The organism is Gottfriedia sp. NPDC057948 (assembly GCF_042887255.1).
Taxonomy (GTDB): Bacteria; Bacillota; Bacilli; order Bacillales; family Bacillaceae_G; genus Gottfriedia.
Map to the genome: position 1 here is coordinate 1 of NZ_JBHVPN010000011.1, position 57671 is coordinate 57671.

General features: G+C 35.2%; 41 protein-coding genes, 2 rRNA genes and 1 riboswitch (1 of these 44 running past the window's edge). Of the genes, 41 read left to right on the plus strand and 2 right to left on the minus strand.

Features of this window, described 5'->3' with window-relative positions; translation table 11 throughout:
• From ACFVRR_RS15940 to purD, 16 genes are all read left to right on the plus strand, one after another.
• Positions 1-85 (plus strand): 23S ribosomal RNA (locus ACFVRR_RS15940); the annotation flags it as partial.
• 55 nt (positions 86-140) lie between these two features.
• Positions 141-256, plus strand: a 5S ribosomal RNA gene (gene rrf / locus ACFVRR_RS15945).
• Between the two features lie 234 nt (positions 257-490).
• Entirely contained in the window at positions 491-1588 is a 1098-nt protein-coding gene (locus tag ACFVRR_RS15950; protein ID WP_387330430.1) for a PRK06851 family protein, read from the plus strand.
• A 478-nt stretch (positions 1589-2066) separates the two neighbouring features.
• Positions 2067-5582, plus strand: a complete 3516-nt coding sequence (locus ACFVRR_RS15955) for a S8 family serine peptidase (protein ID WP_387330433.1) — start codon at positions 2067-2069, stop codon at positions 5580-5582.
• 246 nt (positions 5583-5828) lie between these two features.
• A riboswitch (purine riboswitch) is annotated at positions 5829-5930 on the plus strand.
• A gap of 131 nt (positions 5931-6061) precedes the next feature.
• On the plus strand, positions 6062-6547 hold the full coding sequence (gene purE, locus ACFVRR_RS15960; protein ID WP_097973951.1) for a 5-(carboxyamino)imidazole ribonucleotide mutase: 486 nt from the start codon (positions 6062-6064) through the stop codon (positions 6545-6547).
• On the plus strand, positions 6544-7692 hold the full coding sequence (gene purK, locus ACFVRR_RS15965; RefSeq protein WP_387330435.1) for a 5-(carboxyamino)imidazole ribonucleotide synthase: 1149 nt from the start codon (positions 6544-6546) through the stop codon (positions 7690-7692). The genes purE and purK overlap by 4 nt, the downstream gene beginning before the upstream one ends.
• Positions 7689-8984 carry an adenylosuccinate lyase gene (gene purB / locus ACFVRR_RS15970; protein ID WP_069032643.1) on the plus strand — a complete coding sequence of 432 codons (1296 nt, stop codon included), beginning with the start codon at positions 7689-7691 and terminating at the stop codon, positions 8982-8984. Before purK ends, purB begins: the two co-directional genes overlap by 4 nt.
• 115 nt (positions 8985-9099) lie before the next feature.
• The gene (gene purC, locus ACFVRR_RS15975) at positions 9100-9822 is read left to right on the plus strand and encodes a phosphoribosylaminoimidazolesuccinocarboxamide synthase (RefSeq protein WP_097973954.1); all 723 of its coding nucleotides are present in this window, start codon (positions 9100-9102) and stop codon (positions 9820-9822) included.
• The gene (purS, locus tag ACFVRR_RS15980; protein WP_069032645.1) at positions 9810-10064 is read left to right on the plus strand and encodes a phosphoribosylformylglycinamidine synthase subunit PurS; all 255 of its coding nucleotides are present in this window, start codon (positions 9810-9812) and stop codon (positions 10062-10064) included. Before purC ends, purS begins: the two co-directional genes overlap by 13 nt.
• Complete coding sequence (purQ, locus tag ACFVRR_RS15985) at positions 10061-10744, plus strand: phosphoribosylformylglycinamidine synthase subunit PurQ (RefSeq protein WP_387330438.1); 684 nt, start codon at positions 10061-10063, stop codon at positions 10742-10744. Before purS ends, purQ begins: the two co-directional genes overlap by 4 nt.
• A complete protein-coding gene (purL, locus tag ACFVRR_RS15990) occupies positions 10728-12947 on the plus strand; it encodes a phosphoribosylformylglycinamidine synthase subunit PurL (RefSeq protein WP_387330441.1) in 2220 nt (739 codons plus the stop codon). Before purQ ends, purL begins: the two co-directional genes overlap by 17 nt.
• A complete protein-coding gene (purF, locus tag ACFVRR_RS15995; protein ID WP_387330443.1) occupies positions 12932-14341 on the plus strand; it encodes an amidophosphoribosyltransferase in 1410 nt (469 codons plus the stop codon). Before purL ends, purF begins: the two co-directional genes overlap by 16 nt.
• A gap of 86 nt (positions 14342-14427) precedes the next feature.
• The gene (gene purM, locus ACFVRR_RS16000; RefSeq protein ID WP_387330445.1) at positions 14428-15465 is read left to right on the plus strand and encodes a phosphoribosylformylglycinamidine cyclo-ligase; all 1038 of its coding nucleotides are present in this window, start codon (positions 14428-14430) and stop codon (positions 15463-15465) included.
• Positions 15465-16028 carry a phosphoribosylglycinamide formyltransferase gene (purN, locus tag ACFVRR_RS16005; protein WP_387330447.1) on the plus strand — a complete coding sequence of 188 codons (564 nt, stop codon included), beginning with the start codon at positions 15465-15467 and terminating at the stop codon, positions 16026-16028. The genes purM and purN overlap by 1 nt, the downstream gene beginning before the upstream one ends.
• 49 nt (positions 16029-16077) lie before the next feature.
• Entirely contained in the window at positions 16078-17613 is a 1536-nt protein-coding gene (gene purH, locus ACFVRR_RS16010; RefSeq protein WP_387330449.1) for a bifunctional phosphoribosylaminoimidazolecarboxamide formyltransferase/IMP cyclohydrolase, read from the plus strand.
• A 19-nt stretch (positions 17614-17632) separates the two neighbouring features.
• The gene (purD, locus tag ACFVRR_RS16015; protein ID WP_387330451.1) at positions 17633-18898 is read left to right on the plus strand and encodes a phosphoribosylamine--glycine ligase; all 1266 of its coding nucleotides are present in this window, start codon (positions 17633-17635) and stop codon (positions 18896-18898) included.
• A gap of 109 nt (positions 18899-19007) precedes the next feature.
• On the opposite strand, the gene ACFVRR_RS16020 is transcribed toward purD, so the two are convergent.
• The gene (locus ACFVRR_RS16020) at positions 19008-19265 is read right to left on the minus strand and encodes a YgaP family membrane protein (protein ID WP_286133437.1); all 258 of its coding nucleotides are present in this window, start codon (positions 19263-19265) and stop codon (positions 19008-19010) included.
• Positions 19266-19486: 221 nt separating this feature from the next.
• On the opposite strand from ACFVRR_RS16020, the gene pcrB reads away from it, so the two are divergent.
• The 10 genes from pcrB to gatB all read left to right on the plus strand — a co-directional run bounded on the left by pcrB (position 19487) and on the right by gatB (position 33785).
• Complete coding sequence (gene pcrB, locus ACFVRR_RS16025; RefSeq protein WP_387330453.1) at positions 19487-20185, plus strand: heptaprenylglyceryl phosphate synthase; 699 nt, start codon at positions 19487-19489, stop codon at positions 20183-20185.
• Entirely contained in the window at positions 20185-22362 is a 2178-nt protein-coding gene (gene pcrA, locus ACFVRR_RS16030; protein WP_097973973.1) for a DNA helicase PcrA, read from the plus strand. The genes pcrB and pcrA overlap by 1 nt, the downstream gene beginning before the upstream one ends.
• Before the next feature lie 16 nt (positions 22363-22378).
• Positions 22379-24379 (plus strand): NAD-dependent DNA ligase LigA, encoded by a 2001-nt coding sequence (gene ligA, locus ACFVRR_RS16035; RefSeq protein ID WP_387330456.1) that lies wholly within the window; start codon positions 22379-22381, stop codon positions 24377-24379.
• A 71-nt stretch (positions 24380-24450) separates the two neighbouring features.
• Entirely contained in the window at positions 24451-25653 is a 1203-nt protein-coding gene (locus ACFVRR_RS16040; RefSeq protein WP_387330459.1) for a CamS family sex pheromone protein, read from the plus strand.
• 201 nt (positions 25654-25854) lie between these two features.
• On the plus strand, positions 25855-27402 hold the full coding sequence (gene pruA / locus ACFVRR_RS16045) for an L-glutamate gamma-semialdehyde dehydrogenase (protein WP_387330462.1): 1548 nt from the start codon (positions 25855-25857) through the stop codon (positions 27400-27402).
• Positions 27403-27651: 249 nt separating this feature from the next.
• Positions 27652-28854 carry an FtsW/RodA/SpoVE family cell cycle protein gene (locus tag ACFVRR_RS16050; RefSeq protein WP_387330464.1) on the plus strand — a complete coding sequence of 401 codons (1203 nt, stop codon included), beginning with the start codon at positions 27652-27654 and terminating at the stop codon, positions 28852-28854.
• 914 nt (positions 28855-29768) lie between these two features.
• Positions 29769-30293 carry a deoxycytidylate deaminase gene (locus ACFVRR_RS16055; RefSeq protein WP_387330467.1) on the plus strand — a complete coding sequence of 175 codons (525 nt, stop codon included), beginning with the start codon at positions 29769-29771 and terminating at the stop codon, positions 30291-30293.
• A gap of 286 nt (positions 30294-30579) precedes the next feature.
• Positions 30580-30870: an Asp-tRNA(Asn)/Glu-tRNA(Gln) amidotransferase subunit GatC gene (gatC, locus tag ACFVRR_RS16060; RefSeq protein ID WP_069032659.1), complete on the plus strand. Its 291-nt coding sequence runs from the start codon at positions 30580-30582 to the stop codon at positions 30868-30870.
• Positions 30871-30884: 14 nt separating this feature from the next.
• Positions 30885-32339, plus strand: coding sequence for an Asp-tRNA(Asn)/Glu-tRNA(Gln) amidotransferase subunit GatA (gatA, locus tag ACFVRR_RS16065; protein ID WP_387330470.1), 1455 nt, complete (start codon positions 30885-30887; stop codon positions 32337-32339).
• Between the two features lie 15 nt (positions 32340-32354).
• Positions 32355-33785, plus strand: coding sequence for an Asp-tRNA(Asn)/Glu-tRNA(Gln) amidotransferase subunit GatB (gene gatB, locus ACFVRR_RS16070; protein ID WP_097973982.1), 1431 nt, complete (start codon positions 32355-32357; stop codon positions 33783-33785).
• Between the two features lie 60 nt (positions 33786-33845).
• Here gatB and ACFVRR_RS16075 read toward each other — a convergent pair whose 3' ends face one another.
• Positions 33846-34313: a formate/nitrite transporter family protein gene (locus tag ACFVRR_RS16075; protein ID WP_387330473.1), complete on the minus strand. Its 468-nt coding sequence runs from the start codon at positions 34311-34313 to the stop codon at positions 33846-33848.
• Between the two features lie 262 nt (positions 34314-34575).
• Here ACFVRR_RS16075 and ACFVRR_RS16080 point away from each other — a divergent pair, with 262 nt between their 5' ends.
• The 15 genes from ACFVRR_RS16080 to ACFVRR_RS16150 all read left to right on the plus strand — a co-directional run.
• On the plus strand, positions 34576-35460 hold the full coding sequence (locus tag ACFVRR_RS16080; RefSeq protein ID WP_387330476.1) for a diacylglycerol kinase: 885 nt from the start codon (positions 34576-34578) through the stop codon (positions 35458-35460).
• Positions 35461-35569: 109 nt separating this feature from the next.
• Positions 35570-36952, plus strand: a complete 1383-nt coding sequence (gene rlmD / locus ACFVRR_RS16085) for a 23S rRNA (uracil(1939)-C(5))-methyltransferase RlmD (protein ID WP_387330479.1) — start codon at positions 35570-35572, stop codon at positions 36950-36952.
• A gap of 207 nt (positions 36953-37159) precedes the next feature.
• A complete protein-coding gene (locus ACFVRR_RS16090) occupies positions 37160-38143 on the plus strand; it encodes a tRNA dihydrouridine synthase (protein WP_387330702.1) in 984 nt (327 codons plus the stop codon).
• 350 nt (positions 38144-38493) lie between these two features.
• A complete protein-coding gene (locus ACFVRR_RS16095; protein WP_387330482.1) occupies positions 38494-39411 on the plus strand; it encodes an N-acetylglucosamine kinase in 918 nt (305 codons plus the stop codon).
• A 33-nt stretch (positions 39412-39444) separates the two neighbouring features.
• On the plus strand, positions 39445-40572 hold the full coding sequence (locus tag ACFVRR_RS16100) for a MupG family TIM beta-alpha barrel fold protein (protein ID WP_387330485.1): 1128 nt from the start codon (positions 39445-39447) through the stop codon (positions 40570-40572).
• A gap of 26 nt (positions 40573-40598) precedes the next feature.
• Positions 40599-41966: a sugar phosphate nucleotidyltransferase gene (locus ACFVRR_RS16105; protein ID WP_387330488.1), complete on the plus strand. Its 1368-nt coding sequence runs from the start codon at positions 40599-40601 to the stop codon at positions 41964-41966.
• A gap of 33 nt (positions 41967-41999) precedes the next feature.
• The gene (locus ACFVRR_RS16110; RefSeq protein ID WP_387330490.1) at positions 42000-42716 is read left to right on the plus strand and encodes an SIS domain-containing protein; all 717 of its coding nucleotides are present in this window, start codon (positions 42000-42002) and stop codon (positions 42714-42716) included.
• A gap of 442 nt (positions 42717-43158) precedes the next feature.
• Complete coding sequence (locus tag ACFVRR_RS16115; protein ID WP_387330493.1) at positions 43159-45099, plus strand: BglG family transcription antiterminator; 1941 nt, start codon at positions 43159-43161, stop codon at positions 45097-45099.
• Between the two features lie 172 nt (positions 45100-45271).
• Positions 45272-49573 carry an InlB B-repeat-containing protein gene (locus ACFVRR_RS16120; protein WP_387330496.1) on the plus strand — a complete coding sequence of 1434 codons (4302 nt, stop codon included), beginning with the start codon at positions 45272-45274 and terminating at the stop codon, positions 49571-49573.
• Positions 49574-49673: 100 nt separating this feature from the next.
• On the plus strand, positions 49674-50978 hold the full coding sequence (celB, locus tag ACFVRR_RS16125) for a PTS cellobiose transporter subunit IIC (protein ID WP_387330499.1): 1305 nt from the start codon (positions 49674-49676) through the stop codon (positions 50976-50978).
• Positions 50979-51029: 51 nt separating this feature from the next.
• Complete coding sequence (locus ACFVRR_RS16130; RefSeq protein WP_387330502.1) at positions 51030-51545, plus strand: RDD family protein; 516 nt, start codon at positions 51030-51032, stop codon at positions 51543-51545.
• 37 nt (positions 51546-51582) lie between these two features.
• Positions 51583-51891 carry a PTS sugar transporter subunit IIB gene (locus ACFVRR_RS16135; protein WP_097974002.1) on the plus strand — a complete coding sequence of 103 codons (309 nt, stop codon included), beginning with the start codon at positions 51583-51585 and terminating at the stop codon, positions 51889-51891.
• Between the two features lie 140 nt (positions 51892-52031).
• Positions 52032-52343, plus strand: coding sequence for a PTS lactose/cellobiose transporter subunit IIA (locus ACFVRR_RS16140; protein WP_097974004.1), 312 nt, complete (start codon positions 52032-52034; stop codon positions 52341-52343).
• On the plus strand, positions 52343-53659 hold the full coding sequence (locus tag ACFVRR_RS16145; RefSeq protein WP_387330507.1) for a 6-phospho-beta-glucosidase: 1317 nt from the start codon (positions 52343-52345) through the stop codon (positions 53657-53659). The genes ACFVRR_RS16140 and ACFVRR_RS16145 overlap by 1 nt, the downstream gene beginning before the upstream one ends.
• A 606-nt stretch (positions 53660-54265) precedes the next feature.
• Positions 54266-57671, plus strand: the 5' portion of a protein-coding gene (locus tag ACFVRR_RS16150; RefSeq protein WP_387330510.1) for a S8 family serine peptidase. It continues 1409 nt past the right edge of the window; the window shows 3406 of its 4815 coding nt (coding positions 1-3406); its start codon is at positions 54266-54268; the stop codon falls past the right edge of the window.

Genomic DNA, 57671 nt, shown 5'->3' on the forward strand with positions numbered 1-57671 from the left:
AGAGACGATCAGGTTGATAGGTCAGAGGTGGAAGCGTGGTGACACGTGGAGCTGACTGATACTAATCGGTCGAGGACTTAACTAACAAGTTTGATAATGACATTATCTAGTTTTGAGGGTACGAAGTACAACTCAATAAATCAGGTGATTATTGCGAAGAGGTCACACCCGTTCCCATACCGAACACGGTAGTTAAGCTCTTCAGCGTCGATGGTAGTTGGGGGTTTCCCCCTGTGAGAGTAGAACGTCGCCTGGTAAACAAAAACATCAGCTATTTGGCTGATGTTTTTTTATGTTCAAATTAGGAAATGTTAGTTCTTATCATGACATTACATATAAAATGAAGATATCCGAAATCTAAAAGACAAACTTAAGAATCACCAACAACTTCGGATAAACATTAAAATTAATAAAGTAAACAATAATATTAATGCTAGGCAAACACCCTAATAATAAATCTACATAACCTAGATTGAATGGAGGGAAAAAGATGAGAGGAAAAATACTCAATTATTATGCAGGAGGTAATACTGCAAAAGGGTTTTATAATCTCTATGACTCAGCTTTAGAGGATTTAGATAAACTATTCATTCTAAAAGGTGGTCCAGGTACTGGGAAATCAACTTTAATAAAAACAATAGGAGAATTAATTGTAAATAAGGGAATCGATATTGAATATTTACATTGTTCTTCTGATACCAATTCAGTTGATGGCTTAATTATCCCGAAATTTCAAATAGGTATAGTGGACGGAACAGCACCACATGTAATTGAACCAAAAGCTCCAGGGGTTATTGAGGAATATGTGAATTTAGGTATTGCTTGGGATTCTAAGAAATTAGCCGTACACAAGGAAGCAATACTATCACTAAATGATGAAATTGCTAAGAAGTTTCAAAAAGCATATGACACATTTGCGGCTTCTTTAAGGGCTCATGATGAGATTGAAGAAATTTATATTTCTAATATGGACTTTTTAGAAGCTAATAAACTGACTGACGAAATGATAGCGCTATTTTATGGTAATGACAGTAATGCTGAAAAAGCCCCCAAAGTAAAACATAGATTTTTAGGTGCAGCAACTCCAAGTGGTGCGGTTGATTATATTCAAAATTTAACAGAAGAAGTCGAAAAGCGATATTTTATTAAGGGTAGAGCTGGTTCCGGTAAATCAACAATGCTAAAGAAAATAGCAGCTGCTGGAGAAGAAAGAGGATATGACGTAGAGATATATCATTGTGGATTTGATCCAAACAGTCTTGACATGGTCATTATTCCAGAAAAAAGCATTGCGATCTTTGACAGTACAGCACCACATGAATATTTTCCTGATCGCGAAACAGATGAGATTATTGATATGTACGAAAGATGTATTACACCGGGCACAGATGAGAAGTACGCTACTGAAATTGAAAGAACGACAAATTCATATAAAGATAAAATGAAAGAGGCAATATCTTATTTGGCGGATGCTAAAGTTCTTAGAGACGAATTAGAAGCTATTTATATAGGAGCTATGGATTTTTCAAAAGTAGATAAAATACAGTCTGAATTAATAGAGGAAATTGAAAGTTTCATTAAAAATTAAAATTATCTAATCCTTAAAAAGGCGAAACCAAATTGGTATCGCCTTTTTTACTTCAAATTATTAGTACTTATTAATCATTTTTATACGGAAATCGAATAAATGTATAAAAAATTTGAATTTTCTTTATATTTTCGCAAATTTAGATAAAAAAGATTATTTATTACTAAAAGTTTCCGACACAATTATTAAGTTTTTGATATATTATTTATAATTTTTACAATTAATTTTGTTCTAATATAAGTCTTTATGCAGTTTTTTGTAGAAAATAAGCGCCTTAAATCATATGAAATTCCCCCAATTTACTCCGGCATATATTGAATGTACATTTAGATAGTAATGTATTTATTTACTCACTTAATGGTAAGGGCTTAAGTTTAAACAAATGATGACTCTCTATTTAATAAACTACTAACCTCTTAATCATAGTATTAAAGAAAATACATAATCGAAATATACACACATAAAAGGAGAGGCTTAAATGAAATTCAGTAAAATGATACCGTTTAAAGTAATGACCACAGTGGCTTTATCTTCTTTGATTTTTTCATCTTATACAGCTCTAGCAGAAAATAATGATATAACAACAGAAGCGGTCGAGGATCAAGCACCACAATTATTAGACCAAAGTCCAAAAGGTAAAGAGGACCTATATAAAGACATTCAAAAGGATGAATCTGAGAAAACTTATAAACCTACCGATAATGTCCGCTTTATAGTGGAAATTGAGCAGCCATCAACTACTGACACTTCTACATCAAACAAAAAATCCTTATTTAAAGAAAAACAAGACAAAGTAATCGAAGAAATCACAAAGAATAATAAGGCTAAATCAAATTCCCCTAAATTAAAACAACGTTTCTTTGAGGGATTCAATGGATTTAGTGTTGAAACAGAATATCAGAATTTAGATGAAATCAAGTCTATTCCTGGTGTACTTCACGTAAATGTTGCTAGAACCTTCCATGAAACAATGGCAGCAAGTAAAGAGCTAGTACAAGCTCAAAAGGTTTGGAATCAATATGGTTATCAAGGAGAAGGTTTACTTGTAGCAGTTGTTGATACTGGTATTGACTATACTCATAAGGACATGACGTTGACAGAAAAGGGTAAACAAAAAGAAAAGCTAACTCAAACAAATATTAAAAGTAAATTAGATGCTACATCTGTAAATGAAGTTTGGTACTCAGATAAAGTACCAACAGGCTATGATTGGGCTGATCATGATACTGACGTTATTCCTCGTGGAGATGGAAGTCCACATGGTACGCACGTTTCAGGTACAATTGGTGCAAATGGTAATGATGCAAACGGTGGTGTTCAAGGTATTGCTCCTGGAACTCAATTATTAGCAGAGAAAGTATTTTCCGATGTAGGTGGCGGTGCTTATGAGGATGATATTATCGCAGGGATTGAGCATGCAGTTGCGATGGATGCTGATGTTATCAATATGAGTTTAGGCGTTGATGCAGGTTTTGTAGGGGAAGATTTTGATCCTGTTCAAAAAGCAATTCGAGAAGCAACTGAACAAGGGACGCTTGTTGTAGTTGCTGCTGGGAACTCAGCTTACAGCACAAAAAATAATTTGTTTTTCGATGCCGCTGCACAGCCCTTTGCAGATAATCCTGATATCGGAACAGTAGGTGCACCAGGAGTAAGTCCATATGCATTATCTGTTGCTTCCTATGAAAATACAAAAATGCACTTAAATACTTTAGCTGATGCTAATGGTTTTAAACTGCCATTCCAAGATCAAACTCAATTTGCACCAACAGCAAACTTTAAACTTTCTAGAAGATTAACACCCGGCCAAGAGTATGAATTGGTATATGTAGGTGAAGGATCGAAGCCTACCGATTTTAGTACTAAAAATGTTGAAGGTAAAATCGTTGTTGCGAAAATGAACAATCAATATACTTCATACTCATTTGTTCAATCTAATGCTTCAAAATATAAAGCAAAAGCTGCTATTATTATTCCACCTAACAATTTGGATGATTATCCATACATGAAATTAAATGGATCCTCTATTCCAACTGCTACAACAGGTAAGGCAGTAGGTCAAGAATTAATTAATAAACTAACAAGTGGCCAAATTGTAAAAATGAAATTAGCAGGTGATACTTGGATTGATAATGTTAACAAAAACAAAATGTCTAGTTTTTCATCGTACGGTGCGCCCTCAACATTAGATTTTAAACCGGAAATTTCTGCTCCAGGTGGAAATATTTATTCAACTGTACCTGGAAATGATTATGAAGTAATGAGCGGTACGTCAATGGCAACACCTCACGTTGCAGGCGGTTCAGCGTTGGTATTACAGTCACTTTATGAAAAAGGATTACAACACTCAGAAGATGCAGCCTTAAAAGCAAAAATAGCATTAATGAATACATCAAGTATTGTGATGGATCCAAAAACAAATGGAGAAGTTCCGTATTCTCCACGATTACAGGGATCAGGTTTAATGCAAATTCAAAATGCAATTAATACGCCAGTTATTGTTACAAGTAGAAATACGCCATTAGAGCAAGCTGGGGCAGTTGCATTAAAAGAAATTGGCCAGAATACTAGCTTTAAATTAAATGTTGAAGCATTTGATGCGCCAAAGGGAAAAAATAATAGCGCTGATATTGAATACAATGTTTATGTGGATTTATTAAAAGATAAAACAGAAACAAAGCAATTTGATTTAGACAATGATGGTGCGATGGATTCAAAAGATTATTTAACAATGACTAGTGAACGTATTGAAGGTGCAACGATTACTGTAAATGATAATAAAGTAACATATAAAGATGGATCATTACTTAAAATAAAACCAGGTCAATCAAAAATGCTGACAATTAGTGTTAATTTACCAGATTCATTAACGAAGAATAGTTTTGTTGAAGGATACGTACGCCTAGTCCCTGTGGCAAAAGATCAAGATAAGGCAGTTCCAATTTCTGTTCCTTATATGGCCTTCTATGGAAAATGGGATGAGCCAAGAAATATCGATGCACCTGCGTGGGAAAAGGATGCGTTTTTAGGATATACTGCACTTTGGGATGGAACTTCTGAACGTTATCCAAAAGGATATAATTCTGCAACTGGTACATTCGATCTTAGCAAAATAGCAATTTCGCCAAACTTCCATTTAAATGGAATCTATTCTTCATTTACAGCTTTACGAAATTTAGCAAAAACAGAAATGTATATTGAAAATCAAAACGGTGAAATGGTTAAATATTTAGGTGATTTTAGTGAATTTAATGGAACTCCATATAAATTTAGAAAAAATGTCATGCCATTTGGTGATACAAGCTATAATGAACTTTATGCTTGGAATATGACAGATGAAAATGGACAGATTGTTCCTGACGGAGTTTACAATTATGTGATTCGTACAACTTTAGACTATCAAGGTGCAAGACCTCAAGAAGTGAAAATGCCAGTTAAAGTCGATTCTAGCCTTCCGAAAGTTACAGATATTAAGGTGACTCCAAAAGATGGGAAATATGAAATTTCTTGGAAGGGCACAGATAATGAATCTGGATATGCTGCTTCAGTAGTATGGGTTAACGGAAATATGTATTCACCAGGAGCAGCGCAAACATTACTAGTAAATATTGAACCAAAGAGTATTGTAATTGGTGGAGCTGACAATGCATTTAACCACTCTTATACTACTTGGGGAGATCAAAGTGCAAAATATATGAGTGAATGGATGATTCTTTCAAATAGAAGTGTTTACCCAACTACAAATATTAACAAAAATAGAGCAGCAGGAATTGATTTCTTTGCTCAAAACAGAGTAGATTGGACGTTTAATATGAAGGATATAAATGGAAATATAGTAGATACAATTTCATTTAAAAATGAAAAAGAAGTGCACACAAAATGGATTCCAAAACCAGACCTACCAAACGGCACATACTATATCTCTGCTGATGTTACGTCAAAAGATGGGTTCAAAATAACATCAACTCCAACTAAAGTAACGGTTGTTCAATAAAAGTCAATAATTGAAAAAGCTATCTTTCCTATTTATTATAGGGATAGATAGTTTTTTTGTTTTTCATTGATTAGTCGATAATAGAAATCCGAATAAGAAATAAAAAAATTACAGTTGCTATCAGTAATTTAATAAAAATAGGCATCATAGAATGTATAAAACTGCGTAAAACACGAACATTAAAATATTTTTTAAGAAAAACATTCATATTTTATTGAAAAAAGAGTTATAAATTGATACTATAGAGATAGGAAATTTAGCAAACCTCATATAAGTTTGGGAATATGGCCCAAAAGTTTCTACCTAGTAACCTTAAATTACTGGACTATGAGGGGAAGTTAATCACACGTGTACGTTATTTGTATACGCCTAAGTAGATTATCTTTCTCGCCATAGAGGGATAATTCTATTTAGGCGTTTTTTGTTGGAAATTTATTGTAAAAATAAAAAAATAGCGAATAAACTTGGGGGAAAAGCAGATGAAACCGGTAGTTGGTGTCATTATGGGGAGTACAAGTGATTGGGAAACAATGAAACATGCTTGTGATGTGTTAGAAGAGCTAAATATAAGCTATGAGAAACGAGTTGTTTCGGCACATCGTACACCAGATTTAATGTTTGAGTATGCAGAATCAGCTAGAGAACGTGGTATTAAAGTAATTATTGCAGGTGCAGGCGGGGCTGCTCACTTACCAGGAATGGTAGCAGCAAAAACGACACTTCCAGTAATTGGTGTACCAGTACAATCAAAAGCTTTAAATGGATTAGATTCATTATTATCAATTGTGCAAATGCCAGGTGGAGTACCTGTTGCAACTGTTGCGATTGGTAAAGCAGGTGCGACGAATGCAGGCTTACTTGCAGCTCAAGTATTAAGTATCCAAGATCAAGAAGTTTATTTAGCATTAGAAACTCGTCGTGAAAACACTACTAAACAAGTTCTAGAAAGCAGTGAATCACTATGAATAGCAAAGTAATTCTACCAGGACAAACAATAGGGATCATCGGGGGAGGCCAACTTGGAAGAATGATGGCGCTTTCGGCGAAAGAAATGGGCTATAAAATAGCTGTTTTAGATCCAACTCCAAATTCACCTTGTGGGCAAGTATCTGATATAGAGATTACGGCTGAGTATTCTAATTTAGAAGCAATTAAACAGCTTGCGAAAGTAAGTGATGTTATAACATATGAATTTGAAAATATTGATGTAAAAGCACTTGAGTATTTAGATGAGCATTCCTATTTACCTCAAGGTAGTGAGTTATTAAAGCTAACAAGAAATAGATTAACTGAAAAAACAGCTATTCAAAATTTAGGCATAAAGGTTGCTCCATTTCAACTAGTAGAAAATGAAGAGCAATTTTCTGAGGCAGTTACGAACATAGGTTTACCAGCTGTTTTGAAAACAACAACAGGTGGTTATGACGGAAAAGGGCAAGTTGTTTTAAAATCTGAAGAAGACTTTGTTGAAGCATTAGAACTTGTTAAAAAACAGCAATGTATTCTTGAGGGCTGGGTTCCTTTTGAAAAAGAATTGTCAATAATTGTCGCAAGAAATAGTAATGGAGAGGTAAATACGTTTCCAATAGCAGAGAATGTTCATATGAATCAAATTCTGCATACTTCATCTGTACCAGCAAATACTTCAAAATCAGTAATAAAAACAGCAGAGAACTATGCAAAGAAAGTAGCTAGCTCATTTCATCTAGTAGGTGTTTTAGCAATTGAGTTATTTGTAACAGAAGATGAGCAGGTTTATATAAACGAATTAGCTCCGCGTCCACATAATACAGGACACTATACAATGGAGGCAGTTGAAACTTCACAATTTAAGCAGCATATTCGAGCGGTTTGTAATTTACCATTAGGAAATACGGAATTACTAAAACCAGTTGTAATGGTGAATATATTAGGTGAACATGTTGAAGAAGTATTGAATGTAATGCAAAATGATAGTTCATTAAATGTCCATCTTTATGGTAAAGAAGAAAGCAAAAAAGGCCGTAAAATGGGACATATTAATATAATGGCAGCATCAACAGAACTAGCGATGCAAAAAGTACAAGAGTTAGGGATTTGGAAACAGAACCCGGTGGAGGTAAAAATATGATTGAACGTTATTCACGCCCAGAAATGGCAGCAATTTGGACAGAAGAAAACAAATTTAAAGCTTGGTTAGAAGTTGAAATCTTAGCATGTGAAGCATGGGCTGAATTAGGAGATATTCCTAAAGAAGACGTAAAAGTGTTACGTGAAAAAGCTTCTTTCGATATAAACCGAATTTATGAAATTGAAAAAGAAACACGTCATGACGTAGTTGCATTTACACGTGCAGTTTCTGAAACATTAGGCGACGAACGTAAATGGGTACATTATGGCTTAACATCAACTGATGTAGTAGACACGGCACTTTCATACTTACTACGTCAGGCAAATGATATCTTATTAAAAGATTTAGAGAATTTCATTGGAATTCTTGAAACGAAAGCTAAAGAACATAAGTACACAGTAATGATGGGACGTACTCACGGTGTACATGCAGAACCAACTACTTTTGGTTTAAAACTTGCATTATGGACTGAAGAAATGAAGCGTAACCTAGAGCGATTTAAGAATGCGATTGAAACAGTTCGAGTAGGTAAAATCTCAGGCGCTGTTGGAACTTATGCAAATATTCCTCCATTTGTTGAAGAATATGTTTGTGAAAAGCTAGGAATTCAAGCAGCTCCAATTTCAACTCAAACTTTACAACGTGATCGTCATGCTCACTACATGGCAACATTATCTTTAATTGCAACTTCAATTGAGAAGTTTGCAACTGAAGTACGTGGATTACAAAAAAGTGAAACACGCGAAGTTGAAGAATTCTTTGCAAAAGGTCAAAAAGGCTCTTCTGCAATGCCACATAAACGTAATCCAATTGGATCTGAAAACATGACAGGTTTAGCTCGTGTAATTAGAGGTCATATGGTTACAGCTTATGAAAATGTATCACTTTGGCATGAAAGAGATATCTCACATTCATCTGCAGAAAGAATCATCTTACCAGATGCAACAATACTTTTAAATTACATGTTAAATCGATTTGGAAATATTGTTAAAAACCTTACAGTATTCCCTGAGAATATGAAACGTAATATGGATCGTACTTACGGATTAATTTATTCTCAACGTGTACTTCTTGCTTTAATTGAAAAAGGAATGTCACGTGAAGAGGCTTATGATACTGTTCAACCAAAAGCAATGGAAGCTTGGGAAACTCAAGTACAGTTTAAAGAGCTTGTAGAAGCAGAAGAAAAAATTACTTCTTTATTATCTCAAGAAGAAATTAATGATTGCTTTGACTACAGCTACCACTTAAGTCAAGTCGATACAATTTTTGAACGCTTAGGATTAAATTAATAAATATTGTTTGGCTAAGATTAGAGAAAAAAATTCTTAGCCAAACAATTCAAATAACAGATAAAGCAGAAATTCTATTGGGTGTTTAAATGAGGATATGGGAGGCATTGTTAGCATGGCAGAGCAAGTAATGTTGTATGAGGGAAAAGCAAAAAGAATTTTCTCAACTGAGAATCCTGAAATTGTAAGAGTTGAGTACAAAGATTCAGCAACTGCATTTAACGGTGAAAAGAAAGCAGAAATTGCTGGTAAAGGTCGCTTGAATAATGCGATTACTAGTTTACTATTTTCAAAGTTAAAGGAATCAGGTATTGCATCTCATTTCGTAGAAAAAACATCAGAACTTGAACAACTTGTAAAACGAGTAACAATTGTACCAATTGAAGTAGTTGTTAGAAATATTGTTGCTGGTAGCTTATCGAAACGCATGGGATTAGATGAGGGTGTTAAGTTAGAAAAACCAATCATTGAGTTTTATTACAAACGTGATGATTTAGGTGATCCAATTATTAATGAAGATCATATCGCTGCACTTAAACTAGCAACAACTGAAGATCTTGAAACAATTAAAGAGATTGCTCTCCGTGTTAATGATGTACTAGTAGAACAGTTTAATGCATGTAATGTTCGATTAGTCGATTTTAAATTAGAGTTTGGCAAATTAAATGATGGAACAATTTTGTTAGCAGATGAGATTTCACCAGATACTTGCCGATTATGGGATAAAGATACAAACGCGAAATTTGATAAAGATGTATTCCGTAGAGATTTAGGTAACTTAACAGATGGATACGAAGAAATTTTAAAACGCTTAGGGGGATTATCATGTTCAAAGTAAGAGTATTCGTTACATTAAGAGAAAGTGTTTTAGATCCACAAGGAAATGCAGTTAAAAACGCACTTCATAGCATGAATTTTAGCGAAGTTCAAGATGTTCGTATCGGTAAATATATGGAATTATTAATTGATAAAAATGTTGCAGATTTAGATACTACAGTAAAAGAAATGTGTGAAAAGTTATTAGCAAACATCGTAATTGAAGATTACCGTTATGAGGTAGAGGAGGTAGTCGCACAGTGAAGTTTGCAGTAATTGTGTTCCCGGGCTCAAATTGTGATGTTGATATGTATCATGCAATCAAAGATGAGTTAGGCGAAGAAGTAGAATACTTATGGCATGATTCAACGAATTTAGATGAATTTGATGGTATCTTATTACCAGGTGGCTTCTCATATGGAGATTACTTACGCTCTGGCGCAATTGCAGGTTTTGCAAACGTGATGGATGCGGTGAAGAAAGCTGCTGCTGAAGGTAAACCAGTTTTTGGCGTTTGTAATGGATTCCAAATCCTAACTGAAGCAGGTCTACTACCAGGTACTCTTAGACGTAATGAGAAATTAAAATTTATGTGTAAACAAGTAGAGCTAGTTGTTGAAAACAATGAATCTATGTTTACAACTGGTTATGAAAAAGGTCAAGTAATTACTGTACCAATCGCACACGGTGAAGGAAATTACTATTGCGATCAAGAAACATACGAAGCACTTAAAAATAATAATCAGATAATTTTCCGTTATCAAAATAATCCGAACGGTAGTTTAGATGATATCGCAGGAATTGTTAATGAAAAAGGAAATGTATTAGGAATGATGCCACACCCTGAGCGTGCAGTTGATGCATTATTAGGTAGTGCAGACGGACTTCAACTATTTCGTTCGATTGTAAGAAACTGGAGGGAAAACCATGTCGTTACTTCTTGAGCCAAATCCAATTCAAATTGAAAATGATAGAATTTATGCCACAATGGGCTTAACTGATGAAGAGTTTCAATTAGTCAAATCAATTATTGGTCGCAATCCGAACTATACAGAGCTTGGATTATTCTCAGTAATGTGGTCTGAACATTGTAGTTATAAAAACTCAAAACCTTTATTACGTAAATTCCCAATAAGCGGTGAGCATGTTTTACAAGGACCAGGTGAAGGAGCAGGTATTGTTGATATTGGCGATGAGCAAGCTGTCGTATTTAAAATCGAAAGCCATAATCACCCTTCTGCAATTGAACCATACCAAGGTGCTGCAACTGGTGTAGGTGGAATTATTCGTGATGTATTTTCAATGGGAGCACGTCCTGTTGCACTTCTAAATTCTTTACGATTTGGAGAATTAGAAACTCCAAGAGTTAAGTATTTATTTGAAGAAGTAGTTGCAGGTATTGCTGGTTATGGAAACTGTATTGGTATTCCAACAGTTGGTGGAGAAGTAAACTTCGATCCATGTTACGAAGGCAATCCTTTAGTAAATGCAATGTGTGTTGGATTAATCAATCATAAAGATATTAAAAAAGGTCAAGCACATGGTGCTGGAAATACAGTAATGTACGTTGGTGCTTCAACTGGTCGTGACGGAATTCATGGTGCAACTTTTGCTTCTGAAGAGTTATCTGATGCATCTGATGAGAAACGCCCAGCGGTACAAGTAGGCGATCCATTTATGGAGAAGTTATTACTTGAAGCATGTTTAGAAGTTGTTCAAAATGACGCTCTTGTTGGTATTCAAGATATGGGTGCTGCTGGATTAACATCTTCATCTGCTGAGATGGCTTCAAAGGCAGGAATGGGAATTGAGATGAATCTTGATTTAGTTCCTCAACGTGAAGCTGGTATGACAGCTTACGAAATGATGCTATCTGAATCTCAAGAACGTATGTTACTAGTTGTAGAAAAAGGTAGAGAGCAAGAAATCGTAGACTTATTTGAAAAGTATGATCTACATGCTGTATCAGTAGGACGTGTTACAGATGATAAGATGCTTCGCTTACTTCACAAAGGTGAGGTTGTAGCTGAATTACCTGTAGATGCTCTTGCTGAAGAAGCTCCAGTATATCATAAGCCATCAACTGAACCTGCATATTATGGTGAGTTCCAAGCGATGGAAAACTATATTCCTGAAATTAGTGATTCAAAAGAAACGTTAAAACAATTACTTTCTCAACCTACAATCGCAAGTAAAGAGTGGGTTTACGGTCAGTATGATTACATGGTTCGTACAAATACAGTAGTTGCTCCAGGCTCAGATGCTGCAGTAATCAGAATTCGTGATACAAAAAAAGCTCTAGCAATGACAACTGACTGTAATGCACGCTACTTATATTTAGATCCTGAAGTTGGTGGGAAAATTGCAGTAGCAGAAGCAGCTCGTAATGTAGTTTGTTCAGGTGCTCGTCCACTTGCAATTACTGATTGCTTAAACTTCGGAAATCCTGAAAAACCTGAGATTTTCTGGCAGTTAGAAAAAGCAACAGATGGTATGAGTGAAGCTTGTAATGTATTAAGTACTCCAGTAATCGGTGGTAACGTATCATTATATAACGAAACAAATGGTGAAGCAGTTTACCCAACTCCTGTAGTTGGTATGGTAGGTCTAATTGAAGATGTCGAGCATATCACGACTCAAAATTTTAAAACTGCTGGCGATTTAATTTATGTAATCGGTGGAGCAGAAGCTGAATTCGGTGGAAGTGAGCTTCAAAAATTATTAAATGGCAAAATCTTTGGTAAAGCACCAAGTATTGATTTAGCTGTTGAATCTAGTCGCCAAGAGCAAATTCTTGCTGCTATTCAAGCAGGTGTAGTTGCTTCAGCACACGATATTTCTGAGGGTGGTTTAGCTGTAGCGATTGCAGAAAGCACATTTGGTCCGTCAGAAGTTGGTGCAACTATTACGATTGAAGGAAATGAGGTTGTTTCATTATTTAGCGAAACTCAATCACGTTTCTTACTTTCAGTTAAATCTGAACATAAAGAACAATTCGAAGCATTAGTAGATGCAAAGTTAATCGGTACAGTTACAGAAGAAACATCAGTAACAGTTCGTAATGAAAACAATGAAACAGTTCTTCATGCTTCAGTTGAGGAACTGAAACAAGCTTGGAAAGAGGCGATCCCATGCTTGCTGAAATAAAAGGACTAAACGAAGAATGTGGAATATTTGGAATTTGGGGGCATACTGATGCTGCCCAAATCTCCTACTATGGTCTTCATAGCTTACAACATAGAGGCCAAGAAGGAGCTGGAATTGTTGTAACGAATGGGGATGAACTTGAAGGGGCAAAAGGACTTGGTTTAATAACAGAAGTTTTCAGTAAAGGTCAATTAAATGATTTACACGGAAAAGCTGCTATTGGTCATGTTCGTTATGCAACTGCAGGCGGAGGCGGCTATGAAAATGTTCAGCCTCTATTATTCCAATCGCATACTGGAAGCATTGCTCTTGCTCATAATGGTAATTTAGTAAATGCTTCAAGATTACGTAAAGATTTAGAGATGCAAGGTAGTATTTTTCAAACTACTTCTGATACTGAAGTACTTGCTCACTTAATTAAACGTAATGGTTCTGCTCCATTAAAAGATAGCATTAAAGCATCTTTAAATATGATCAAAGGAGCTTTCGCTTACTTAGTTCTAACAAAAGATGCAATGTATGTTGCACTAGATCCAAATGGTTTTAGACCATTGGCGTTAGCTAAACTAGGTGACGCTTATGTTGTAGCTTCAGAGACGTGTGCATTTGATGTAGTCGGAGCGAAATATATTCGAGATATTAATCCGGGAGAATTACTTATTATTTCAGACAATGGAGTGGAAACTGATCAGTTTACTTCATCAGTTAATCACACAATTTGTAGCATGGAATATATTTATTTCTCTCGTCCTGATAGCAATATTGATAATATCAATGTTCATTCTGCACGTAAAAATATGGGGCGTGTATTAGCGAAAGAAGCTCCTGTTGAAGCGGACGTAGTAATCGGTGTTCCAGATTCAAGTATTTCAGCAGCAGTTGGTTACGCAGAAGAATCTGGTATTCCATATGAACTTGGTTTGATTAAAAATCGCTACGTAGGTCGCACATTTATTCAACCTTCTCAAGAACTTAGAGAGCAAGGGGTTAAGATGAAACTTTCTCCAGTTCGTTCGATCGTTGAAGGGAAACGTGTAGTAATGGTAGATGATTCAATCGTTCGTGGAACTACAAGCCGCCGAATCGTACAAATGTTACGTGATGCAGGTGCAAGTGAAGTTCATGTTCGTATTGGCGCACCACCATTGAAAAATCCTTGCTATTATGGTATTGACACTTCTACAAGAGAAGAGTTAATTGCTGCAACTAATACAATAGAAGAAATTTGCGAAGAAATTGGTGCAGATTCATTAGAATTTATTAGCTTAGAAGGATTATTAAATGCTATTGGCAGAAATCATGAGGGACCAAATAGAGGGCAATGTACTGCTTGCTTTACAGGGAAGTATCCAACAGTAATCTATGAAAATGAATTAGTACATTCTCATAATTAATATTAAAAAACAGAGGCGGTGAGCAAAGTCGCCGCCTCTTTTAAAATTGAATCTATTCATAAGGAACTGAAAGGGGAAATCATCACATGGCGAATGCATATAAACAAGCTGGAGTAGATATCGAAGCTGGCTACGAAGCAGTGAACAGAATGAAGAAACACGTTCAAAAAACAATGCGTCAAGAAGTTCTTGGTGGATTAGGAGGATTTGGAGGAATGTTTGATCTTTCCAAATTCAACTATAAGGAACCGGTTCTTGTATCAGGGACAGATGGAGTAGGAACAAAATTAAAATTAGCTTTCCAAATGGACCGTCACGATACGATCGGCATTGATGCAGTCGCGATGTGTGTGAATGATATTGTGGTTCAAGGAGCGGAGCCTTTATTTTTCCTAGATTACTTAGCAGTTGGCAAGGCTGTACCTGAACGAATTGAGCAAATTGTAAAAGGTGTATCTGATGGCTGCGTTCAAGCAGGCTGCGCTTTAGTCGGAGGAGAAACTGCAGAAATGCCTGGTATGTATCCAGAGAATGAATATGACGTTGCTGGTTTTGCAGTAGGAATTGCTGATAAGTCGAAGCTTGTAACAGGTCAAAACATTAAAGAAGGAGATATCTTATTAGGAATCTCATCAAACGGGATCCATAGTAATGGATATTCTCTAGTTCGTAAGGTTTTATTAGAAAAAGGTGGCTTAACGCTTGATCAAAACATTGATAAATTAGGTCATACTTTAGGCGAAGAATTACTACGCCCAACTAAAATTTATGTAAAACCAATCTTAAATGTCCTTAAAAAGTTTGAAGTAAAAGGTATGGCTCATATTACTGGTGGTGGGTTTATTGAAAATATCCCAAGAATGCTTCCAGAGGGAATCGGTGCAGAAATTGATTATGGTTCATGGCCAATCCAACCAATCTTTGATTTATTAGAAGAGATTGGTGAATTGAAGCGCGAAGAAATGTTTAATATTTTTAATATGGGTATTGGTATGGTTCTTGCGGTTAGTGAAGAGAACTTACATGACACTATTAAACTATTAGAAGAAGACGGGGAAAAAGTATTTATTATCGGAAGAACAAAAGCAGGTGAAGGTGTAACCTTTGGCGGAGGTTCTCTGTAATGAAGAAGATTGCCGTATTTGCTTCAGGAAATGGCAGCAACTTTCAAGCCATTCTTGATGCAACTCTAAGCGGAGAAATGAATGCTGAAGTGAAGTTACTTGTTTGTGATCGTCCAAATGCATTTTGTATAGAACGAGCAAAGCAAACAAATATTCCATCATTTTTATTTTCAGCGAAAAACTATGAATCAAAAGAGCAGTATGAAAGTGAAATTATTGCCCATCTTAAAGAGTTAAATGTCGAATTTATCGTTTTAGCTGGCTATATGAGATTGATTGGTCCGACAATTTTAGACTCATTTCCTGGGAAAATAGTGAATATTCATCCTTCATTTCTACCATTATTTCCTGGAAAAGACGCAATTGGTCAAGCTCTCCTAGCAGGTGTCGAATCGACTGGTGTAACGGTTCATTTTGTCGATGAAGGAATGGATACTGGTCCAATTATTGCGCAAGAAGAAATTCTAATTGAAAAGGGAGATTCTAAGGAGTCTCTTGAGCAGAAGGTTCATAGTGTCGAGCATGTTTTATATGTGCAAACACTAAAAAAATTGTTTAGTTAATTAGATTAGATATAGAGCATGAAATCGATTAGATAGGGGAATGTATATCATGAAAAAACGAGCTTTAGTTAGCGTTTCAGATAAACAAGGGATTATTGAATTTGTAAGTGGATTAATTAAACATGATTTTGAAGTTATTTCAACAGGTGGAACTTATAATTTATTAAAAGATGCTGGATTAAATGTAATTGGTATTTCAGAAGTAACTAACTTTCCAGAAATTATGGATGGTCGTGTAAAAACATTACATCCTTCTATTCACGGAGGTTTACTAGGTGTTCGTTCAAATGAAGAACATATGCGTCAAATGAACGAGTTAGGAATTCAGCCAATTGATTTAGTTTGTGTAAATTTATATCCGTTTAAAGAAACGATCATGAAGCCTGATGTTACATTTGAAGATGCAATTGAAAATATCGATATCGGTGGCCCTACAATGCTTCGTTCAGCAGCTAAAAATCATGAATTTGTATCTGTAGTAGTTGACCCAACAGATTATGAAGTAATTTTAGCTGAGTTAGCTGAAAATAATACGGTTTCTATTACTACGAACCGTCGATTAGCAGCTAAAGTTTTCCGTCATACTGCAGCTTATGATTCATTAATTTCTAATTATTTAACAGAGCAAGTAGGAGAAGAAAATCCTGAAAGCTATACTGTTACTTACGAATTAAAACAATCTTTACGTTATGGTGAAAATCCTCACCAAAAAGCGACATTCTATCGTGCTCCAATGCCAACAGTTTCGTCAATTGCTTATGCAGAGCAATTACATGGTAAAGAGCTTTCTTATAACAATATTAATGACGCTAATGAAGCACTAAATATTGTACGCGAATTCTCAAATCCAGCTGTTGTCGCTGTAAAACACATGAATCCTTGTGGAGTAGGCGAAGGCACTACAATTGAAGAAGCATATGATCGTGCTTATACTGCTGATCCAGTTTCAATTTTTGGAGGAATTATTGCGACAAACCGTGAAGTTGATGCTGCAACAGCTAAGAAAATGCATGAATTATTCTTAGAAATTATTATCGCTCCTTCATTCAGTGAAGAGGCTTTAGAAATCTTAACTAGTAAAAAGAACTTACGTTTATTAACAGTGGACTTAGAAACTAAGCCTTCGTTTGCACCTAAATTAACGACTGTTCATGGTGGTTTATTACGCCAAGATATGGATACATTTGGATTAGATGATGCAACAGTTACAGTCCCTACAAAACGTCAACCGACTGAAGAAGAGTGGGAGAATTTAAAATTAGGTTGGAAAGTTGTAAAACATGTTAAATCAAATGCAATTGTTTTAGCGAAGGATCATATGACAATCGGTGTTGGTGCAGGTCAAATGAATCGCGTTGGAGCTGCAAAAATTGCGATTGAACAAGCTGGCGAAAAATCAAATGGCGCGGCGTTAGCTTCAGATGCATTTTTCCCTATGAATGATACAGTAGAAGCAGCGGCTAAAGCTGGTATTACAGCAATTATTCAACCGGGCGGATCAATCAAAGATGAAGATTCAATTAAAAAAGCTGATGAATATGGAATTGCAATGGTCTTTACAGGGGTTCGTCACTTTAAACATTAAGAAATAAGGAGATGACAAGATGAAAGTATTAGTCATTGGTCGCGGAGGCCGTGAGCATACAATTGCTTGGAAGGTAAATCAATCGGAGAATGTAACAGACGTATTTGTTGCTCCAGGAAACGATGGAATGATTGATGTTGCAACACTTGTCAATATTGATGAAAGTGACCATGAAGCACTTATTGCATTTGCAAAAAAGGAAGAAATTGATTTAACAATCGTTGGTCCTGAAGTTCCTTTAATGAACGGAATTGTAAATGATTTTCGAGCTGCTAATTTAAAGATTTTTGGTCCGACTAAAGAAGCGGCAATTATTGAAGGAAGCAAAAGCTTTACAAAGGATTTAATGAAAAAATATGCGATCCCGACTGCAGCTTATGAAACGTTTACTAGTTTTGAAGAAGCAAAAGCATATGTTGAAAAAGTTGGTGCACCGATTGTTATTAAAGCTGATGGATTAGCAGCTGGTAAAGGTGTAGTTGTAGCGATGACAATTGAAGAAGCAATTGTAAGCCTTCATGACATGCTACTTGATGAAAAGTACGGCGATGCAAGTGCGTCAGTAGTAATTGAAGAATATTTGGAGGGCGAAGAATTCTCGCTAATGTCATTTGTTAACGGGAATAAGGTTTATCCTATGGTAATCGCCCAAGACCATAAACGTGCTTATGATGGAGACAAAGGACCTAATACGGGTGGTATGGGTGCTTATTCGCCAGTACCACAAATCTCAGAGTCAGTTGTTGAACAATCTTTAAAAGAAATAGTAGTACCAGTCGCAGAAGCAATGATTTCTGAAGGAAGACATTTTACTGGAATACTATATGCTGGTTTAATGTTAACAAGCCAGGGACCTAAAGTAATCGAGTTTAATGCAAGATTTGGCGATCCAGAGACGGAAGTTGTATTACCTCGTTTAGAGAGTGAGTTAGCTGAAGTATTATTAGCAATATTAAATGAAGAAGAAATTAATTTAGAATGGTCAGAGGAAGCTGTTGTTGGAGTTGTGCTTGCTGCAAATGGATATCCTGAAGTTCCTGAAAAAGGTGCTGTAATATCTGGATTAAATAATGTAAGTAATGAAACAATGGTATTCCACGCCGGTACGAAACTTGAAAATAATGAATATGTTACAAATGGTGGACGAGTATTAATTATTGCACATAAAGGAAGCTCCATTAATGAAGCTTTCGAAAATGTATATAAGCAAATTGATACGATTCAATCAGATGGCTTATTCTATCGCCACGATATAGGTCATAAAGCAATTAAAGTAAATAATTAGAAAGAAAGGGTCGTCATTTATGATCAATGACGACCCTATTTCTTGTTAAAATAAGAACTAGTGTTCTATTTTTATCTATACAATCTACTCCATTTTTGATAAACTACTTTTATGAAGGTTGAACATAATCTTCGAATGTATCTCCCTCGTCGTGTTTATCTGCCATAATCTTACATTTCTTACCTAGAGCAGTCATTGGGCAAAAACGTAATACTCCCTCTGCAACTTTCATGGCACCGATTATGATTAAAATGATGACAGAATTACTACATCTTCTGCGTGTAAGTTTTGCTGTGCCGTAAGCTAAAATTGTTAAGCCAGCAGTTATACGGATAAGTGCATTTATAATGCTAATATTTGGTCTCAACAGTAACTCCCCTTATAATAAGTATCAGTGACTACATCACTCTTTACCATTTTTCCCTTTAATTGTTTCAATATCATAGGAAACAATTAGTATTAATTACTTAAAATGGGGACGTAGGGTTACTTTTCCATTTCAATAAGATACAATACATTTATATTTTTGATAAAAAGTACTTAATAAAAATAGATAAATTAATGTAAAAAACAATTCCGGAGGACAAAATGTACGATTATTCACAATGGAATCACATATTTAAATTAGATCCAAACAAAGAAATCTCTGATGATGAATTAGAAAAAATTTGTGAGTCAGGAACGGATGCAATATTAGTTGGTGGAACGGACGATGTTACGTTAGATGCTACGATCTCTCTACTAGTTAGAATAAGACGCTATGCAGTACCATGTATTTTAGAGGTATCAAATCTTGAAGCCGTAACTCCAGGATATGATTTCTACTTTATCCCGACAGTTTTAAATAGTAATGATCCAAAGTGGATTATTGGAATGCATCAACAAGCAATGAAAGAATTCGCTCATTTAGTTGATGCCGAAGAATTGGTAATGGAAGGTTATTGTATATTAAATGTAGATTGTAAGGCTGCAAAGCTGACAAATGCAGTAACAGATCTTTCAATAGAAGATATTGTCGCGTATGCGGAAGTTTCTGAGCAATTATTAAAATTACCAATTTTTTATTTAGAATATAGCGGAACATATGGTTCACCTCAGGTGGTAGAAGAAGTTTCAAAAGTATTAAACAATACGAAATTATTCTATGGCGGGGGAATTTCATCAGCTCAACAAGCAATTGAGATGAAGCAATTTGCTGATACGATTGTTGTTGGGAACATTATATATGATAACTTACAAGAGGCTTTACTTACTGTGAAAGCTGTGAAAGAAGGAGCGACGAAGTAATGAAAACAGCAGAAGAATTATTGCAAGGTTTAAATCCAATGCAAAAAGAAGCCGTTAAAACGGTTGATGGTCCTTTATTAATTATGGCTGGAGCAGGTTCAGGTAAAACTCGTGTACTAACACATCGAATTGCTTATTTATTAGGAGAAAAAGGTGTCGCTCCATGGAATATACTTGCAATCACCTTTACAAATAAAGCAGCTAGAGAGATGAGAGAGCGTATATTTAATCTAGTTGGAAAAGATGCAGAAGATATTTGGGTTTCCACATTCCACTCAATGTGTGTGCGCATTCTTCGTAGAGATATTGATCGAATTGGCTTTAACAGAAGCTTTTCTATATTAGATACAACTGACCAATTAACAGTCATAAAAAATATTCTGAAAGAGAAAAACTTAGATTCAAAGAAATTTGATCCTCGTAGTATTCTAGGTTCTATTAGTAGTGCAAAAAATGAACTGCAAACTGCTGCAGATTATTCAAGAGATGCTTTTACTCCATTTGAAAAAGTTGTTGGAGAAATTTATGCATCTTATCAAGATCGACTACGTAAAAATCATTCATTAGACTTCGACGATTTAATTATGATGACAATTAATTTATTTGAACGTGTTCCAGAAGTACTACAATATTATCAACGAAAATTTCAATATATTCACGTGGATGAGTATCAAGATACTAATCATGCTCAGTATAAAATTGTAAAATTGCTTGCCGAGCAATTTAAAAATATTTGTGTAGTTGGTGATTCAGATCAATCAATTTATCGCTGGCGTGGAGCAGATATTTCTAATATTCTTTCATTCGAAAAAGATTATGATAAAGCACAAGTAATTCTGTTAGAACAAAATTACCGTTCGACTCAAACGATTCTTGATGCTGCTAACGCAGTTATTACGAACAATTCAAACCGTAAAGCGAAAAAGCTTTGGACAGAAAATGGACAAGGTACACCGATACATTATTTTAGAGCTGCCTCAGAACAGGACGAAGGATATTTTGTGGCTGGAAAGCTAGCCGAGTGGAAAAAAGAAGGAGTTCATCAATATGGTGATGTTGCTATTCTTTATCGTACGAATGCGCAATCACGTGCAATGGAGGAAGTTTTAGTTAAGTCTAATATTCCTTATAAAATGGTCGGCGGAGTAAAGTTCTATGATCGTAAAGAGATTAAAGATATACTTGCTTACTTAAGATTTATTGCAAATCCAGATGATGAGATTAGTTTTTCAAGAATTATTAATGTCCCAAAACGTGGTGTGGGAGCGGCATCTGTAGATAAAATTATTAACTATAGCATAATGAATGACCTATCTCTATCAGATACTTTAGAGCAAATTGACTTCGTTGGATTAAGTGGAAAAATTACGAAAGCAATTGGAGATTTCCATGCTATGGCGAAAAACTGGCAGCAAATGTTGGATTATTTATCAGTTACCGAGCTTGTTGAGGAAGTTCTTGATAAAACAGGCTATATCCAAGTGTTAAAAGATGAAAATACTATTGAATCTGCTTCAAGAATCGAAAATATTGAAGAGTTTTTAACAGTTACAAACGCTTTTGAAGAAAGCAGTGAAGATAAAAGTTTAGTATCATTTTTAACTGATTTAGCTTTAGTGTCTGATATCGATCAAGCCGATAAAGAAGAGTCACAAGCAGATGAGGTTATCCTTATGACGCTTCACTCTGCAAAAGGATTAGAGTTCCCAGTAGTGTTTCTAATCGGTTTGGAAGAAGGTATTTTCCCACATAGCCGTTCTTTAATGGATGAAGAAGAAATGGAAGAAGAAAGACGATTAGCATATGTAGGAATAACACGTGCTGAAAAGAATTTATATATTACAAATGCTCAAACACGTACACTTTATGGTCGCACTAGTGTAAACCAAGAATCTCGCTTTATTAATGAAATTCCTGATGAGCTATTAGATCGTGCTAATAAGAAAGTAGTAACTGAGCGCCGTGCTGTATCTAGACCAGCGGTGGCAATGAAAACAACAGGTGGAGAGTCACTAGGTTGGAGAGTTGGAGATAAAGCTTCTCATGGTAAATGGGGAATTGGTACAGTTGTAAGTGTAAAAGGAGAAGGCGAAGCAATGGAGTTAGATATTGCATTCCCAAGTCCTGTTGGTATTAAGCGTTTATTAGCAAAATTTGCTCCAATTACGAAAGCATAGAAGGGATGGAGAGCTCTTGGATCAAAAAATCATTGATAAAGTTGAAGAACTAAGAACAAAATTAAATCAGTACAACTATGAGTATTATGTATTAGATCAGCCATCAGTGCCAGATGCCGAGTATGACTCACTATTACATGAATTAATTGAATTAGAAGAACAATATCCAACTCTGTTAACACCTGATTCTCCATCACAACGTATAGGTGGACAGGCAATTGATTTGTTCGAAAAAGTCGTTCATAGTCATCCAATGTTAAGCCTAGGAAATGCGTTTAATGAAGGAGATTTAAGAGATTTCGACCAAAGAATTAGACAGGATTCTGCGGGAGTATCTTATGTTTGTGAACTTAAAATAGACGGCTTAGCGGTTTCACTTCAATATGAAAATGGATTGTTTGTCAAAGGTGCAACTCGTGGTGATGGTACAGTTGGAGAAGATATTACACATAATTTAAAGACCATTAAAGCAATTCCATTAAGACTTTCTGAGCCAATTACAATAGAAGCTCGTGGTGAAGCATTCATGCCAAAAGCTAGCTTTGAAAAGGTTAATGAATCGCGTGAAAAGAATGGGGAAGAATTATTTGCAAATCCAAGAAATGCAGCGGCTGGTTCATTACGCCAACTTGATCCGAAAATTGTTGCAAAGAGAGATTTATCGTTCTTCGTTTATGGATTCCCTACAGCTGAGGAATTTTCAATTCAAAAGCATAGCGAAGCATTAGACTATCTTCACAAACTTGGATTTAAAACAAATACTTTCCGCAAAACGTGCCATACAATCGAAGAAGTGATTGAATACGTTGAAGAATGGAAAGATAAACGCCCATCATTGCCTTATGAGATTGATGGAATTGTCATAAAAGTGGATGAATACAGTATTCAGAAAAAGTTAGGATCAACAGCAAAAGTACCAAGATGGGCTATTGCATATAAGTTCCCAGCTGAAGAGGTTGTAACCAAATTAGTCGATATCGAATTAAGTGTTGGTCGTACAGGTGTGGTAACACCGACTGCAATTTTAGAACCTGTTCGTGTTGCAGGTACAGTAGTAAAACGTGCATCGCTTCATAATGAAGATTTAATTAAAGAAAAAGACATTCGAATTGGTGACACAGTCGTTATTCGCAAAGCTGGAGATATTATTCCTGAAGTAGTAAATGTACTATTAGATCGTCGTTCTGGTGATGAACAGCCTTTTGCAATGCCAACTCACTGCCCTTCATGTGATCATGAGTTAATAAGAGTGACAGGTGAAGTAGCACTACGTTGTGTAAATCCCTTCTGTCCATCTCAAATTCGTGAAGGATTAATTCATTTTGCGTCTCGTGATGCAATGAATATCGAGGGTCTAGGTGAAAGAGTAGTATCACAACTATTCGATGCTAATTTGATTAAGACATTTACAGATCTTTATATTCTAACGAAAGAACAATTATTATCACTTGAACGATTTGGAGAAAAGTCAGCAGATAAATTAATTTCTGCAATTCAAGCTTCTAAAGAAAATTCACTTGAAAAATTATTATTTGGTTTAGGTATTCGTCATGTTGGAGCTAAAGCAGCAAAAACATTAGCTCAGCATTTCCAAACAATTGATCGACTGATGGAAGCATCGGTTGAGGAAATAACCGGAATTAATGAAATTGGTTCTAAAATGGCCCAGTCAATTAATGATTATTTTTCACAAGACGAAGTAAAAGAACTTATTTCAACGTTTAAAACTGTTGGAGTAAATACTGAATATAAAGGGATTCAAGTAGAAAATATTAATATGGATTCTCTTTTTGCTGGTAAAACAGTAGTATTAACTGGTAAGCTAGAACAGATGACTAGAAGTGAGGCTAAGAAGCAGTTAGAAGCACTTGGCGCAAAAGTAGCAGGAAGTGTTAGTAAGAGTACTGATCTAGTCATTGCAGGTGAGGCAGCTGGATCGAAATTAGATGCTGCACGAAAATTAAATATCGAGATTTGGGATGAAGAGAGAATGATTAAAGAGCTTCAACCACAATAATATTACAATCAACTAGAGGACGGATTAATGATAGTAGTTCGTTCACTTAATAAGTAGAAGGTGTGAGTTAGATGAAAAAACGTATAGGAATGCTCCTATGTTGTTTTTCGCTCATCTTATCTGGCTGTTCATTATCATTAAAGAATGAAGATAAGGTTGTACAAGAGAGCAATAGCAAAAAAGGGGAAGACGCAATTATTCCCCGTTATTCAATTTCAAATGATTACTACAAGACAATACTTCCATTTAAACCGAGTAAAACAAGAGGTGCTGTCGTTGCAAATATCGATAATAGACTTGATATTAGTGAATTTGAATTAGGTTTAATGCGAATTGTACAAGAGCAATATTCAACAAAAGATTACCTGTATCAAGAAGGACAATTATTAAGTAAAAAAACGGTGGAATCTTGGCTAAAAAGGAAGTATACTCCTTCACAATTTAAACAAAAACAAGATGCACTTAAGAGCGCAAATTTAAAACCAAGTTCGATTACAAATGACGGATTGAATCCAATTCAAACGGATACAAAAAATCTCACTGAAGATCAAAAAGCTAAACAAGCTCCGATATTTTTAAATTCAATTTTAGAGCAGGATTATCTAAAAAAGAACGGAAAAGAAGTTAAAGTTGAGGGCGTAGCAATTGGTTTAGCAATGAACTCTGTTTATTATTATCAAGAGGAGCACGGCTACCCAAGAGAGCTTAAAATTCCTCAAGATGAAATGATTAAACAAGGTAAAGCGATCGCACAAGAAATTTTAACGCGAGTGCGAAAAATGGACGAATTTAAAGATATACCAATCACATTTGCTATTTTCCGTCAGCAAAGTCAGTCATCTGTAGTACCTGGAAACTATGTTGCTATGACTTCAGTGTCTGGAAATGACTTCTCAATAAGCAACTGGGATAAAATAAATGAGAAATACTATTTATTCCCTTCAGCTGCTGCAACTGCAGATTACCGAGATGATGCAATGAAAATGGTTAATTTTAAATCAGATATAGAAAATTATTTTCCGAATTATACTGGTGTTGTAGGTACTGGTTTTTATAAGGATAATGAATTAATACAACTAAAAATTGATATACCTATGCAATTTTATGGTAAGGCAGAAGTCATAGCTTTTACTCAATATGTAGCGGGACTTATGATGGACCATTTCCCTTCATACTTAAAGGTTGAGACGAATATATTCTCATCAAATGGACAGGAAGCACTCATCGTAAAAGATGTAGATGCTAAGGAACCAAGTGTGCATATTTATAACTAAAAGGAAGAGGACAACTCTTCCTTTTTTTAATAAAAGGGAAGAATCTGTAAGCGTTTCATATTTGAAGAATATATAGGAATATTGTATTATGTATATGTGAGTTTTTTATACAGTAGTTATTCTACTAGCAATTGACTGAAAACACTGATAGAAAAACGGTTACAGTTGTTGCTATTTTCAAACTAAAGGGGGATTTATTCAATGGTTATACCTTACAAACATGAGCCATTTACAAACTTTGGCTTAGAGGAAAATCAAGAACAATACAAACAAGGATTAGCAAAAGTTTCATCTTATTTAGGTGAAAAATATCCACTAATCATTGGTGGAGAGCGTATCTTTACTGAAGAACAGATCGTATCTGTAAATCCTTCAAATCATAAAGAAGTTATTGGTTCTGTATCGAAAGCAAGCCGTGACTTAGCTGAAAAAGCTATGCAAATTGCTGATACAACTTTTAATACATGGAAAAAAGTTAAACCTGAAGTTCGTGCTGACATTTTATTCCGTGCGGCTGCAATTATTCGTCGTCGTAAACACGAATTCTCAGCTTTATTAACTAAAGAAGCTGGTAAACCTTGGAATGAAGCAGATGCTGATACAGCTGAAGCAATTGATTTCTTAGAGTTCTATGCTCGTCAAATGTTACAATTAAAAGACGGAATTCCTGTTGAAAGCCGTCCTGGTGAATATAACCGTTTCAACTACATTCCATTAGGAGTTGGTGTTGTAATCTCTCCTTGGAACTTCCCATTTGCAATCATGGCTGGAACAACTGTAGCTGCTGTAGTAACAGGTAACACTGTTCTATTAAAACCAGCAAGTACAACTCCAGTAGTTGCTTACAAATTCTTAGAAGTATTAGAAGAAGCTGGATTACCTGCAGGAGTAGTAAACTTCGTACCAGGTAGCGGTGCTGAAGTAGGAGATTACTTAGTTGATCACCCACGCACTCGTTTCATCAGCTTTACTGGTTCTAAAGAAGTAGGTATCCGTATTTATGAGCGCGCTGCAAAAGTAAACCCAGGTCAAATCTGGTTAAAACGTGTTATCGCTGAAATGGGCGGTAAAGACACAATGGTAATCGATAAAGAAGCTGATTTAGAATTAGCTGCTAAATCAATCGTTTCTTCTGCTTTCGGATTCTCTGGTCAAAAATGTTCAGCATGTTCTCGTGCAGTAATTCACCAAGATGTGTATGATCAAGTTCTTGCTCGTGCAATCGAATTAACAAACGAATTAACTGTTGGAAACCCAGAAGACCGTTCAACTTACATGGGTCCAGTTAATGACCAAGCTGCTTTCAATAAAGTAATGAGCTACGTACAAATCGGACGTGAAGAAGGCCGTGTAGTAACAGGTGGAGAAGGAGACGATTCTACTGGTTGGTTCATTAAACCAACAATCGTTGCTGACGTTGCTGAAGATGCTCGTTTAATGAAAGAAGAAATCTTTGGACCAGTTGTAGCATTCTGTAAAGCTAAAGACTTCGATCACGCTTTAGAAATTGCTAACAACACTGAATACGGTTTAACAGGTGCTGTAATCTCTAACAACCGTGCAAACATCGAAAAAGCACGTGAAGATTTCCACGCTGGTAACTTATACTTTAACCGTGGATGTACTGGTGCAATCGTTGGTTACCAACCATTTGGTGGATTCAACATGTCAGGTACTGACTCAAAAGCAGGCGGACCAGACTACCTAGTTCTTCACATGCAAGGTAAAACAACTTCAGAAATGCTTTAATAAATAGAGTAAAGGTTTGTTTTATAAACATCCTTTAATAGAAAAAACCCCACGAAGAAATTAATTCTTTGTGGGGTTTTCTTTGTATTACATTTCATTTCTTATTTATCATCAAAAGATAAAAATTACTTTTGTCTATAGTATGTCTAAAAATAGAACGTTTTTCGAAACATCAGCTTGTTCCGTAGTAAATGGAATCAAGCAATTAGTATAATGGTTAAAAGAAATGAATGTTAGAGGACTTTGAGTATGAATCCTAAAAAAGATCTTTTTAAATCCTACGACTTGATAATGCTAATTTTAATGTTTTGTTTAATGTTTACTAGTATAATTGCGATCTATTCGGCTAGTAAAAGTGGTCAGTATCAGGGAAGTTTTGTAGTAAGGCAAAGTATTTTTTATTTCATTGGACTTACAGTATCTATATTAGTTGCGAAAATTGATCTTAATCGAATCAAAAGGATAAACTGGATTATTTATGGAACAAGTATTGTATTTTTAATTGTTTTAATATTTGCTCCTGAAAGTATTGCAAGACCAGTTAACGGGGCAAAAGCATGGTTTCAGCTACCGTTTATTGGTTCATTTCAACCTTCAGAATTTATGAAGATAAGTTTGCTTATAAGTATTAGTGCGTTGGTAGATAAACATAATAAGATATTTAAAATAAACAATGTAAAAACGGATTTAATATTGTTATGTAAAATTCTACTTATTTCGTTGCCACCTTCTTTAATTGTTCTTAAACAACCCGACACTGGAATGACTATGATTTTTCTAGTCATTATTTTCTCCATCATATTGTGTTCTAAGATTAAAACATCAATTGTGTTATTTTTAATATCAATTCCTACACTTATGATATCTACTCTTTTAGTTATTTTAACTAAATTTCCGAATTACTTTGAAGTAAGAATATTATCTTTATTAATGCCTCATCAGAGAAGTAGAATTGAAGGCTGGTTAAATCCATTTGAGCATAGTGATGCTGGATTTCAAACAAAACAGGGCTTACTTGCAATTGGTACTGGCCAACTTTCTGGAAAAGGATACTTAAATGGAGTTGTCTACATCCCAGAAGAACATACTGATTTTATTTTTGCCAATATAGGTGAAGAGTTTGGATTTGTTGGAGGTGCTTTATGCATAGCTTTGTTTTTTCTATTGCTAAGTAGAATAGTGAGTATTTCTTTAGATGCATTGAAAAATGCCAATAATTTGTTTGGAACTTTGATTTGTGTAGGTACGGTATCGGTATTAGCTTTTCAAATCTTTCAAAATATAGGAATGACAATAGGTTTGCTACCTGTAACAGGTATTACGCTACCATTTTTAAGTTATGGTGGGAGTTCACTGTTATCAAATATGATATTAATAGGATTAACACAATCAGTTAGGAATTCTTATAATGGATACATATTCCATAGTTTGTCGGGAGGGAAGTATGGATAACAAAATATTTGAAAAGAGAATGAGAGTTTTACTATACATAGCCATTGGTTTATTCTCGATTATAATTTTAAAACTTTTGTATACGATAATAACTCTAAATTAATAGCTAGTAAAATGTCACTATAATTTGGATTAACTATCCTTTTTTATTGCCACAAATAAATAGGTGATATTATTAAAAACCTCTTTTTTCTTGAATGAACAGAGAAAAATAGGAAGTATTAAGTTCCAAGAAACAGGTAATAGCTGAATTTTATCTATATATGAACAATTTATTGTGTAAACATTCACAAACATAGTGATATGTGTTCAATAATTAGTTGTTAGAAAATTATAATCTAGTGGTATTAACATTGATTGTTAAAATTTACTGAATTAGGAGAGCGTTAAAAGGGACTAAAAAAAGATAATAATACACATGCAACTGTAGCTGTTCCTTTAGTAGCCGGTATTTGGGATTATAAAGGTGCTGATCCTAGTATTTATGTAGATAGCACTAAAGCTTGGAGATTTCCATCAATCATTAAATCAGGTGGAGGAGATTTTCAAGTAAGAATTAATAGTAATTCAACAGGTGGAAAATTACAGGTAACTCTCAGAGATTCCGATGGTGGCACATCACAAATTGTAGGAGCACCAACTGAAATATCCTCAGATGGGAAAATACTTACATGGAGGAATTTAAATAGAAATTTAGATGGTGGGAACGGTGCTGAATTTTATATCACAGTAAAATCTTCTAGTGGTAAAGGTTATGGAACAGCTGCATACTATGATTGATAAAATACCTTGAAGGGCGTAATTCAATTTACGCTCTTTTTGTTATGCTCAATACTTTACTTCTAAATCAACCTTCCCCATATTATTATGCTATAATTTTAAATAAATAATAGTGAACAGAGAGAAGGGATACCATGCAAATTTTACAGAGAATAATTCAATTAGTAGATTCAATTCCTTTAGGAACTCGCGATGATTGGGACTCTTATTTTTTAGGACAGGCATTTATAACTTCTCTTCGTTCAACTTGCGGAAGTAGAAGGGTTGGGGCAGTTATTGTAAGTGATAATAGAATAATTGCTTCTGGGTATAATGGGTATCCAAAGGGAGCTAAGCATTGTATTGATGGGGGATGTCCACGTTTTGCTGCTCGCCAGGAAGGGTCATTAGATAGTGGCAAATACTCAGATCAGTATCCTTGTGATGCTTTCCATGCTGAAGAAAATGCGATTTATCAATTAGTACAATCAGGGATTCAAAAAACGAAAGGTGATAATTGGACAATTTATTGTACAACTGCACCGTGTCGAGCTTGTGCGAAAATGATAAATGGAGCGGGGATTACTAGAGTTGTATATAATGTAGGTTATCCAGATGATTATTCAATTGAGTATTTTAAAAAATATGGAATTGAATTAACAAGAATCCTTGCCGAATAAATTTAGTCCATATTTAAACAAACGTTTGATTAATTTTATATGTAAGAATTTTAGGACAGACTGTTTGAAAGCGAATTTCTTTCGAGGTTCATCTAACCTAATGAGGAGCGGAGTTATCCTATACCATAATGAGCTTCTGTTAGGTGAAGTAAAGAAGAAAGAGAGCGTTTGAAGAACAGTCTGTAATTATTTTACTTGTATTTAAGTGGAATGTTGCCCGACACATGGGAAATTTGGTATTATCAGTATATTGTATGTTGTGCGAATAATATGGAGGTGCATATAAATGTCAAAAATTACAATGGAGCAAGTTAAGCACGTTGCTCATTTAGCGCGTTTAGCGGTGACAGAGGAAGAAGCAGAGAAGTTTTCAAAACAACTTGGAGCAATTTTAGATTTTGCTGAGCAGTTAGGTGAACTTGATACAACAAATGTGAAACCAACTACACATGTCCTAAAAATGCGTAATGTATTACGTAAAGATGAGCCAGGTAAAGGTTTACCAATTGAAGAGGTACTTAAAAATGCACCAGACCACAAAGATGGACAAGTTAAAGTACCGTCAATATTGGATTAAGGGGGGAAATTAGAATGTCATTATTTGAATATACAGTTTCAGAATTACATAGCAAATTAAAATCAAAAGAGATTAAAGTAGAAGAATTAGTAAATGAATCTTATGAGCGAATCTCAGCAGTTGATGGTGAAGTAAAATCATTTTTAACTTTAAATGAAGAGCAAGCGCGTCTACAAGCAAAAGCACTTGATGAAAAGCCTTGGGATGAGTCTCGTGGAATTCTTGCTGGTATGCCTATCGGTGTAAAAGATAATATCGTTACAAAGGGTCTTCGTACTACTTGTGCGAGTAAAATTCTTGAGAACTTCAATCCAATTTATGATGCGACAGTTGTTACGAAATTAGCACAAGCTGAAAGCATTACGATCGGAAAATTAAATATGGATGAATTTGCAATGGGTTCATCTAATGAAAATTCTGCGTTCGGTGGTACTCGTAATCCTTGGAATACTGAATACGTACCAGGCGGAAGTAGCGGTGGGTCTGCAGCTTCAGTTGCTGCTGGAGAAGTATTATTCTCTTTAGGTTCTGATACAGGTGGATCAATCCGTCAACCAGCTTCATTTTGTGGAGTTGTTGGTTTAAAACCTACATATGGTCGTGTATCTCGTTCTGGTTTAGTAGCATTTGCTTCTTCTCTAGACCAAATTGGTCCAATAACTAGAAATGTAGAAGATAATGCATTGTTATTACAAGCAATTTCAGGATTAGATGCAAGTGACTCAACTTCAGCAAATGTAGAAGTTCCTTCATTTGCTAAGGCTTTAACAGGTGATGTAAAAGGTCTTCGTATCGCTGTACCTAAAGAATATTTAGGAGAAGGTGTTGGTGAAGAAGCTCGTGCATCTGTTATGGCTGCTTTAAATTTATTAGAAAGCTTAGGCGCTACTTGGGAAGAGGTTTCATTACCACATTCTAAATATGCATTAGCTACATATTATTTAATTTCTTCATCTGAGGCATCTGCTAACTTAGCTCGTTTCGATGGTATTCGTTACGGTCATCGTGCAGCTGATGTAGAAAACTTAATAGATCTTTATAAGAAAACTAGAGCTGAAGGCTTTGGAGACGAAGTAAAACGCCGTATCATGTTAGGAACTTATGCGTTAAGTTCTGGTTACTATGATGCTTACTATAAAAAAGCTCAACAAGCACGTACATTAATAAAAGAAGATTTCGAGAAAGTATTTGAAAACTATGATGTTATTATTGGCCCAACTACACCAACTCCTGCATTTAAAGTAGGCGAAAAAGTAAGTGATCCAATGACAATGTACGCAAATGATATTTTAACGATTCCGATTAACTTAGCGGGTGTACCTGCGATTTCTGTTCCTTGTGGTTTCCATAATGGTCTTCCATTAGGATTACAAATTATCGGTAAACATTTTGATGAGTCTACAATTTACAGAGTTGCCCATGCATACGAGCAAGCAACTGACTTTACAAAACAAAGACCACAACTATAAGGAGGCGCGGGAAAGATGAATTTTGAAACGATAATCGGTTTAGAAGTACACGTAGAATTAAAAACAAAATCAAAAATCTTCTCACCAAGCCCTAATGCGTTTGGTGCAGAACCAAATACAAACACTGGTGTAATTGATTTAGGTTATCCAGGTGTGTTACCAGTATTAAATGAAGAAGCTGTAAACTTTGGTATGAGGGCAGCAATGGCATTAAATTGTGAAATTGCTACTGAAACAAAGTTTGACCGTAAAAACTACTTCTACCCTGATAATCCAAAAGCTTACCAAATCTCTCAATTTGATAAGCCGATTGGTGAAAATGGATGGATTGAAATCGAAGTTGGTGGCAAAAAGAAACGTATCGGTATTACTCGCGTTCACTTAGAAGAGGATGCTGGAAAGTTAAATCATACAGATGAAGGATATTCATTAGTAGACTTTAACCGTCAAGGAACTCCATTAATTGAAATCGTTTCTGAGCCGGATATGAGAACTCCTGAAGAGGCTTATGCATATTTAGAAAAACTTAAGTCAATTATTCAATTCAGTGGGGTATCAGATGTAAAAATGGAAGAAGGCTCACTTCGTTGTGATGCGAATATTTCTTTACGTCCATTTGGACAAGAGGAATTTGGTACAAAAGCAGAATTAAAGAACTTAAACTCATTTGCTTTCGTTCAAAAAGGACTAGAGCATGAGCAAGTTCGCCAAGAAAAAGTTTTATTATCTGGCGGAGTAATCCAACAAGAAACACGTCGTTACGATGAAGCTACAAAGACTACAATCCTGATGCGTGTAAAAGAAGGATCGGATGATTACCGTTACTTCCCAGAACCAGACTTAGTTGAACTATACATTGATGATGAGTGGAAAGAACGTGTTCGCCAAAGTATTCCGGAGCTTCCAGATGCTCGTCAAAAACGCTATGTAGAGCAATTAGGTTTACCGGCATATGATGCAATGGTATTGACTTTAACAAAAGAAATGTCTGATTTCTTTGATGAAACAGTAAACAATGGTGCAGATGCAAAATTAGCATCTAACTGGTTAATGGGTGAAGTTTCAGCGTACTTAAATAAATCACAAAAAGAACTGCATGATGTTGCTTTAACGCCAGAAAACTTGTCTAGTATGCTTAAGTTAATTTCAGACGGTACAATCTCTTCTAAGATTGCGAAAAAAGTATTCACTGAGTTAATCGAAAACGGCGGAGACGCAAATGAAATTGTAAAAGCGAAAGGTTTAGTACAATTATCTGATGAGGGCGCTCTTCGTAAAATCGTTATTGAAACTCTTGATGCTAACCCACAATCAATTGAAGACTTTAAAAATGGTAAGGACCGAGCTATTGGTTTCCTTGTTGGTCAAATGATGAAAGCGACTAAAGGTCAAGCGAATCCACCACTATTAAATAAGATCTTAATGGAAGAAATTCAAAAAAGATAAAGTTTTCAATAAAAAAAACTACGAGCTATAAGCTCCGTAGTTTTTTTGTATTGTTTAGAGTCAAAATGATTCAATAATATGGTTGGCTTGTTGATGCATACAAAAGGAGATCCATTTTACTGTTGGGTCGTTATATAATCCTGTTATATGTATTAATAAAGAAAAACAACCAGCACCTAGTATATTTCCAATGTAAGATATAAGCCATAAATGTAACACATCTGGCCATTTCATTTTTCCTCTTATGGCAGTATAGGCAAAATAAAATATGTTTCCTATAAATAGGTCAGCACCACCGTATGCAATTAGAAGGATGGCGACAGTAATTGTTATAGCAGCCATTGGATAGGCAAATGGTGTATACGCAGCATGAAAGAAATGACCTGATTTAAATGCTACTATAACTCCGAAGCCTAAAAACATACTAGCCATTATCGCTCTTAATAAAAAACGCAAAACACTATCTCGGTAAATTTTTAACTTTTTTAGAGCAAAATACTCTACATTCACGAACGGTTTGTTTTCCATCTCATTATCAATCCTTAATTCTACTTTAATGTATTTATCATCAAAATGTACTATAATAATTAAGTTGTTCAAAACGATAGAAAAATATAGCAAAGAATCGAATGTAATCTAAATTTAATATAATATAATATTGCTTTTCAATATGGGTTTGAACATGCTTTAGAAAGGTAAAAATAGATAAGTAAATGGAAAAAGTTTACTACAAAAACTTTTTAGGTTAGGATATAAGTTAGAGAACTTAAATAAATAAGTAGGATGGTTAATGATGAAACGTGCAAGAATTATCTACAACCCTACTTCTGGTCGTGAAATTTTTAAGAAAAAGCTTCCCGATGTGTTGCAATTGTTCGAGCAAACAGGTTATGAAACCTCATGTCATGCAACAACCGGTGCAGGTGATGCGACAATCGCAGCAAGAGAAGCATGTGAACGAAAATTTGATTTAGTTGTAGCTTGCGGTGGAGATGGAACACTTAATGAAGTCATTAGTGGTATGGCAGAACAAGAATATCGACCAAAGTTAGGATTAATCCCAGTTGGGACAACAAATGATTTTGCTAGAGCAATTGGTGTGAATGTTTCAATTATGGAAGCGGCTGAAGTCATAACAAATGGGCAAACTGTCCCCCTTGATATTGGAAGAGTTGATGATAAATATTTTGTAAATATTTTAGCTGCCGGTAAAATCACAGAATTAACATATGAAGTACCTAGTAAACTAAAAACAATGTTAGGACAGCTAGCATATTATTTAAAAGGTATTGAAATGTTACCAAGGGTTAAGCCTACTCGATTAAAAATTGAGTACGATGGAAAAGTCTTTGATGAAGAAGCGTATTTGTTCTTATTATCGAATACAAATTCAGTTGGCGGATTTGAAAAAATTGCACCAGAGGCAAGTATTAATGATGGGCAATTTGATTTATTAGTCTTAAAGAAATCAAATATAGCCGAAATCATCAGAGTATGTGCCCAGCTATTAAGTGGTCAGCATGTACAAAATGAATATGTTCTTTATACTAGAGCAAGCCATTTGAAAATTATGTCTGATGATAAACTACTATTAAATATTGATGGTGAGTATGGTGGAGAAACACCATGTACTGTCGATATGCTTTACAACCACCTAGAAATCTATGTACCATAATAAGTGAAATAGTAGTAAATACTAGAAAAAGTAACCACGGTAGTTAACGTGGTTATTTATTTTGTATAATGAAATGGTTTAATAAAAGGTTGAAAGGTAGGTAAGGGACTTGTCGAAAAGAGTGTTACCTGTAGAAAAGAATCAATTCATAGATGTTGAATTTATCGATTTAACTCATGAGGGACATGGAGTTGCAAAGGTAGAAGGATATCCGATCTTTGTACCAAATGCACTTCCAGGTGAAAAGGCACAAATTAAGGTGCTAAAAACAAGTAAAGGCTTTGGGTTCGGTAAAATTATTGAATTCCAAAAAGAAAGTGATGTTCGTGTAGAACCAATTTGTTCGATTTACAATCAATGTGGTGGTTGTCAAACTCAACATATGAGCTATGAAGGCCAACTTGAGGCGAAACATAAACAAGTAGTAGAAGTTGTAAAACGAATTGGGAAACTTGATGACATAGTAATCCATCCAGTGTTAGGAATGGAAAACCCTTGGAGTTATCGTAACAAAGCACAAGTTCCAGTAGGGGAACTAGAAGGTGGACTAGTTGTTGGTTTCTATCAAAAGAGAAGCCATGAAATTATTCCAATGAATGAATGCTACATTCAAGGAAAAGAAAATGATGAAATGATACAAGCTGTAAAAGACCTTTGTGAGGAATTAAAAATTGAGCCATATGATGAAGTTGGCCACAAAGGACTATTGCGTCATATTATGGCACGCTATGGATACTATACAAATGAATCAATGCTAGTTCTTGTTACAAATAAAAAGAACTTTGCTCAAAAAGACGAATTAATAGCTAGAATTGTTGAGAAATATCCAACAATTACAAGCATTATTCAAAACGTAAATAATGAAAAAACAAATGTGATTCTTGGAAATCAAACAATTGTATTATACGGAAGTGAAACAATTAAAGATAAAATTGGTGATATTACTTTCGAAATTTCAGCTCGTTCATTTTATCAAGTAAACCCTACACAAACTAAGGTTTTATATGATAAAACACTTGAGTATACAAACTTAAATGGTAGTGAAACAGTTATTGATGCATACTGTGGAATCGGATCAATCTCCTTATTTTTAGCTCAAAAGGCCAAAAAGGTTTATGGTGTAGAAATTGTACCAGAAGCGATTGAAGATGCGAAACGAAATGCAAGGATTAATGAGATAACAAATGTTGAATTCGAAGTAGGGAAAGCTGAAGAAGTTATACCTAATTGGTACAAGCAAGGAATTACAGCTGAAGTATTAGTTGTAGACCCTCCAAGAAAAGGTTGTGACGAGGCTTTATTAAATACAATCATTGATATGAAACCAAGCAAAGTAGTTTACGTATCATGTAATCCTGCTACATTAGCAAGAGATTTAAGAGTACTTGAAGACGGTGGTTATAAAACAGTAGAAATACAGCCAGTGGATATGTTCCCACATACTAGTCACGTAGAAGCTATCGCGAAATTAGTACTTAAGGAAGGGAACTGACACTAAGTGTATTGAACCCAGCGTACTTCTAAAGTTCTTCAGTTTTTTTAGCGAAACCCTTATTAACTAAGAACTCTGGATTGCTATTTGATCGCGTGGAAATAATAAGGGAATGACGATACAAGTGCAAGCAAGTATATCTTGCTTTTTAATTTTGGGATATGAGATTGGACTGTAATCCCATAATGAGAGGATTTGAAAATGGAAATGAAAGATAATTTTTGGCGTGATTTACCGCGACCATTTTTTATACTAGCACCAATGGAAGAAGTGACGGATGTTGTTTTTCGCCACGTTGTAAGTGAAGCAGCCAGACCAGATGTGTTTTTCACAGAGTTTACAAACAGTGAGAGTTATTGTCACCCAGAAGGAAACAAAAGTGTGCGTGGACGTTTGGCTTTTACAGAGGATGAACAGCCGATGGTAGCTCATATATGGGGTGATAAGTCCGAATTCTTCCGACAAATGAGTATTGGTATGGCAGAACTTGGATTTAAAGGTGTGGATATCAATATGGGCTGTCCTGTACCTAATGTGGCAGGGCACGGAAAGGGAAGCGGTCTGATTCGCCGTCCAGAAGTCGCAGCAGAACTAATACAAGCAGCAAAAGCAGGAGGATTACCTGTAAGTGTGAAGACAAGGCTTGGTTTTTCTGAGGTAGACGAATGGCGTGACTGGCTAACTCACATTTTGAAACAAGACATTGCCAATCTGTCGATCCATCTTCGTACAAGAGATGAAATGAGCAAAGTGGATGCACATTGGGAATTAATACCGGAGATAAAGAAACTTCGTGATGAAGTGGCACCTGACACACTCTTAACGATCAATGGGGATATCACTGACCGTCAAATTGGCTTAAAGCTCGCTCATCAATACGGTATTGATGGGATTATGATTGGTCGCGGTATTTTCCATAATCCGTTTGCTTTTGAAAAGGAGCCGAAAGAACATAGCAGTAAGGAACTACTTGATCTCTTAAGATTGCATATGGATCTCCATGATAAATATTCATATTTAGAGCTGCGTTCGTTCAAGGCTCTTCATCGCTTTTTTAAGATATATGTTCGTGGATTTAGAGGGGCAAGTGAATTAAGAAATCAATTAATGAATACATCATCAACAAATGAAGTACGTGCAATGCTTGATAATTTTGAGTCAAAGAATCTTGATGGAATATTGGAACTGTAAAAGTGTCAGCCCTTGTGTTGTCAATTACAGTCTGCACATATAAATACAATTAAAAAGTACTCTCTAGAGTAGACAATTAAAAAGTCTAACTATAGGGTACTTTTTTGTTTTCATTTATAATCTAGAACTTTGACGAGTTGTTAACATTGAATAAGTGGTTTTTTTCCTTTACATGAAGAAAATATCCACCTAGTAAATGAGAAATGTTTACTTTACAATAAGTGCAACTATACATTCATAACAAATTTGAAAATTAAAATGAAATAAGATAAGAAAAAGAATAAAGCTATATGTATAAGTAGATTGATACGATAACTCATTAGCTTAACGAAAGGATGGATCAACACATAATGAATAGATTGATAATCGGAATGGATGGCGGAGGAACTAAAACGAGAGTTATGGTCAAAGAACGCCTAGATGGAGAAACGTTATTTGATCAAAATTTTGGCATGTCAAATTATAACAACATCGGTGTAGAAGGGCTTAGACCAGTATTTAGTGAAATATATGAATCACTTGTTTCATATTTTGGAGAGCGTTTACAAAATGCGATTCTTGTACTAGGCTCTGCAGGAGTAGATCGACCGAAAGATATTGATATTTATTTGAATGCATTAAAAGAAAGTGGTTTTACTTGCCAACTAGAAGTAGTAAATGATGCAGAAATTGCTCTTGTAGGTGGGAACGGAGATCGAAAAGATGCTTTGATGATTGCTGGAACAGGCTCCATTGTTATGGGAGTAGACTTAAAAGGAAATACAATACGCTCAGGCGGATGGGGCGGATTAATAAGTGATGAGGGTGGCGGTTTCCAAATTGGTTTACATGCAATCACGGCTGTTATGAATGAGTATGACAAAGTAATTGCTCCTACTTCATTTACCGAAAAATTGCTCGCTCATTTTAAGTTGAATTCTCCGGAAGATTTTATGGATTTATTATACTTGGAAGATACAATACCTGTAGATAAGGTAGCTTCATGTACACTAATCATTTTAGAGGCATGGGTAAAAGGTGACGAAGCTGCTCGTACAATTGTTGAAGGAGAACTAGATAAGTTGGTTCGTTTAGTCATTGGAATCAGCCGACAAATGGGTTCAATTAATTTCCGACTATCTGTGGCAGGAAGTTTGTTGACGAAATCAGCTGAGTATTTCGATACGCTAAAGGAGAAGTTAAGTGTGGCTTTACCACATGTTGAACTTTCTGCACCTCTTTATGATCCAGTTTTCGGTGCCATCATTATTGGTGAGAAGTACAAGTAATTCAAAATAAAAATAAAGGAATGGCGATCGAATATGCGTGAAATAGGAATTAGTGTATATCCCAACTTTTATCCTTTGAATCAAATCAAAGATTATTTAGAGAAGGCTAAGTCATTAGGCTTTAAAAAGGTATTTGTTTCACTTATTTTAAATAATCATGGTTTTGAAGGTGCAATTAATGTAAATGCAGACACTTGGAATGAATTATTTAGTTATTGCAGGGAATTTAATATGACTGTGTCAGCTGATATGAATGATGAAGTTTTCAGTGAGTTGGGTTGTACATTAACCGACCTTACAGCATTACAGAATATGGGCATCACAAGGCTCCGCATCGATGGAGGGTTTACGAGTGAAGAAGTTGCGCTCCTTTCAAAAAATAAACAGGGAATTCTAATAGAAGTAAATGCTTCAATGTCTTCTTCTAATAATCAAAATGGAAACGCTTTACGCGAATGCCGTGAGTTTTTAGAAACAATAGAAAGAGAAGGAAATATCGGACAACTTACAGCTTGTCATAATTTTTTTCCTCTACCAGATACAGCATTGTCTTTAGAAGACATACGCTCAATTAACAATATGTTTGCTTTATTCGGTGTGCTAGTTGGAGGATTTGTTGCTTCGCAGCTATCGCCTAAAGATTTACACCATTTAGGTCATGGAGTTTGTACAATTGAAAAACACCGCTTCTTGCCTAGTCATATTGCCATGCTAGAGTTATTTGCAAATGGTTTTAATGATGTGTTAATTGGTGACTCGTTTGCAGATTTTTCAGAGCTAAACGAAATGGCTAGATGTTACAAACAGGACTATATAGAAATTCCAGTTGTTTTTAATCAATATGTTCCCGAACAGACAAAGGTGAAAATTAGTGAGCAGGTTCTTATTTCAAGAGTAGATCAACCAGCAAATCTTATTCGTGCAACTGATACTAGGGGAATGGAAGTACCTCATTGCTATTGTGCTCCAAGGGAGAAATATACAGTTTCTATTTTAAATAATCGAAGTGCACAATATGAGGGAGAGGTACAAATTTCATTAAAAGATTTAGGGCAATCCGTTGAACATAATGTCATTGGATTGGTTCATCCTTTTGCATACGAATTAATGCCTTATCTTTTAGCAGGCAAAAATAAGTTTCGATTAGTTGAATATAAGTAAAAAAATTTTATAGTCGAGGTATTAGAATGGTAAAAAGTGCAGTAATTCTTGCGGCAGGCAAAGGGAGCAAAATGAATCCTTTCAACGCAGTTCGCTCCAAAACAGCAATAAAAATCGCTGGTAAACCATTAATACGTTATAATATTGAATCCATTTTAGCAGTGGGAATAGAAGAGATAGTTGTAGTCGTTAATGAGGAACATCAAAGAGAAATTGAGAATCTTCTATTCGACATAGATCATGTTAAATTTGTTGTTGATCAATCAAATTTAGGAAGTGCAGAAAGTTTAATAAAGGGAGTTGAGAAACTTTCAAGTACTAAGGAGTTTCTAGTTCTTTACGGTGATACGATTATCGAACAAAAGGATTTAGAGCAATTAGCTAATTCGAACAAACCTACTGTTTTGTTGAAAAAATTAGAAGAATCATCAAGGAATTGGATTGGTGCGAGTGTAAAGAATGGATTTGTTCAGTCAATCGGTGCTCACTACCGTGGTGACAGTATTACCCACCAATTCGGAGGATTTCTTTTTGACGAGTCATTACTAGATGAATTGAAAAGAACGCCTGATTATTTTCCGAATGTAAAAGTAGGAGTGGGTGTTCCGAAAGAACGATACATCGAAGCTGCCCTTCTAAAATTACTTGAGAAAACAAAATTACAAGCGATTGAGTGTAATGGCTATTTCTTTGATATCGATAAACCTTGGCATATGTTAGAAGCGAATGAATATATGGTGAATCATTTTTGTAATGCAATAAAAGAGAACGAACTAGCAGAAGGTGCGACGATTTCAGAAAATGCAACTATTCATGGTCACGTAAAGCTTGGTAAGAATTCCTCAATTGGTGATCGAGTTGTCATTCACGGTAACCTAATTGTAGGTGATCATACAATCATAGATAATGGTGCGATTTTCAATGGCAATGCAGTTATTGGCGATCATACGGCCATACGTAATTATTGTATGATTTATGATGGAGTTTCAATTGGATCGCATTGTATATTCGATCATTGTGCAGAATTCCTTGGTGGAATGGTAATGGATAAGGTCTATCTTTACCACTATGGCGAGTTTTATGGTGCAATAGGTAGTCATACGGATATCGGTGCTGCAACCGTCTGTGGAACATTACGCTTTGATGACGGTGAAACTGAGCACGTTGTAAATGGACGGAAAGAAATACCGTTACATTTTTCAAATGCAGCTTATCTTGGTGATTATTGTAGAACTGGTGTGAATACGATTATTATGCCTGGATGTAAAATAGGGGCTTATAGTGTGTTGGGTGCAGGTGCAATCATTGATAAAGATATTGAACAAAATAGTCTTGTTTTCGTAAAACAAGATCTAGTTATAAAAAAATGGAGTGAAAAAAAGTACGGTTGGTAATTTTATTAAATCGATAAAAGAAGGTATTCATTTATGGAGAATTATTTTAAGTATGTGATGGCAAATCTCGAAAAACTAAATACGACACAGAATCAAAACATTGACCAAGCAGCAACATGTATTTTTGAAGCCATTCAAAATGGAGGTCGCTTCCTTGTTACTGGTTCAGGTCATTCACATATGTTTGCAGAAGAATTTTATGTAAGAGCGGGTGGGTTTGCGGAGGTCTCTCCAATTTTGCCGAATGAGTTTTTTTTACATGACCATCCATTAAAAAGTACTGTGATCGAACGAATAGAAGCTTATGCAAAGGTAATTTTTGATTTGTATAAAATAAGCTCAAAGGATATTCTTGTGATTGCTTCCAATTCGGGAAGAAATGGAATGACTGTTGAACTTGCAAAAATGACACAGGAATGCGGTGCAAAGGTAATTTCTTTTACGAATCCAAATCATCCAGAAGGCTCAAAATCAAGACATAGTAGCGGAAAATATCTTTGCGATTTTAGTGATGTAGTCATAGATAATTGCACTGGACCTGGAGATGCTGCCTTTTATGTAGAAGAAGCAAATACAGGTATGGGGGCAACTTCCACAATGTCTGGAGCATTTGTTGCTCAATCAATTTCTATATTATTAGCAAAAAAATATCATCAAGCTGGATTAAAACCACCTGTGTTTAAAAGCTCTAATGTAGATGGTGGAGATGAATGGAATAAAGAGTTGTTTGCTAAGTATTATGGTGTTTAATTATTAATTGAATATCTATTAAAAGATCTAAAAAGATTGATCTTACTTTATTGACTCGCTTTTGCGTTCCCATTTTATGGGAGCGCTTTTCGTGTTTGTGCGAATTAAAGTGTTAACCGCATCTTACAGAATTTCTAATACATTGTTAAGAAATGCTTAAAACAACAAAAAGCCAAAATCCTTGATCCTATTGCTTTTATGCTAAGATAAGGATTTTTTTTGTATACAAAAGAAATAGAATCGGTTGGTGCTAGTAAAATGTACCTGTATTTTATTGTAGGACATAGGTCGTATTATTGCATTAGTATGTAGCATGACATATGAACTAAAATTATTTGTTTTAAATTGCGAACTATTTTGGAAAAATTCAAACTGTTAAATAGATTTACTGGAAAGTAAACTTAAAATACTAGATTAGGCATCTAGAGTGATGAGGTGATATATGCGAAGAGATCTAATCTTGCAATATTTGTATCAAAAAGGAAAATCACTAACTTCACAAGAACTTGAATCTGAATTCGCCATTTCAAATCGTACTTTAAGAAATGAATTAAAAGAATTAAATGCGATTGGAGAAAAAACAGGATTCGTGGTTCAGAAGAAACGTGGTGAAGGCTATTTACTTCATGTAGAAAACCAAGAATTGGTTCAAACATATTTGAAAGAAATAGACGGGGCATTAGCACCAGATTTACCTCGTGTTCGAGTAAATAATATTATTATGCTTTTGCTTCAAACGACTGAGTTTCAAACGATTGATATGTTTGCTGATAGTCTAATGATTAGCAGATCGACAGTTTTTACCGACATGATTGAAGTTGAAAAGCAAGTAAGGATTTTTGATTTAAAAGTAGAAACAAAATCACGTTACGGAGTTCGTTTACTTGGGGATGAAACGAATTTTAGAAGAGCGTTTTCCTACTTCCTAAGTCAAAAAGAAACAGGATTGTTAAAGAAGTCTATCTATCAAACTTTTGAAAAAGCATTTCCGTTTGCGGAAATTCGAGCTGTTTTGAGTGAAGAAGTACAGAATAATCAATTGAAATTAAGTTATTTTGCATTAGAGAACATTTTAGTGCATATCCAAGTACTCTCGTTTCGAGTAACTCAACACAACTTTATCTTGCCTAATCAAGAAAAAAAGTTAGATGTTTCTCTAATCAAACAATCGTTTATGAATATAGCAAAGAGAATTTGTGAAATTCTTTCTGAACTATATCATGTCGTATTACCAGAGAGTGAAATTATTTATTTAGCTGCACATATAAGTGGTAAATCGAGTGTAGACGATATTGAGGAACATGAAAAAAATGACTTAAAACAAAAACTAAAGAATTGTTTAGAAAGATTAGATCAGACATTCTTAACTCAGTTTTCAGGTGATCAGCAACTTTTAAATACGATGATCATGCATATGTATCCTCTGTTAAGAAGATTATATTTCAATTTAAAGCTTACGAATCCATTGATAGATGATGTTTATAGTAGGTATTCAGATGTATTTATGATTGCTTTAAACTTTTCTGAAATGATAAAGGAAATTTGGGGATTCGAACTTTCTAGTGACGAAATGGGTTACATCACAATGCATTTAGCAGCTCACGTAGAAAGGGAGAAGCAAAAACAATTAAGTTCCTTCAAAAAAATTCTATTATCTTACGGATTAGGAGCAGGATCGGCCGATTTAATGAAAATGAAACTTGAGACACTTTTCCTAGGGGCAATAATTGATGTCGTCTTGTATAGTGAGCTTCAATCTTTAAATTTAGAAAATTATGACTTATTAGTTTCATCTACTTCGATTCCTTTTGACAATGTTTCGATTCCATATATTCAAGTAGCACCAATATTAACTGAAACGGATGTTCAAAGAATTCGACGTACGCTTACTAGATACCCGGCTAATAAAGTTAAAGAAGATGTACCAACACTTTTATCTTTATTTCATACAGAATTGTTTTATATAGAGGAAAGCAAAGAGTCGTTTGACTACAATGTATTTATTAAAGAAAAGGCAAAAAGCGTTGTTGAACTAGGATTTGCAGCACCTAACTACCCTGCTTTAGTTGTCGACCGAGAAGAAAAAATATCGACGATACTGCAAAATGGAATTGCAGCACCACATGCATTAAAAATGGTAGCAATTCAGGATTCAATCAGTGTGGTGATCTTTAAAAATCCGCCAACAATCGATGGAAAAGTTGTACAAATCCTATTTTTAATTAATCTTCGTGCCGGAGACTTGTTTTTACACAAAGAGTTAAGTCGATTATTTTTACACTTAATGGATCACCCCGAGACGAAGCAAAAAGTATTAAAATCAAATAATTTCAACGATTTTCAATATGAAATTTCAAAAATATTGTTTCAATATGGTTCGTAACAGTTTAGCGATCATTCTAGGAAACAAAATTAGTAGGATGATCGCTAATAGAAACGAATCAACTTCATGCTATCATTTGTCCTTTTTAGATAATCTTGAAAACGGTTACTTATAAAAAAAAGGGATCTTCGATTAGAAATTTAATTAAAAAAATTATTTTGGAGGAAGATAAATGAAAAGAAATAAATGGTTTTTAGGTAGAGCTTTACCGGCTTCAGTATTAGCAGCTTCAATGTTTGCAACTCCATTTAGTGGCGTTGTTGCAAAAGCAGCACCAACTATTACAACTCAATCAGTAGCGCCAATCTCAACTGGCACTAAGATTTTTATGAATACTACACAAATCACTCATGCAAAACCAAGTGGATTAGATACAACAAAGCCAATAAAATGGACAACCTCTGATCCATACGTTGCATATGTTGACACGATTGGTAACGCAAAAGGTGATTACAGTGGAAAGATTTTAGGGGTATCTGGCGGATCTGCAATCATCACAGGTACTGGAGTAGATTTAAGTGGTAATGCAGCTACTGTGAATATTACGGTTTCTGTAATTGAAACGCAGGCATCTACTAATCTTGAAAAGGTAGTTTACTATTATAATGCGGGAGATTCAAAAATTCCTGCAGCTCTTTCAACATCTAATTTGCAAACAACAAATATTCCAACTGCTCCATCAGGAACTAAGTTTCCTTCAAAAAACTATGTTGGCTATGTTAATGGAGAAAATGGCGTAAAATGGTTAGTTTCAAAGGATACTTTAATTAAGTCAAATGGAAACGTAAATTTTGGTCAAGAAAAAGATCATCCTGTGACAACTGGTATCGTATCTGATGCAATTACTTTATATGATCCAAACTTAGCTCCGGCTGATCAAATTCAATATTTACAAGGTGGAAGATATATTCCTCAAACTGGTGAAAATTCAGGTTCAGGAGTCGATAAAAACGGAAACCCGACACAATTTAACGCCAAAGAAGTAATTACAAACATTATGTCTGATGGAAATAATGGTCTTTGGATTCTAGGCGAAAAAGGAAATGCTACTCATATTGTAAGAAAACAAATGTCTCTAATGGGCAAATCATTAGTTCAAGAAGAAATTTCTAGAAACTACGCAGATCGATTTGGATTCCAATCTGGTTCTATGAGTTTTGCTAATAAGGATAATATGATTAAAGCTCTTATGACTGCAGATAAAGATGCTATAAGCTCAATTTCTGATACAGATAATGATGGATTATGGACAACAATGTACGCTTCAGGTGAAATTTGGAGATACAACTATATGAAAGAAAACTTTGGTGAAAAAGATGCTAGAACAATAGATGCTAAAGCTTCTGCTGTTCGTGCTGTTGAAGCCATTGTAACGCTTGGGTATGTATCTGGAACTCAGTTAAAAGTACCTTCAAAAGACAATGTTAACGATGTTGTTTATGTTGTTAACTCACTAGGTGGCAAAGTAACGACGATTGATGAAGGTAAGAAGTGGCTTGCGGATAACGAAGGTAAACCAGTATTCGTTGATAATGAAGGAAATTATACGTTGGACACAACAGGAAAACCTGCTTCTGCTGGCTTCTTTGCTAGATCATATAAAGTAGAGGGCAGCAACAATGGTTCTACGACCGCAGAAAGCAAATCATGGGATCAAGCTTGGCTTCAAAAAAGTGCAGGAACTACGACTGATGTAAATGGAAATTCAGTTAAATATTCTGTTCCAGGTAAAATCAGTGGAGGAACTGCTGGAATCAAAGCGTATGACACTGTTGCGGTACCACAACGTTTAACGAATATTGTAAAAGAGCAAAATCCTAATTTAGATGATGCAACAAAAGCTTTAGACTCAAACAAAGTCTATTATAAAGCAACTACGTCTACAGACGAATTAGTAGGTCATTACTTTACATTAGACCTAGCTTATAACACGTTTAAAGATAGTGATCCTGAATTAGCGGCTCTTGTGAAAAATGATTTAATTAATCATACAAACGCAATGGTTTTAAACAACTATTATCAAGTAAGTGTTACTGGGGAGAACCCAATTGAATCTCGTTTCAATGGAACAGCTCCTGGAAATGGATTAAATGCTCCTTCAGCTCCAACTAAATGGGCTAATTTAAATCCAGAATTCCTTGACGGTGTATCAAATGCATGGGGTAGAAATGACTACGAAGATGGTCCATTAAATGCAACATTGGCATTACAAATGCTTGTAACTGCAAGAGATATGGGCGGTTATACACCAGCTGAAAAAGCTGCACTTGAAGCACAAGGTGTTGCAGTAATTTCTCCACTTGATTTTGCAAATGAATACAAAGTAATGAATGGTGTAAAAACGTCTACAACAGCTTCAGAGCACAATGATTATGAAACAAGATATCCAAAGTCATATAACTCAACTTCATTACTTGATATGTCATTACAGTACCACTCAAGATACTTTGGTATTTCTGCTCATAACGGAGACGATATTGGCGTAAGTGGTGTATCTTACGAATCATACATGAACTATTCTGATGAAGAAGAAGCTGCACTTTCATACTACACATTATCTCACCATGCAGAGAAAATGAACGTTAAAGGGATCTTAGATGGAATGAACCAATGGTGGTTCAATGAAAAGAGAGAGAAAAATCCATTTATGTCAACTTTCTACGCAGCTTCTCTAGGTGCATTGAAAGAAAAAGGATTTAGTATCGGAAGTTCAACGGTTGACCTTGAAGGTTCAACATGGCAAATGACACGTATACCAAATAACTTCATGAACTGGGATTCTCTTTCTGCAAACAGAAATGACGTAACGCATGTGACACCTGATTTAATGGTTGATCAATTAATTCCACGTGATGAAGTGATGATGTCTAAATACAATACAAATATTTTCGGAACGATGGACCGAAGAACAATTGATTCTGGTAACAGCTTATCAATGGAATCTTCAACTGTAACATCTATGCCTTATTGGTTAACTCAAAACCCTGAGGATGCTGCATATGTAGAAGATTTAGGATCAAAAGTTACTGCGCCAGTAAATAACGGAACAGAAAGTATTAATTATCCAACAGATGTAGCAGCTATGAATCCAAATGCTAAATATAACGAAGACACACATACATTCACGATTAATGTTGGTGACTCAGTTAAATTGGATGCTAAAACAACAGGATATACGAACAATGTATCTTGGTTAACGAATTCTTGGGATTTAGCTGGATATAGCAATGGATTACCAACGCAAATCAATGCTGATTCAAATGTATCTCAAGTTCTTGATTTAAGAACTTTAGCAGCTTACGGTGAAGTTGGAAATGTAGATGCAGCAGGAATTAGTGTAGATGGTGTGCATTATGGTTCATACGCAACTGCTTTAAGACCAGGAACTAGTACAGTTACGGGCTATGTAATCGACGGATTCTTTAGAACACCGAAAAAAATCACATATACAATCAAAGTTGTTGATCCAATGAAGTCAGCTGAAAAAATTGCTCCAACTGAGCTTGACAAGAACGCATTTGCATACCCAACTTGGTTAAAAGATGCAATGGCTGAAAAAGGATTAAATACAGATGGAAACAAATATGTAGATGTTAGTTACGAATCATCTTCACCAGACGATGTTGCTGTTGATGCGGATGGAAAAGTAACATACAACACTGATAAACCAGCTAACATCACTGCGACGGTTGTATATTCTGGAATGACATTGAACGGAGAAGCACAATTTGCAAATGATAGCCACGTGATGACTTTTGTACGCACAGTATCTAAAGATGCAAAACAAACAGTATCATTTGATTCACAAGGTGGATCTGCAGTAGAACCAGTAACTGCAACATACAATGAAGCGATTACATCTCCAACACCAACAAAAACAGGTTATACATTCCTTGGTTGGTATAAAGATGCTTCATGTACTCAAGCATGGAACTTTGCAACTGATACAGTGACAGCATCTACTACACTTTACGCTAAATGGGGTATTGGCAAATACACAGTAACATTTAACAGTAAAGGTGGATCTAACGTAGCTCCTATAACAGGAAACTATGATTCTATCATTGCGAAACCAGCTAATCCAACGAAAAAAGGATTTGTCTTTGCTGGATGGTACAAAGATGCAGGACTTAAAACAGCATGGAACTTTGCAACAGATAAAGTAACAGCAAATACAACACTTTATGCAAAATGGGATGTTGCTAAAGCAACAGGACTAAAAGCAACAAAAGCAAGTACTACTTCAATTAAAGTAAATTGGACAGGCGTAAGTGGTGTTTCTGGTTATGAAATCGTTCGTGCTACAAAAAGCGATTTCTCTGATCAAACAACAAAAACAACAACAACTGGAACATTTACTGCAACAGGATTAGTTAAAGGTAAAACGTACTACTTTAAAGTTCGTGCTTTCACTCTTGATGGAAAAGTTAAAGTTTACGGTAGTTACACAACTGTTATTAAATTCAAACTTTAAATCTTAAATTTAAAAAAGAAATAAATTCTAAAAGGGATCTTGGTATATGGTTAATTAGTGATTTACCAAGATCCTAATTCCTTTGAGAGGGGATATCGAAATGAACAGCAGCTTTTTTGAAAAAAAATTCTTACCGATCGCTTCGAAAATAGGTAATCAAAGACACTTACTTGCTTTGCGTGACGGTATTATGTTTGCCATGCCACTAATGATCATTGGTTCATTTTTCATTATCGTAGCTTGGTTAGAAGCGGATTGGTATCAAAACTTCATGGCAAAAGTATTTGGTGAAAATTGGAATGCTTTTGGAGACATCGTTTATAACGGTTCAATGGGGATTATCGCATTAGTTGCAGTATTTGGCGTAGCGTATTCCTTAGCAAGTAGTTATAAGGTCGATAAAAAGAATATTGATGGAGTTCCAGCTGGGGTATTAGCATTAGCAAGTTATTTAATTGTTAATATTATGAGTACTTTTAAAGATGGTAAGGAAACAGTATCTGCATGGTCACCTGATCTTTTTGGTGCACAATACTTGTTTGTTGGATTAATCATTGCAATTATTACTGCTGAAATTTATCGTTACTTCTTACAAAAGAAGATCATCATCACTTTACCAGATACTGTGCCGCCAACAGTTTCACGTTCATTTACGGCTCTTATTCCTGGCTTTGTAATTATCCTTTTCTTCTTACTAGTTCGATACGGATTTAGTCATACTGGTTGGGGAGATTTTGCAACGTTTGTTCATAAAGTTGTAACACAACCGTTTACAATTTTAGGATCAACTTATATTGGTACACTTGTCGCATGTTTAATGGAACATCTTTTATGGAGTTTTGGTATCCACGGTTCATCAATCATCACGTCTGTTATGGAACCAATTTGGATTACAAATGCAGATGCAAACTTAGAAGCACTTAAAGCAGGTAAAGCGTTACCACATATCATTACGTATACATTCTATGAGAATGGAATTTGGATGGGTGGTTCTGGTGCTACTTTACCAGTTGCAATCTATATGACATTTTTAGCGAAGTCAAAACTTCTTAAGAAGGTAGGACGTCTAGCGATTGGGCCATCTATCTTTAACGTTAATGAGCCAATCATGTTTGGTGTTCCGATTGTTTTAAATCCATTTTTAATGATTCCTTATATTCTAGCTCCAGTAGCAGTATTAACAGTAACGTATTTTGGTACGGTAATGGGAATTTTCCCACATACAACTGGAACAATCATCCCATGGACAACACCATATTTCATAAGTGGTTATCTAATGACGGGTGGTAAGATTATGGGGGTAGTCATGCAATTGGTAGCTTTTGCAGTGGCTTCGATCATTTGGTTCCCATTCATTCGAATTTGGGATAAGAAAAATTTAGAAATGGAGAAAGCTAGTAAATAATTCTCCCAAGCAAATAGATGAATAATTGATTAGAAGAAGGGACTAAAACTTATGGAAAATCGACAAAAAATTATAACTTCGTTTCGATTAAAAAGAATCGGTGCCTTTGTCATTGATGCAATAATTGTTTCAATCATCTTGTCAATTGTGTATCGAATCACGGGACTTCCAAACTTTCCAGGAGTTCTAGCAAATATGATTGAGATTCAAAAAGAAACTGCTAGTCAAGATGCAGCTGTAAAGGTAATGGCTCTTTTTAATGAAGCATTTCTCCAATCGCTTATAATCTATTTTTGTTATGACGTCTTAACAACCTTATTGTTAAGAGGTTCGACAATTGGAAAGAAGATCTTTCGATTGAAGTTAAAACGCATTAATAATAAAAAGGGAATACTTCCTTATGTATTACTAGTGATTGTTAGAAGTTTCTTTAAATTTTTGACGATGTTTATTTTTCAAGGTCTTCCGTTCTTTTTATCAGTTATTAGCATGTTTGCTAATAAAAAATCATTAGCCGTTCACGATCGAATCGGTCGATTTGTCGTTATAAATAAAAATGAAATATAAAAAAAATTAAAACTTACTAAAGAAAGAGGAAATCATCATGAATATATTACTTTGCTGTGCTGCAGGCATGTCAACAAGTCTAATCGTTTCTAAAATGGAAAAAGTTGCTGTATCAAAAGGGATTTCAGCACGCATTTGGGCAGTTTCTGAATCAGTTGTTCGCTCAGAAATCGATGAAGCTGATGTGTTATTGTTAGGTCCACAAGTACGTTTCCTTTTAGAAGAAATGGAAGAAATCTGTGAAGAGAAAAACATTCCAGTTGAAGTAATTAATATGATGAATTACGGCATGTGTGATGGTGAAGCGATCTTAGAGCAAGCTATCAATTTAATTGAAAATAAATAGTAATTGTTGATAAGTGACTTTTCTGATCTTTACTCAAGAAAAATACGATGAATACCTTTTAGGTTTATAACTTTGAAAATTAATAACCATGGGGTTATGACGATAAAAAATTTTATTAATAAAGAGAGGAGGTCAGTTTTATGGTAAAAAATGAAACGGAAATTTTCACACTGATTCTTCATGGTGGAAATGGTCGAAGTGCTGCAATGGAAGCGATTCAAGCAGCAAAAAAACAAGACTTCGATTTAGCTCGTAAGAAATTAAAAGAATCAGGTGATGCTTTAAATGAGGCACACCATATTCAAACAACGCTTATTCAATCAGAGATTGGTGGCACTCCAACGGAGATTTCACTTTTAATGATTCATGCTCAAGATCACTTAATGAATGCAATGACTGTAAAAGATTTGGCAAAAGAGTTCGTTGACATGTATGAAAGGGGCCTAAAGTAATGTCAAAGAAATTTAAAATCGTTACAATAGGTGGGGGCTCAAGTTATACGCCAGAATTGGTTGAGGGAATTATTAAGCGCTATGAACAAATTCCAGTAACTGAGCTTTGGCTTGTTGATGTAGAAGCTGGCCGCGAAAAATTAGAAACAGTTGGTGCACTAGCAAAGCGTATGGTCAAAAAAGCTGGAGTACCAATGGAGATTCATCTTTCGTATGATCGACGTGAAGCCTTAAAAGATGCTGATTTTGTTACAACACAGCTTCGTGTTGGACAACTAGCTGCACGTGCACTTGATGAAAGAATTCCACTTAAACATGGGGTAATCGGTCAAGAAACAAACGGGGCAGGTGGATTGTTTAAAGCCTTACGTACAATTCCTGTTATTTTGGATATTTGTAAAGAAGTTGAAGAGCTATGTCCAAATGCTTGGATTCTTAACTTTACAAACCCTGCAGGTATGGTTACAGAAGCAGCATTAAGATATTCAAATATTAAGAGATTCATTGGTCTTTGCAATATACCGATCGGAATGGAAATGGGTGTTGCAAAACTATTAAACGTAGATCATTCACGTGTACGTATTGATTTTGCAGGTCTAAATCATATGGTATATGGAACAGAGGTTTATTTAGACGGAGTTAGTGTAAAAGAGCAAGTGCTTGAAATGATTATGGATCCTGCTAATGCTAGTTTTGTAAAAAATATAGATGCTGAAGAATGGGCACCTGAATTCGTAAAAGCAGTCAATGTCATTCCTTGTTCTTATCACCATTACTATTATAAAACATCTGAAATGCTTGAAAGAGCATTAAAAGATTTTGAATCGAATGAAACGCGTGCAGAAGTCGTGCAAAAAATTGAAGCTTCTCTTTTTGAAAAATATAAAGATGAAGCGCTAGATATAAAACCACCTGAGCTAGAAAAACGTGGTGGAGCTTACTATTCTGATGCGGCTTGTCGTTTAATTTCATCTATTTATAATGATACGAGAGATATCCAACCATTAAACACGATGAACAAGGGAGCTATTTCAGGCTTACCATATGACGGTGCAGTAGAAGTTAGCTGTGTCATCACAAAAGATGGTCCAATTCCACTGACAATCGGTGAATTACCAGTTCCTGTACGAGGATTAATTCAAACGATTAAATCTTTCGAACAAACAGCAATTGAGGCTGCTGTAGAAGGAAGTCGCGAAAAAGCCATTCTTGCTTTGACGATTAATCCGCTTGTAGCAAATGATAAAGTAGCTGTAGCAATCGTTGACGAAATGCTAGAAGCTCATAAAGAATATTTACCTATGTTTTTTAAATAAAACAAATGTTTAGGGCAGTAATCCATTGGGATGCTGCCTTTTTATTTTTTAAACTCTTTTAATAAAGATATACTGATATTTTAATAGAACCACTACCTTACTTCGGTCTAGCCTAATAAGTTGTCGAATAAACACTTCAAAAGGCTTAGCTTAGCCATTGATATGTTAAAAGAATTCTATGATTATATATCTAGATAGATGATTATGCCTAGAACTTTAAATCTAAAAAAATGGTACTAAAACGATAGTTTTTTACATAAATTTACATATTTTTATTAAAAACACAAAAAAATGTAAAAATTTTATAAATATTATGAATTTTAAAAAGGGATTTTGACTCAAAAAAAGAATTATTTAATTTATCTATTATTCCTTAAAAACTTTATTAAAAAATTATTAAGAAAGTATAGGTATTAATAGGGTCACTAAAGATGAAAGGAGATATTAGGGGGTTATCTGGGTGAATTTTTTGAGGTAATTCGGCATGTTCTTTATTAAGAAATAGATCTGTCGATATTCCTTGAATGACTTTAAAAAACAGGGGAAGTTTTTAAAAGGCATATCTTTAAAAGTTTTACTTAAATTTTTTTGGAGAGGAAACGAGAAATGAATAACAAGAAAAATCGTAAAATCACTACGTATGCTTTAGCATCTGCTCTTGCTCTTTCTAATTTAGCATTTGTTTCACCAACTTCAGCTGAATCTTACCGACCAGGTGATTTAGCATCAAAGTTAGAACAAATTAGACAAACTCAGGAAGCAAAAGAATTACAAAATAAAAACAAAGTATCTGATGCGAAAGCAAATTTAAAAGCGTCAGATAAAGTTCGCGTTATCGTTGAAGTGGACGGGCAGTCACCAATTGAATACGCAACAAAACAAGGGAAATTATTTAAAGATTTATCTGAAAGTCAAAAATCTAGTCTTTACGCTACAGTAAAAAGTCAACAAAACTCAGTTAAATCTAAGTTACAAGCTAAAGGAATTACTATTAATTATAAGAAACAATTTTCAACTGCATTTAACGGTTTCAGTGGTGTAGTTGAATTTGGTGATGTAGCAAAAATTGAGGCTACTTCTGGTGTCAAAAATGTTTATTTAGCAAATGAATACAATCGTCCTACAGCTGAGCCATCTACTCCTGATATGACGAAGAGTCATCAATTTATCCAATCTAAAGAAACTTGGAAAGATACTGGCTACAATGGTAAAGGTATGGTTATCTCCATTATCGATACAGGGATTGACCCTACACACCGTGATTTTAAATTAACTGATCCTTCAAAAGAAGACTTAACAAAAGATTCTGTAGCTCAAATTGTAAATGATAAAGCATTGCCAGGTAAGTTCTACACTGACAAAGTTCCTTATGGTTATAACTATTATGACCAAAACGATATCGTAACAGATCTTGGACCTGGTGCTTCTATGCACGGTATGCACGTAGCAGGTATTACGGCTGCTAATGGTGACGAAGCAAACGGTGGTATTAAAGGGGTTGCACCAGAAGCGCAAGTTCTTGCGATGAAAGTATTCAGTAATGACCCAAGTTATCCATCTACATGGTCTGATATTTATCTTGCAGCGATCGATGATTCTATTAAACTAGGTGCAGATGTATTAAACATGAGCCTTGGTTCTGTAGCATCTTCTTATGAGCCAAATAGCGCAGAGGATCTTGCGATTACCCGTGCAGTTGACAATGGTATTGTATGTGCTGTTTCTTCAGGTAACTCGAACCATATTGGTTATGGATGGGGAAATCCTCTTTCACAAAACCCTGATATCGGTGTAACTGGGGCACCAGGTCTTAATAAAGACACAATCTCTGTAGCTGCTTCTGGAAATGAAGCTTATCTTTATGAACATGCGATCACCGTTGAGGGAAATAATAGTTTAAGTGTCTTAGGTAAAGGTATTGATGGTTGGAAAGATCTATCAGATAAATTTGGTGGAAATATTCCAGTTGTAAACCTTGGTAAAAACGCTGCTGATGGAAGCTACAAATTAGGTGGACCAGATGATTATAAAGGTTTAGATGTAAAAGGAAAAATCGTATTAGTAGCTCGTGGAACATATACTTTTGCTGATAAGACAAAGTATGCTGCTCAAGCTGGTGCTGCTGGTATTATCGTGTGGAATGCAACAAACGGAGTTCAATACGATAACCAGGGCGGTTGGGATGTTCCAATGATGCTTGTTAACTCAAAAGCAGATGGTGAAGCGTTAGCGAATGCGATTAAAGGTTCAGGAACAATACATGTTGCTCAAACAGCGAAAAATGAAAGTCCTGAAATGGGCCGCATGACAAGTTTTACTTCATGGGGAGTTACGCCTAGCCTAGAGTTAAAGCCTGAAATTACAGCTCCGGGTGGAAATATTTATTCAACTGTAAATAACAATCAATATGAAGTAATGAGTGGTACTTCAATGGCAGCTCCACACGTAGCTGGTGGATCAGCATTAGTACAAGAGTACTTGAAAAATGATAAACGTTTCAGTTCTTTAAGCTTAAGTCAACGTACTCACTTAGCAAAAGTATTATTAATGAATACTGCTAAAGTTATTAATGACTTAGATGGTCATCCATTCTCACCACGCCGTCAAGGTGCAGGTATGATGCAAATTGAAAACGCTGTTACAACACCAGTTTACTTCTATAGTAAGGCAACAGGTGAAGCGAAATACGAATTGAAGGACTTCCAATCTAAGCAAGTATCAATGACTTTCACAGCTAAAAACATTTCTGCTAAAGATGCGTTTTATAAAGTAGATACTACGGCGTTAACAGATGAATTCTATCAAACTACTGGTGTTGATCGTAACGCACTTCAAACAGGTAAACTAGATGGTGTAAAAATAGATGCGCCAGAATCAGTTATGGTACCAGCAGGTCAATCTGTTGATTTCACTGTGAAAATTGATTTAACGAATGCAAAAATTCCAGGTTTCGATAAAGCTGGAAAGCAAATCCTAGCAGATCTTCATGATAACATTTTCGTTGAAGGTTCAGTAAATCTTATCGGTACTCTTGGTAATCCAAACTTAACTGCTCCTTATGTAGGTTTCTACGGTAAGTGGGACAATCTGCCAATTCTAGATGGAATCAAAGACTTAGGTGAAACTCGTTATTTTGATTTACAAACGCTTTATGGCAAAGGTGCTCATGACATGACACGTGATGGGGATAATTACTTCTACGGTTCTGTTCCTGGTAAGAACTTCTATGCATTATCACCAAACAAAGATGGATTTGCTGACGATATTAATGCACTACCATCATTCTTAAGAAATGCAGAGGAGTCACAATACAATATCCTTGATAAAGACGGTAAATTCCTTCGTCGTTTAAGTGCACAAGCTGACGTTACTAAAAATAATTATAACAATGGTAAAGGCGCGATCATGAAGGACAGTGCGTCAACTATTTGGGATGGTAAAGTAAATGGTGAAGTTGTACCGGACGGTTTATACAGCTATGAGATTAAAGCTATAGTTGGTAATTATGAGAATGCACAGTGGCAGTCTAAGAAGATTCCTGTTTATGTCGATACTCATGCTCCGAGCATTAAAGCAACTTATGATCCAGATAAAAAAGTTGTAACTTGGGAAGGATCAGATGATGGAACTGGAGTGCAAAATTATACTATCTTCGTAAATGGAAACAAAGTTGGAACTACTGATAATACTAAATCTTCATTTGATTTATCATCAGCTCCAAATAAGGCAATAGTAGAAGTAGTTGCTGTTGACTATGCAGGTAATGGCGCAGAGGATACTGCAGCAATTGGTGACATTGATCTTCCACTAGTTTATATTACTGATGGCTCTAAAGATAAAAACGGTGAATATATTCCGAACTCACCGGAACCATGGGGAGCTTATAGTGATAACAAAGTTCCGGTAAAAGGTTTTGTAACAGATGAAATTGGTATTAAAACAGTTAAAGTAAATGGAAAAGAAGTACCAATTAATTATGATGAAAAGACTGGACACTACAACTATTCAACAA

What these genes read in the sequence shown, in the direction of transcription:
- ACFVRR_RS15950 (WP_387330430.1), top strand. Translation starts at nt 491, where the DNA reads ATGAGAGGAAAAATACTCAATTATTATGCAGGAGGTAATACTGCAAAA.
- ACFVRR_RS15955 (WP_387330433.1), top strand. Translation starts at nt 2,067, where the DNA reads ATGAAATTCAGTAAAATGATACCGTTTAAAGTAATGACCACAGTGGCT.
- purE (WP_097973951.1), top strand. Translation starts at nt 6,062, where the DNA reads ATGAAACCGGTAGTTGGTGTCATTATGGGGAGTACAAGTGATTGGGAA.
- purK (WP_387330435.1), top strand. Translation starts at nt 6,544, where the DNA reads ATGAATAGCAAAGTAATTCTACCAGGACAAACAATAGGGATCATCGGG.
- purB (WP_069032643.1), top strand. Translation starts at nt 7,689, where the DNA reads ATGATTGAACGTTATTCACGCCCAGAAATGGCAGCAATTTGGACAGAA.
- purC (WP_097973954.1), top strand. Translation starts at nt 9,100, where the DNA reads ATGGCAGAGCAAGTAATGTTGTATGAGGGAAAAGCAAAAAGAATTTTC.
- purS (WP_069032645.1), top strand. Translation starts at nt 9,810, where the DNA reads ATGTTCAAAGTAAGAGTATTCGTTACATTAAGAGAAAGTGTTTTAGAT.
- purL (WP_387330441.1), top strand. Translation starts at nt 10,728, where the DNA reads ATGTCGTTACTTCTTGAGCCAAATCCAATTCAAATTGAAAATGATAGA.
- purF (WP_387330443.1), top strand. Translation starts at nt 12,932, where the DNA reads ATGCTTGCTGAAATAAAAGGACTAAACGAAGAATGTGGAATATTTGGA.
- purM (WP_387330445.1), top strand. Translation starts at nt 14,428, where the DNA reads ATGGCGAATGCATATAAACAAGCTGGAGTAGATATCGAAGCTGGCTAC.
- purN (WP_387330447.1), top strand. Translation starts at nt 15,465, where the DNA reads ATGAAGAAGATTGCCGTATTTGCTTCAGGAAATGGCAGCAACTTTCAA.
- purH (WP_387330449.1), top strand. Translation starts at nt 16,078, where the DNA reads ATGAAAAAACGAGCTTTAGTTAGCGTTTCAGATAAACAAGGGATTATT.
- purD (WP_387330451.1), top strand. Translation starts at nt 17,633, where the DNA reads ATGAAAGTATTAGTCATTGGTCGCGGAGGCCGTGAGCATACAATTGCT.
- pcrB (WP_387330453.1), top strand. Translation starts at nt 19,487, where the DNA reads ATGTACGATTATTCACAATGGAATCACATATTTAAATTAGATCCAAAC.
- pcrA (WP_097973973.1), top strand. Translation starts at nt 20,185, where the DNA reads ATGAAAACAGCAGAAGAATTATTGCAAGGTTTAAATCCAATGCAAAAA.
- ACFVRR_RS16040 (WP_387330459.1), top strand. Translation starts at nt 24,451, where the DNA reads ATGAAAAAACGTATAGGAATGCTCCTATGTTGTTTTTCGCTCATCTTA.
- pruA (WP_387330462.1), top strand. Translation starts at nt 25,855, where the DNA reads ATGGTTATACCTTACAAACATGAGCCATTTACAAACTTTGGCTTAGAG.
- ACFVRR_RS16050 (WP_387330464.1), top strand. Translation starts at nt 27,652, where the DNA reads ATGAATCCTAAAAAAGATCTTTTTAAATCCTACGACTTGATAATGCTA.
- ACFVRR_RS16055 (WP_387330467.1), top strand. Translation starts at nt 29,769, where the DNA reads ATGCAAATTTTACAGAGAATAATTCAATTAGTAGATTCAATTCCTTTA.
- gatC (WP_069032659.1), top strand. Translation starts at nt 30,580, where the DNA reads ATGTCAAAAATTACAATGGAGCAAGTTAAGCACGTTGCTCATTTAGCG.
- gatA (WP_387330470.1), top strand. Translation starts at nt 30,885, where the DNA reads ATGTCATTATTTGAATATACAGTTTCAGAATTACATAGCAAATTAAAA.
- gatB (WP_097973982.1), top strand. Translation starts at nt 32,355, where the DNA reads ATGAATTTTGAAACGATAATCGGTTTAGAAGTACACGTAGAATTAAAA.
- ACFVRR_RS16075 (WP_387330473.1), bottom strand. Translation starts at nt 34,313, where the DNA reads ATGGAAAACAAACCGTTCGTGAATGTAGAGTATTTTGCTCTAAAAAAG.
- ACFVRR_RS16080 (WP_387330476.1), top strand. Translation starts at nt 34,576, where the DNA reads ATGATGAAACGTGCAAGAATTATCTACAACCCTACTTCTGGTCGTGAA.
- ACFVRR_RS16090 (WP_387330702.1), top strand. Translation starts at nt 37,160, where the DNA reads ATGAAAGATAATTTTTGGCGTGATTTACCGCGACCATTTTTTATACTA.
- ACFVRR_RS16095 (WP_387330482.1), top strand. Translation starts at nt 38,494, where the DNA reads ATGAATAGATTGATAATCGGAATGGATGGCGGAGGAACTAAAACGAGA.
- ACFVRR_RS16100 (WP_387330485.1), top strand. Translation starts at nt 39,445, where the DNA reads ATGCGTGAAATAGGAATTAGTGTATATCCCAACTTTTATCCTTTGAAT.
- ACFVRR_RS16105 (WP_387330488.1), top strand. Translation starts at nt 40,599, where the DNA reads ATGGTAAAAAGTGCAGTAATTCTTGCGGCAGGCAAAGGGAGCAAAATG.
- ACFVRR_RS16110 (WP_387330490.1), top strand. Translation starts at nt 42,000, where the DNA reads ATGGAGAATTATTTTAAGTATGTGATGGCAAATCTCGAAAAACTAAAT.
- ACFVRR_RS16115 (WP_387330493.1), top strand. Translation starts at nt 43,159, where the DNA reads ATGCGAAGAGATCTAATCTTGCAATATTTGTATCAAAAAGGAAAATCA.
- ACFVRR_RS16120 (WP_387330496.1), top strand. Translation starts at nt 45,272, where the DNA reads ATGAAAAGAAATAAATGGTTTTTAGGTAGAGCTTTACCGGCTTCAGTA.
- celB (WP_387330499.1), top strand. Translation starts at nt 49,674, where the DNA reads ATGAACAGCAGCTTTTTTGAAAAAAAATTCTTACCGATCGCTTCGAAA.
- ACFVRR_RS16130 (WP_387330502.1), top strand. Translation starts at nt 51,030, where the DNA reads ATGGAAAATCGACAAAAAATTATAACTTCGTTTCGATTAAAAAGAATC.
- ACFVRR_RS16135 (WP_097974002.1), top strand. Translation starts at nt 51,583, where the DNA reads ATGAATATATTACTTTGCTGTGCTGCAGGCATGTCAACAAGTCTAATC.
- ACFVRR_RS16140 (WP_097974004.1), top strand. Translation starts at nt 52,032, where the DNA reads ATGGTAAAAAATGAAACGGAAATTTTCACACTGATTCTTCATGGTGGA.
- ACFVRR_RS16145 (WP_387330507.1), top strand. Translation starts at nt 52,343, where the DNA reads ATGTCAAAGAAATTTAAAATCGTTACAATAGGTGGGGGCTCAAGTTAT.